At 73.4% G+C, this 56,200-nt stretch carries 54 protein-coding genes (2 of these 54 only partly in view); 24 read left to right on the plus strand and 30 right to left on the minus strand.

Annotated features, from left to right (window positions below; translation table 11 throughout):
- Positions 1-644: the 5' portion of a multiprotein-bridging factor 1 family protein gene (locus tag ACH495_RS08035; RefSeq protein ID WP_396856974.1), read on the minus strand. The gene continues 106 nt to the left of window position 1, outside the view; the window shows 644 of its 750 coding nt (coding positions 1-644); it begins with the start codon at positions 642-644; its stop codon lies beyond the left edge, outside the window.
- Between the two features lie 199 nt (positions 645-843).
- Between ACH495_RS08035 and ACH495_RS08040 the strand changes: the two genes are divergently transcribed.
- Both ACH495_RS08040 and ACH495_RS08045 read left to right on the plus strand, forming a co-directional pair.
- On the plus strand, positions 844-1,011 hold the full coding sequence (locus ACH495_RS08040) for a hypothetical protein (protein WP_396856975.1): 168 nt from the start codon (positions 844-846) through the stop codon (positions 1,009-1,011).
- Positions 1,001-2,194 (plus strand): helix-turn-helix domain-containing protein, encoded by a 1,194-nt coding sequence (locus ACH495_RS08045; RefSeq protein ID WP_396856976.1) that lies wholly within the window; start codon positions 1,001-1,003, stop codon positions 2,192-2,194. Before ACH495_RS08040 ends, ACH495_RS08045 begins: the two co-directional genes overlap by 11 nt.
- Positions 2,195-2,312: 118 nt before the next feature.
- Here ACH495_RS08045 and ACH495_RS08050 read toward each other — a convergent pair whose 3' ends face one another.
- From ACH495_RS08050 to ACH495_RS08060, 3 genes are all read right to left on the minus strand, one after another.
- Positions 2,313-2,567: a Smr/MutS family protein gene (locus tag ACH495_RS08050; RefSeq protein WP_013288724.1), complete on the minus strand. Its 255-nt coding sequence runs from the start codon at positions 2,565-2,567 to the stop codon at positions 2,313-2,315.
- 56 nt (positions 2,568-2,623) lie between these two features.
- On the minus strand, positions 2,624-2,986 hold the full coding sequence (locus ACH495_RS08055) for a M48 family metallopeptidase (protein WP_281938250.1): 363 nt from the start codon (positions 2,984-2,986) through the stop codon (positions 2,624-2,626).
- Between the two features lie 85 nt (positions 2,987-3,071).
- Positions 3,072-3,842, minus strand: a complete 771-nt coding sequence (locus tag ACH495_RS08060) for an ROK family protein (protein ID WP_396856977.1) — start codon at positions 3,840-3,842, stop codon at positions 3,072-3,074.
- A gap of 85 nt (positions 3,843-3,927) precedes the next feature.
- Here ACH495_RS08060 and ACH495_RS08065 point away from each other — a divergent pair, with 85 nt between their 5' ends.
- The 3 genes from ACH495_RS08065 to ACH495_RS08075 all read left to right on the plus strand — a co-directional run bounded on the left by ACH495_RS08065 (position 3,928) and on the right by ACH495_RS08075 (position 7,296).
- A complete protein-coding gene (locus ACH495_RS08065) occupies positions 3,928-5,565 on the plus strand; it encodes an ABC-F family ATP-binding cassette domain-containing protein (RefSeq protein ID WP_396856978.1) in 1,638 nt (545 codons plus the stop codon).
- 38 nt (positions 5,566-5,603) lie between these two features.
- Positions 5,604-5,921, plus strand: a complete 318-nt coding sequence (locus ACH495_RS08070; RefSeq protein WP_396856979.1) for a hypothetical protein — start codon at positions 5,604-5,606, stop codon at positions 5,919-5,921.
- A 649-nt stretch (positions 5,922-6,570) separates the two neighbouring features.
- Complete coding sequence (locus ACH495_RS08075) at positions 6,571-7,296, plus strand: methyltransferase domain-containing protein (RefSeq protein ID WP_396856980.1); 726 nt, start codon at positions 6,571-6,573, stop codon at positions 7,294-7,296.
- A 102-nt stretch (positions 7,297-7,398) separates the two neighbouring features.
- On the opposite strand, the gene ACH495_RS08080 is transcribed toward ACH495_RS08075, so the two are convergent.
- The gene (locus tag ACH495_RS08080; protein WP_396856981.1) at positions 7,399-8,406 is read right to left on the minus strand and encodes a LacI family DNA-binding transcriptional regulator; all 1,008 of its coding nucleotides are present in this window, start codon (positions 8,404-8,406) and stop codon (positions 7,399-7,401) included.
- A 152-nt stretch (positions 8,407-8,558) separates the two neighbouring features.
- Here ACH495_RS08080 and ACH495_RS08085 point away from each other — a divergent pair, with 152 nt between their 5' ends.
- The 5 genes from ACH495_RS08085 to ACH495_RS08105 are packed head-to-tail and all read left to right on the plus strand — an operon-like array spanning position 8,559 to position 14,251.
- The gene (locus ACH495_RS08085) at positions 8,559-10,070 is read left to right on the plus strand and encodes an alpha-N-arabinofuranosidase (RefSeq protein WP_396856982.1); all 1,512 of its coding nucleotides are present in this window, start codon (positions 8,559-8,561) and stop codon (positions 10,068-10,070) included.
- Between the two features lie 38 nt (positions 10,071-10,108).
- Positions 10,109-11,443, plus strand: coding sequence for an ABC transporter substrate-binding protein (locus ACH495_RS08090; RefSeq protein ID WP_396856983.1), 1,335 nt, complete (start codon positions 10,109-10,111; stop codon positions 11,441-11,443).
- A 6-nt stretch (positions 11,444-11,449) separates the two neighbouring features.
- Entirely contained in the window at positions 11,450-12,412 is a 963-nt protein-coding gene (locus ACH495_RS08095; RefSeq protein ID WP_396856984.1) for a carbohydrate ABC transporter permease, read from the plus strand.
- Positions 12,413-12,422: 10 nt separating this feature from the next.
- On the plus strand, positions 12,423-13,247 hold the full coding sequence (locus ACH495_RS08100; RefSeq protein ID WP_396856985.1) for a carbohydrate ABC transporter permease: 825 nt from the start codon (positions 12,423-12,425) through the stop codon (positions 13,245-13,247).
- Positions 13,244-14,251: a glycoside hydrolase family 43 protein gene (locus ACH495_RS08105; protein WP_396856986.1), complete on the plus strand. Its 1,008-nt coding sequence runs from the start codon at positions 13,244-13,246 to the stop codon at positions 14,249-14,251. Before ACH495_RS08100 ends, ACH495_RS08105 begins: the two co-directional genes overlap by 4 nt.
- 91 nt (positions 14,252-14,342) lie before the next feature.
- Here the strand turns inward: ACH495_RS08105 and ACH495_RS08110 are convergent, their stop codons facing one another.
- On the minus strand, positions 14,343-15,839 hold the full coding sequence (locus tag ACH495_RS08110; protein WP_396856987.1) for an APC family permease: 1,497 nt from the start codon (positions 15,837-15,839) through the stop codon (positions 14,343-14,345).
- 245 nt (positions 15,840-16,084) lie between these two features.
- Between ACH495_RS08110 and ACH495_RS08115 the strand changes: the two genes are divergently transcribed.
- Positions 16,085-17,743 carry a glycoside hydrolase family 10 protein gene (locus ACH495_RS08115; protein ID WP_396856988.1) on the plus strand — a complete coding sequence of 553 codons (1,659 nt, stop codon included), beginning with the start codon at positions 16,085-16,087 and terminating at the stop codon, positions 17,741-17,743.
- 175 nt (positions 17,744-17,918) lie between these two features.
- Positions 17,919-18,461, plus strand: coding sequence for a phospholipase (locus ACH495_RS08120; RefSeq protein ID WP_396856989.1), 543 nt, complete (start codon positions 17,919-17,921; stop codon positions 18,459-18,461).
- Between the two features lie 69 nt (positions 18,462-18,530).
- Here ACH495_RS08120 and ACH495_RS08125 read toward each other — a convergent pair whose 3' ends face one another.
- Together ACH495_RS08125 and ACH495_RS08130 are read right to left on the minus strand one after the other, a co-directional pair.
- Positions 18,531-21,332, minus strand: a complete 2,802-nt coding sequence (locus ACH495_RS08125) for an ATP-binding protein (protein ID WP_396856990.1) — start codon at positions 21,330-21,332, stop codon at positions 18,531-18,533.
- A 118-nt stretch (positions 21,333-21,450) separates the two neighbouring features.
- On the minus strand, positions 21,451-21,672 hold the full coding sequence (locus ACH495_RS08130; RefSeq protein WP_396856991.1) for a zinc ribbon domain-containing protein: 222 nt from the start codon (positions 21,670-21,672) through the stop codon (positions 21,451-21,453).
- A gap of 56 nt (positions 21,673-21,728) precedes the next feature.
- On the opposite strand from ACH495_RS08130, the gene ACH495_RS08135 reads away from it, so the two are divergent.
- From ACH495_RS08135 to ACH495_RS08145, 3 genes are all read left to right on the plus strand, one after another.
- On the plus strand, positions 21,729-22,904 hold the full coding sequence (locus ACH495_RS08135; protein ID WP_396857334.1) for a lytic murein transglycosylase: 1,176 nt from the start codon (positions 21,729-21,731) through the stop codon (positions 22,902-22,904).
- Between the two features lie 72 nt (positions 22,905-22,976).
- Positions 22,977-23,993, plus strand: a complete 1,017-nt coding sequence (locus ACH495_RS08140) for a GNAT family N-acetyltransferase (RefSeq protein ID WP_396857335.1) — start codon at positions 22,977-22,979, stop codon at positions 23,991-23,993.
- Between the two features lie 94 nt (positions 23,994-24,087).
- The gene (locus ACH495_RS08145) at positions 24,088-27,360 is read left to right on the plus strand and encodes a lamin tail domain-containing protein (RefSeq protein WP_396856992.1); all 3,273 of its coding nucleotides are present in this window, start codon (positions 24,088-24,090) and stop codon (positions 27,358-27,360) included.
- Positions 27,361-27,383: 23 nt separating this feature from the next.
- Here ACH495_RS08145 and ACH495_RS08150 read toward each other — a convergent pair whose 3' ends face one another.
- A complete protein-coding gene (locus ACH495_RS08150; RefSeq protein ID WP_396856993.1) occupies positions 27,384-28,079 on the minus strand; it encodes a helix-turn-helix transcriptional regulator in 696 nt (231 codons plus the stop codon).
- Positions 28,080-28,589: 510 nt separating this feature from the next.
- Positions 28,590-28,931, minus strand: coding sequence for a MerR family transcriptional regulator (locus ACH495_RS08155; RefSeq protein WP_396857336.1), 342 nt, complete (start codon positions 28,929-28,931; stop codon positions 28,590-28,592).
- Positions 28,932-28,994: 63 nt separating this feature from the next.
- Between ACH495_RS08155 and ACH495_RS08160 the strand changes: the two genes are divergently transcribed.
- Positions 28,995-29,573 (plus strand): NADPH-dependent FMN reductase, encoded by a 579-nt coding sequence (locus ACH495_RS08160; protein WP_396856994.1) that lies wholly within the window; start codon positions 28,995-28,997, stop codon positions 29,571-29,573.
- Here the strand turns inward: ACH495_RS08160 and hemB are convergent.
- Genes hemB through ACH495_RS08185 form a run of 5 tightly spaced genes read right to left on the minus strand, consistent with a single transcriptional unit; the run spans position 29,567 to position 35,246 of the window.
- Positions 29,567-30,550, minus strand: a complete 984-nt coding sequence (hemB, locus tag ACH495_RS08165; protein ID WP_396856995.1) for a porphobilinogen synthase — start codon at positions 30,548-30,550, stop codon at positions 29,567-29,569. The two genes, ACH495_RS08160 and hemB, sit on opposite strands and share 7 nt — an antisense overlap.
- Positions 30,551-30,563: 13 nt before the next feature.
- Complete coding sequence (locus tag ACH495_RS08170) at positions 30,564-32,144, minus strand: uroporphyrinogen-III synthase (RefSeq protein WP_396856996.1); 1,581 nt, start codon at positions 32,142-32,144, stop codon at positions 30,564-30,566.
- On the minus strand, positions 32,141-33,109 hold the full coding sequence (hemC, locus tag ACH495_RS08175; protein WP_396856997.1) for a hydroxymethylbilane synthase: 969 nt from the start codon (positions 33,107-33,109) through the stop codon (positions 32,141-32,143). The genes ACH495_RS08170 and hemC overlap by 4 nt, the downstream gene beginning before the upstream one ends.
- Positions 33,106-34,479: a glutamyl-tRNA reductase gene (locus tag ACH495_RS08180; RefSeq protein ID WP_396856998.1), complete on the minus strand. Its 1,374-nt coding sequence runs from the start codon at positions 34,477-34,479 to the stop codon at positions 33,106-33,108. Before ACH495_RS08180 ends, hemC begins: the two co-directional genes overlap by 4 nt.
- Complete coding sequence (locus ACH495_RS08185) at positions 34,476-35,246, minus strand: redox-sensing transcriptional repressor Rex (protein ID WP_396856999.1); 771 nt, start codon at positions 35,244-35,246, stop codon at positions 34,476-34,478. The genes ACH495_RS08180 and ACH495_RS08185 overlap by 4 nt, the downstream gene beginning before the upstream one ends.
- A 390-nt stretch (positions 35,247-35,636) precedes the next feature.
- Here ACH495_RS08185 and ACH495_RS08190 point away from each other — a divergent pair, with 390 nt between their 5' ends.
- Positions 35,637-36,941, plus strand: coding sequence for a sensor histidine kinase (locus ACH495_RS08190; protein ID WP_396857000.1), 1,305 nt, complete (start codon positions 35,637-35,639; stop codon positions 36,939-36,941).
- Positions 36,942-37,012: 71 nt separating this feature from the next.
- A complete protein-coding gene (locus tag ACH495_RS08195; protein ID WP_396857001.1) occupies positions 37,013-37,663 on the plus strand; it encodes a response regulator in 651 nt (216 codons plus the stop codon).
- Positions 37,664-37,673: 10 nt separating this feature from the next.
- Here the strand turns inward: ACH495_RS08195 and ACH495_RS08200 are convergent, their stop codons facing one another.
- The 3 genes from ACH495_RS08200 to ACH495_RS08210 are packed head-to-tail and all read right to left on the minus strand — an operon-like array spanning position 37,674 to position 40,312.
- Positions 37,674-38,324: an HAD family hydrolase gene (locus ACH495_RS08200; protein ID WP_396857002.1), complete on the minus strand. Its 651-nt coding sequence runs from the start codon at positions 38,322-38,324 to the stop codon at positions 37,674-37,676.
- A 13-nt stretch (positions 38,325-38,337) separates the two neighbouring features.
- A complete protein-coding gene (locus tag ACH495_RS08205; RefSeq protein WP_343444904.1) occupies positions 38,338-38,592 on the minus strand; it encodes a glutaredoxin family protein in 255 nt (84 codons plus the stop codon).
- Positions 38,582-40,312, minus strand: a complete 1,731-nt coding sequence (locus tag ACH495_RS08210) for an AMP-binding protein (protein WP_396857003.1) — start codon at positions 40,310-40,312, stop codon at positions 38,582-38,584. The genes ACH495_RS08205 and ACH495_RS08210 overlap by 11 nt, the downstream gene beginning before the upstream one ends.
- Before the next feature lie 460 nt (positions 40,313-40,772).
- Between ACH495_RS08210 and ACH495_RS08215 the strand changes: the two genes are divergently transcribed.
- The 3 genes from ACH495_RS08215 to ACH495_RS08225 all read left to right on the plus strand — a co-directional run bounded on the left by ACH495_RS08215 (position 40,773) and on the right by ACH495_RS08225 (position 43,878).
- The gene (locus ACH495_RS08215; RefSeq protein WP_396857004.1) at positions 40,773-41,744 is read left to right on the plus strand and encodes an ECF subfamily RNA polymerase sigma factor, BldN family; all 972 of its coding nucleotides are present in this window, start codon (positions 40,773-40,775) and stop codon (positions 41,742-41,744) included.
- 296 nt (positions 41,745-42,040) lie between these two features.
- Positions 42,041-42,901: a DUF5667 domain-containing protein gene (locus ACH495_RS08220; RefSeq protein WP_396857005.1), complete on the plus strand. Its 861-nt coding sequence runs from the start codon at positions 42,041-42,043 to the stop codon at positions 42,899-42,901.
- Between the two features lie 101 nt (positions 42,902-43,002).
- Positions 43,003-43,878 (plus strand): HAD family hydrolase, encoded by an 876-nt coding sequence (locus ACH495_RS08225; protein WP_396857006.1) that lies wholly within the window; start codon positions 43,003-43,005, stop codon positions 43,876-43,878.
- A gap of 8 nt (positions 43,879-43,886) precedes the next feature.
- On the opposite strand, the gene ACH495_RS08230 is transcribed toward ACH495_RS08225, so the two are convergent.
- The 8 genes from ACH495_RS08230 to ACH495_RS08265 all read right to left on the minus strand — a co-directional run bounded on the left by ACH495_RS08230 (position 43,887) and on the right by ACH495_RS08265 (position 51,768).
- Positions 43,887-44,789, minus strand: a complete 903-nt coding sequence (locus ACH495_RS08230) for a lysophospholipid acyltransferase family protein (protein WP_396857337.1) — start codon at positions 44,787-44,789, stop codon at positions 43,887-43,889.
- 251 nt (positions 44,790-45,040) lie between these two features.
- On the minus strand, positions 45,041-46,114 hold the full coding sequence (locus ACH495_RS08235) for an NAD-dependent epimerase/dehydratase family protein (protein ID WP_396857007.1): 1,074 nt from the start codon (positions 46,112-46,114) through the stop codon (positions 45,041-45,043).
- Positions 46,115-46,233: 119 nt separating this feature from the next.
- Entirely contained in the window at positions 46,234-46,335 is a 102-nt protein-coding gene (locus tag ACH495_RS08240) for a 30S ribosomal protein bS22 (RefSeq protein WP_007465623.1), read from the minus strand.
- A 216-nt stretch (positions 46,336-46,551) separates the two neighbouring features.
- Positions 46,552-46,761, minus strand: coding sequence for a helix-turn-helix domain-containing protein (locus ACH495_RS08245; RefSeq protein ID WP_013288759.1), 210 nt, complete (start codon positions 46,759-46,761; stop codon positions 46,552-46,554).
- A gap of 192 nt (positions 46,762-46,953) precedes the next feature.
- Entirely contained in the window at positions 46,954-48,138 is a 1,185-nt protein-coding gene (locus tag ACH495_RS08250; RefSeq protein WP_396857008.1) for an ABC transporter permease, read from the minus strand.
- Positions 48,135-48,989: an ABC transporter ATP-binding protein gene (locus ACH495_RS08255; protein ID WP_396857009.1), complete on the minus strand. Its 855-nt coding sequence runs from the start codon at positions 48,987-48,989 to the stop codon at positions 48,135-48,137. Before ACH495_RS08255 ends, ACH495_RS08250 begins: the two co-directional genes overlap by 4 nt.
- Complete coding sequence (locus tag ACH495_RS08260; protein ID WP_396857010.1) at positions 48,986-50,386, minus strand: efflux RND transporter periplasmic adaptor subunit; 1,401 nt, start codon at positions 50,384-50,386, stop codon at positions 48,986-48,988. The genes ACH495_RS08255 and ACH495_RS08260 overlap by 4 nt, the downstream gene beginning before the upstream one ends.
- Before the next feature lie 50 nt (positions 50,387-50,436).
- Positions 50,437-51,768, minus strand: coding sequence for a hypothetical protein (locus tag ACH495_RS08265; protein WP_396857011.1), 1,332 nt, complete (start codon positions 51,766-51,768; stop codon positions 50,437-50,439).
- A 34-nt stretch (positions 51,769-51,802) separates the two neighbouring features.
- Between ACH495_RS08265 and ACH495_RS08270 the strand changes: the two genes are divergently transcribed.
- Entirely contained in the window at positions 51,803-52,915 is a 1,113-nt protein-coding gene (locus tag ACH495_RS08270; RefSeq protein WP_396857012.1) for a hypothetical protein, read from the plus strand.
- On the opposite strand, the gene ACH495_RS08275 is transcribed toward ACH495_RS08270, so the two are convergent.
- From ACH495_RS08275 to ACH495_RS08285, 3 genes are read right to left on the minus strand one after another with little or no spacing between them, the layout of a single operon-like run.
- Positions 52,875-53,324 carry a YrdB family protein gene (locus ACH495_RS08275; protein ID WP_396857013.1) on the minus strand — a complete coding sequence of 150 codons (450 nt, stop codon included), beginning with the start codon at positions 53,322-53,324 and terminating at the stop codon, positions 52,875-52,877. The two genes, ACH495_RS08270 and ACH495_RS08275, sit on opposite strands and share 41 nt — an antisense overlap.
- Positions 53,321-53,890 (minus strand): TetR/AcrR family transcriptional regulator, encoded by a 570-nt coding sequence (locus ACH495_RS08280; RefSeq protein ID WP_396857014.1) that lies wholly within the window; start codon positions 53,888-53,890, stop codon positions 53,321-53,323. Before ACH495_RS08280 ends, ACH495_RS08275 begins: the two co-directional genes overlap by 4 nt.
- Positions 53,883-54,677, minus strand: coding sequence for an alpha/beta fold hydrolase (locus tag ACH495_RS08285; RefSeq protein ID WP_396857015.1), 795 nt, complete (start codon positions 54,675-54,677; stop codon positions 53,883-53,885). Before ACH495_RS08285 ends, ACH495_RS08280 begins: the two co-directional genes overlap by 8 nt.
- A 77-nt stretch (positions 54,678-54,754) precedes the next feature.
- On the opposite strand from ACH495_RS08285, the gene ACH495_RS08290 reads away from it, so the two are divergent.
- Complete coding sequence (locus ACH495_RS08290; RefSeq protein WP_396857016.1) at positions 54,755-55,159, plus strand: VOC family protein; 405 nt, start codon at positions 54,755-54,757, stop codon at positions 55,157-55,159.
- A gap of 1 nt (position 55,160) precedes the next feature.
- Here ACH495_RS08290 and ACH495_RS08295 read toward each other — a convergent pair whose 3' ends face one another.
- Complete coding sequence (locus tag ACH495_RS08295) at positions 55,161-56,081, minus strand: proline dehydrogenase family protein (protein WP_396857017.1); 921 nt, start codon at positions 56,079-56,081, stop codon at positions 55,161-55,163.
- A 73-nt stretch (positions 56,082-56,154) separates the two neighbouring features.
- Here ACH495_RS08295 and ACH495_RS08300 point away from each other — a divergent pair, with 73 nt between their 5' ends.
- Positions 56,155-56,200 carry the 5' portion of a hypothetical protein gene (locus ACH495_RS08300; RefSeq protein ID WP_396857018.1) on the plus strand. Its footprint extends 227 nt past the window's final position, so 46 of the gene's 273 nt are visible here — the first part of the coding sequence; its start codon is at positions 56,155-56,157; the stop codon falls past the right edge of the window.

Below are 56,200 nucleotides of genomic sequence, written 5' to 3' on the forward strand. Positions count from 1 at the left end.
GGGGCGTAGGCGGCCGGCGTGCCGTAGAGGTGGGTGTTGACCAGCATCTCGTCATCGAAGCGGTAGATGGAGTTGTAGAGGATCGTGTCGTGGTAGTAGATCCCGACGTTGTCGAGGTCTCGCAGGTCCTTGTAGAAGGCCAGCGCGTTCAGGATCTTGCTCGACATGGCAGCTCCGATGCCCTCGTCGTCTCCCCGTTCGGCGATGTGCTTACCCTCGGGATCACCGAATAGCAATTCCACCTGGGCGCCCGCGAGCGCCTTCTCCCGCAGGGTCGGCACCCATCGGTGGTTGAACTCGGGCAGGAACAGACCGCCGTAGACCAGGACGCCGACCTGTCGGGTGGCCTTGTCCAGGAGCTGCTGCCACAAGTCGGTCGGAACGGCTCCGCGGCGCGGGTAGATGTGGATGATCTCGGACTGACTGATCTGCACCGCTCGCTGCGTCGGCAGCGCGTTTGGCCAGAGGTACGTCTCGCTCTCGTCCAACAACGAGGCGATGGCGTGTCGATGGCGCGGGTACGGATTCCGATTTTGCGTGATCCATCGCTCCACAGTCTTCGGGTCGACGCCGAGTTGCCCGGCGAGCAGTGCCGGCGTCAACCCCTTCTTCAGAAGCCCACTACGAAGACGGTCGTTCGGCATCAGAATCCCTGGTCAGAGCGCTGCGGACGACTTGCGGGACGACACAACCTAACAAGGACGTCCCCTCTCGTCCATCACCAGCGGTGAAGTCGTCGTTACCTCAAGCTGCATTCTGCTCCCGATCCGCTAACGGGCCATATCGCTCACCGCTGAGGAGCAGTCATGGAAGGTCCACTGGGAAGCAGCCTCGGAGATGCCGATGCCTCGGCGTAAGGACCGACTGGAGGCGAGTCGTGGCGAACAGATCCAGGCGGCCGAGCGGGAGGCGGCCAAGCAACGCCTGCTCGCGCAGGCCGAGGAGGATCGGGTACCGACAGAGGAAACGACCCGCGCGGTGCCGGACCGGCGGTGGCGCCGTGACGACTGAGATGCTGCCGATCGGCAGGCGGGTGGCGCATTGGCGCAGCCGGCGGAAGATGTCCCAGCAGGTGTTCGCCGATCGGTTGGGCAAGTCGAAGAGTTGGGTGGACAAGGTCGAACGCGGCGTCCGGTCCCTCGATCGGGTGTCCACTCTTCACGACATCGCCACCGTGCTCCGCATCGATACGGCCGTGTTGCTCGGCCGCGATGCCGCGCCCGTCGACCCGACCGAGCGAGCCGAAGGCGTGAACCGGATCGCGGCGGCGCTGTCGACCTACCACGTCGCCAACGGACGGACCGCTGGCCGACCGCTGGTACCCGCGGACCGGATGGCCCGCACTGTCGAGCACGCCTGGACGACGTTTCAGCACGCTCGCTATTCGCAGGTCACCGCGCTCGCCCCGCTCTTGCTGGTCGACGCACAGCGCACCTACGCGGATGATCCCGTCGCTGGCCACCTGCCGCTCGTGCAAGCGTATCGGGTGACGGCGTCGCTGCTGACGAAGCTGGGGGCGAGTGACCTTGCGTGGCTCGCCGCCGACCGGGCCATGCATGTCGCCAATGACTCAGGGTCGACGGCGATGGCAGCGATACAGGTCAGTCAGGCACTGCGGGCCTGCGGTCGGAGCCGGGCGGCCATGTCCACGGCGCTGCACACCGCGTACCGGATCGCAACACCGGGCCGTGACGACTGCACTGCGGAGGAACTGTCGTTGTGCGGGGCGTTGCTGACTCAGAGTGCGCTCGCAGCGGCGCGGCACGGCGGTGACCGGGACACCGCCAGGCTGCTCGACGAGGCCGAGGCTCTGGCCACCCGGGTGGGCGACGGACATGACCACCACCGGACTGAGTTCGGGCCGACCACCGTGATGCTGGTACGGGCTCGCGCGGCTCTCGATCTCGATGACAGTCGTAACGCGGTCGAATGGCACGAGGAGGCAATGCTCCGTGACGGCTGGCGATGGTTGGCCGCCGAGCATCGCGCCGGCCATCTCGTGCACGTCGCGCGTGCGTACCTTCGGGCCGACCGACCAGTTCAGGGGGCCCGCGCCCTGGCCGACGCGTTCCGGATCGCGCCGGAGGAGTTACGTCACCGTCCATCCGCCCGCGCGACGCTCGCCCAGGTTGTCCGGGATCCCTGTGCCCCCGCCACGATCATCCAGCTCGCCGCGACGCTCGGGGTGGCTTGATCGACACCAGCTCGGGGAAGTGGCTGGGTCCGGGTGACCGGGATACCGCCACCTCGGCGAAGTGGAGTGGATCAAGCGCGAGCGGGCCGAGCGCGAGTGGATCAAGCGCCGGGAGCGGTTACTTCCAGCGGAAGTGCACGAACAGCCGGCCGAAGTTCTTCGAGTCCTTCTCGACCCGGTGGTAGAGCTGCTTCACGTCCTTCTGGTCGAGGAAGCGCAGCACCTTCTTCTTCAGCGCCCCGGAGCCCTTGCCCGGGATGATCTCCACGAGCGTGGCCTTCTTCGCCACCGCCTCGTCCATGATCCCGCGCAGCGCGCGGTCGATGTCGTGGCCCTTGTTGTAGATGTCGTGGAGATCGAGCTTCAGCTTCACGGGTCCATCCTAGGTACGCCGAAGGGCAGCCCACCCGGGCTGCCCTTCGGCGGAACTCAGCGACCGACCCGGCCCTCGACCCGGCGAAGAGCCGTGGTGTAGTCGGTGTTCGTCGAGTACATCGCCGCCGCGATGCGCAGGTGCCGCAGCGCGTCGGCCGGCCGGTTCATCCGCTCCAGCGTCCGACCGAGCACGTGGTGCGCGTAGTGGTCGCTCGGGTCCCGGTCGACCAGCTCGCGCAGGTGCTCCTCGGCGCGGTTGAGCTGCGCCGACTGGAAGTACGCCCGGGCCAGCAACTGCCGCACCGAGGAGTTGTCGGGCTCCGCCTCGATGATCGGCTCGAGCAGCCGGGCCGCTCCGGTCGGGTCTCCCGAGTCGAAGAACATGGTCGCCCGCCGGTACTCCGCCAGAAGGTCCACTCGACCCACCTCCTCGTGTCGCGTCAGCCCTTTGTCCGACGCTGGCACAACACCGGCGGAAGCGCGAGTGTTCCACGGGTAAGGATCAGGGCGTCGGGTCGTACCTGTCGCCCACCAGCTCCCAGGCCCGGACACCCCCCACGATTCCGGCCGTGTTCGGGACGACCACGACGTCGTCCCCCATCCGGGCCACCTGCTCCGGCCGGATCAGCCGCGCGTTGCCGCCGCCCAGATAGAGCCGGTCCCAGTGGAACACCGGCCGCAGGCCGTCCACCACCTGCCGGATCCGCCGGGACCAGAACGCGTCGCCGAGGCGCCGCCGTTCCGGCTCCCCGACGTACGTGTCGTAGGTGGTGTTCCACCGCACCGGCGCGTGCGACAGCTCCAGGTGCGGCGCGATCGTCCCGCCGTCGAAGAGCGCGCTGCCCAGCCCGGTGCCGAGCGTCAGCACCAGCTCGCAGCCGGTCCCGGCGACCACGCCGGCGCCGTGCACCTCGGCGTCGTTGAGCACCAGCGCGGGCACCCCGAACGCCTCGGCCAGCGCGCCGCGCGCGTCGTACCCGGACCACTCGGCGACCAGGTCCGGGTCCACGCGGCTGCGCGGCCCGGCGCGGGTCACGTAGTGCGGGGTGGCCACCACGACGCCGTGCCGGATCATGCCGGGCATGCCGACGGTGAGCCGGTCCGCCGCGGGCAGCCGGGCGCCGAGATCCAGCAGCGTCTTGACGAACAAGGACGGCGGCAGGGGGTACGGCGTGGGCACGCGCAGCGGCCGGGCGCGCATGGTGCCGGCGGCGTCCAGCACGGACGCCTTGATCCCGCCGCCCCCGCAGTCGATCGCCAGTGTGGTCGCCACGGCTGTGAGTCTCCCTCAGCGGTGTACCTGCCCGAGCGCGGGTCACGGTAATCCCGATGCGCGCGCCGGTAGGCTCGGTGACCTGATGAGCGCCACGTTGATCGCCAAGGACCTCACCGCCGGCCACGGTGACCGCCTCCTCTTCGAAGACCTCTGCCTGGTCGTCGCGCCCGGCGACGTGGTCGGCCTGGTCGGGGTGAACGGCGCCGGCAAGTCCACGCTGCTGCGCACGCTCGCCGGGCTCCAGCCCTGTGAGCAGGGATCGGTGGCGTTGAACCCGCCCGGCGCCACGGTCGGCTACCTGCCGCAGGAGCCGGAACGTCGGCCGGGCGAGACGGTCCGCGACTTCCTGGCCCGGCGTACCGGCGTGACCGCCGCGCAGGCCGCGCTGGACACCGCCACCGAGGCGCTGACCGCCGGCGCGGCCGGCGCCGACGACGCGTACGCGAATGCCCTGGAACGCTGGCTCGACCTCGGCGGCGCGGATCTGGACGAACGGGCCGAGCAGGTCGCGGCCGAGCTGGGCCTGGACGTCGGCCTGGACCACCCGACGACCGGGCTCTCCGGCGGGCAGGCGGCCCGCGCCGGGCTGGCGTCGCTGCTGCTCAGCCGCTACGACATCTTCCTGCTCGACGAGCCCACGAACGACCTCGACCTGGCCGGGCTGGACCGCCTGGAACGCTTCGTCACCGGGCTGCGCGCCGGCACGGTGCTGGTCAGCCACGACCGCGAGTTCCTCACCCGCACGGTCAACCGGATCGTCGAGCTGGACCTGCACCAGCGGCAGGTCAACCACTACGGCGGCGGCTACGCGGCGTTCCTGGAGGAGCGCGCCGTGGCGCGTCGGCACGCCCGCGAGGAGTTCGAGGAGTACGCCGACACGAAGGCCGACCTGGAGGCGCGCGCCCGCACGCAGCGCGCCTGGATGGAGAAGGGCGTGAAGAACGCCCGCCGCAAGGCCACCGACAACGACAAGATCGGCCGCAAGTTCCGGACCGAGTCGACCGAGAAGCAGGCCGCGAAGGCCAAGCAGACCGCGCGGCTGATCGAGCGGCTGGAGGTGGTCGAGGAGCCGCGCAAGGAGTGGGAGCTGCGGATGGAGATCGCCGCCGCGCCCCGCGCCGGCGCCGTCGTGGCCTCGCTCCGAGGAGCAGTGGTACGCCGTGGCGGCTTCACGCTCGGCCCGGTGGACCTCCAGGTCGACTGGGCCGACCGGGTGGCGATCACCGGGGCGAACGGCTCCGGCAAGAGCACCCTGCTGGCCGCGCTGCTGGGCCGGCTGCCGCTGGACGAGGGGCACGCCGCGCTCGGGCCGGGCGTGGTGGTGGGCGAGGTGGACCAGGCCCGTGGGCTGTTCCTCGGCGACCAGCCGCTGCTCGACGCGTTCGCCGCCGCCGTACCGGAGCTGAACCCGGCGGACGTCCGCACGCTGCTGGCCAAGTTCGGTCTGCGCGCCGACCACGTGCTGCGCCCGGCGGCGACGCTCTCCCCCGGCGAGCGGACCCGGGCCGCGCTGGCGCTGCTCCAGGGCCGCGGCGTCAACCTGCTGGTGCTCGACGAGCCGACCAACCACCTCGACCTGGCCGCGATCGAGCAGCTCGAATCGGCGCTGGCGACCTACCCCGGCACGCTGCTGCTGGTGACCCACGACCGGCGGATGCTCGACGCGGTGAGCGTGAACCGGCGGCTGCGCGTCACCGACGGACGGATCGCCGAGGACTGATCCGTGCCGACCGGCTCACCCGGGGCCACAATGACCTCATGCTCAAGTGGGAGTACGCGCTGCTGGTCCGCCGCCGCCAGCCGGTCACCAACGACGTCGGGTGGGAGGTCGTCTTCATCTGGTACGGCCCGGACGGCTCCATGATCGACGTCACGCCGTACGGCGACACCGCGCTGGCCCACCTGAACCGGGCCGGCGACCAGGGCTGGGAGTTGGTCGCGATGAGCGAGGACCCGTCCCTGGCCGGCAACAACGAGCTGCACCGCTACCACCTCAAACGCCCGAAGCCGGCCGCCCCCCAGCCCCGCCAGCGGATGCGCCCGTCCCGCCCCACCCGCCGAACCCTCCCCACCTGACCCACCCACCCTCCCCGCCCGCTCCCTCCTGCGTTGATCATGAAGTTGACGGCAGCCCTTGCCCGTTTTGTCGCCGCCAACCTCATGGTCAACACACAAGGCGGGGCGATCCCGCCAGCGTGGCCAGCCCACCGGAGTTGACCAAGGAGTTCAGGTCACCGACGGGAGCCTCTGGCGACGCGAACTCCTTGATCACCGTCTGGACGCACTCCGCCTGAGGCGTGTCGCCGTCCGGTAGGGGTTACCGGGGAGCGGTATGACATGGAGGCATAAATATGTCTGGGAGGCATATTCGGTTCGAGTGGCCATTGGCTGGCGGCTCGATCGGAGGAGGCCGAACCCCGTTCGGTCTCACCCCGCCCGCCCACCGGCGTCCGGCTGCCGTCCACCTCACACCGGGCGCTCCGGCGTGCGGCTTGCCTGCGCCGCCCGCACCGGGCCCAGGCCGGCGGGATCCGGGGAGCCGGATTGGCCGGGTCGGCACGACGAGCCGGGTCGGCGGGCGAGCCGGATCGGCGGGCGAGCCGGGCTGGCCGGGCGAGCCGGGTTGGCCGGAGGCGGTGACCGGCGGGGGTGGCGAGGTGGGCTTGAGCAGGAGGTCAGCGTGTATTCGGGTGGAATGGGGGTAACGCGCGGCCGGAGGTGGCGCATGGTGGCGATGGGGCAGGCCGCGCTCTCGGGTGAGCGGCTCCGGCAGGCCGACGGCTTCCTCGCCGAGGCGTGGGCTGACCTGGCCCGGCACGACGAGCGGCTGCGCGGCACGACCGTCGAGGTGCGCTTCGACCGGGGCGTGGCCCACCTGACCGGCGAGGTTGCCCACCCGACTGAGCTGCGGCTGGTGCGGGAACTGATCGGCCGGCTGTCCGGGGTGCTCGGGGTCTGGTGCCGGGTCGGGGTGGCCGGCCGGCCGCCGGTCGTGGTCGACCTGGGCTGCGGTGCCACCAAGCAGTGGCCGGGCAATCTGGGGTTGGACATCTATCCGGCGCCGGGGGTGGACGCGGTCGCGAACCTGTCCGGCTCGCTGCCGCTACGGGACGACTCGGTGGACGTGTTCTTCGCGGTGCACATCGTCGAGCACCTGATCGATTTCCTGCCGCTGTTCGACGAGTGCCACCGGGTGCTCCGCCCCGGCGGCGTGCTGCACGTGATGAGTCCGTGGTGGCGGCACGTCAACGCGGTGGCCGACCCGACCCACGTCCGCCTGCTCGACGTGCAGACGTTCAAGGGCATCTGCGGTCAGCGCCCACCCGGCACCCCGCGTTGGTACCCCCTGCACGTCGGCTGCGACGGCGCCTCCGTCTTCGCCGACCTCACCCCGCTCCCCCCCGACGCTCCCCCACCGCCCCCGTCCCACCTGGCCCGTTTCTTCGACTGACCCCGCCGCCCACCTCGCTGATCTTGCGCTTTGTGCCCCACAGACGAGGCATTCGCCCCGAATGCCGGGGCACCAACTGCAAGATCGCCGAGGAGAAGGAGGTCAGGGTCGGGGGGCGGATTCTCGGAGGGCCAGGCGGTGGGGGGCGACCAGTTCGCGCGGAGGGGCGTCGCGGTCGGCGGTGAGGCGGCCGGCCAGCAACTCGACCGCCAGGCGGGCGATGCGCTCCTTGTCGGGGGCGACGGTGCTCAGGGTGGGGATCGAGAAGCGGCCGTCCTCGATGTCGTCGAAACCGGCGACCGCGACGTCCTCCGGCACGCGCAGGCCGGCCTCGTGCAGGGCGCGCAGCGCGCCGAGGGCGAGGGTGTCGTTGAAGCAGAAGACGGCGTCGGGGCGTACCCCGGAGGTGAGCAGGTGCCGCATGGCGGCGGCGCCGTCCGCGCGGTGCCAGGCCGGCGCGGGCGCCACCAGGCTGTCGTCGTACTCGATGCCGGCCTCGGCCAGCGCGGTGGCGTAGCCGGCCAGGCGCAGCCGGGCGCTGGCACCCTCGGGGGTGCGCTGCGAGCCGATGGCGGCGATCCGGCGGCGGCCGAGCCCGACCAGGTGGGCGGTGACCTCCCGGGCGGCGGCCACGTTGTCGATCATGACGTGGTCGGCGGGGCCGTGGTCGACGCGCTCGCCGAGCAGCACCATGGGCAGGCCGTCGAGGCCGGCGAGGTCGTCGGCGGTGAGCGCGAGCGGGCTGAGGATCAGGCCGTCGATCATGTGGTCGCCGATCCCGCTGGCGGCCTTGCGTTCCTGCTCCGGGCCACCGCCGGTCTGGTCGATCAGCACCGTCCAGCCGTGCTCGGCGGCGGCGGCGACCACGTGCCGGGCCAGCTCGGCGAAGTAGGGGATGTCGAGCTCGGGCACGGCCAGGGCGATCACACCGGTGCGCCCCTTGCGCAGGTTGCGGGCCGACAGGTTGGGGCGGTAGTGGAGCTCGGCGATGGCCTCCTCGACCCGGGCCCGGGTGTCGGCGCGCACGTGCTGGTAGCCGTTGACGACGTTCGAGACGGTCTTCACCGACACGCCGGCCCGCTCCGCCACGTCCTTGAGCCTGTGCCGCACTGAATTCGCCTCCCCACTGAGCACTCCGGCCGCACTCTACCGCGTCACGACGACGTAACGACCTCTTTACATTGCGGGTTACAACGTTGTAGAAACCAGGGACACGGTGACCACGGTCACCGGGGAACAGCTCCGACGGAAAGGTGGCATCCGTGCCGAACGCGCAGCTCACGGTCGACCCGGCGTTCCGGGTCGGTCCGGCCGACCGCCGGATCTTCGGCTCCTTCGTCGAGCACATGGGGCGGTGCGTCTACGGCGGGGTCTACGAACCGGGGCACCCGGACGCCGACCCGCGCGGCTTCCGTCGCGACGTGCTGGACCTCACCCGCGAGATGGGCGTCTCGGTGGTCCGCTACCCCGGCGGCAACTTCGTCTCCGGCTACCGCTGGGAGGACGGCGTCGGCCCGGCCGGCGACCGGCCGCGCCGGCTCGACCTGGCCTGGAAGACGATCGAGACCAACGCGTTCGGGCTGAACGAGTTCATGACCTGGGCCGCCGAGGCCGACGTCGAGCCGATGATGGCGGTCAACCTCGGCACGCGGGGCGTCGCCGAGGCCTGCGACCTGCTGGAGTACGCCAACCACCCGGGCGGCACCCAGCTCTCCGACCTGCGCCGCAAGCACGGCGCCGAGCAGCCGTACGGGGTGCGGCTGTGGTGCCTCGGCAACGAGATGGACGGCCCGTGGCAGGTCGGGCACAAGACCGCCGACGAGTACGGCCGGCTGGCCGCCGAGACCGCCCGCGCGATGAAGATGATCGACCCGTCGATCAGCCTGGTCGCCTGCGGCAGCTCCAACCGGGGCATGCAGACGTTCGCCGGGTGGGAGGCGACCGTGCTGGAGCACACCTACGAGCACGTCGACTACATCTCCGCCCACACCTACTACGACCCCTCCGACGGCGACCGGGCCAGCATCCTCGCCTCCGCCGTCGACATGGACGCGTTCATCACCGAGGTGGCCGCCACCGCCGACTACGTCGGCGCCAAGCTGCGGCAGAAGCGCAAGCTGAAGATCTCCTTCGACGAGTGGAACGTCTGGTACCAGTCGCGCCTCCAGGCCGACCTGGACCGGCGCGGCTGGGTGGAGGCGCCGGCGCTGATCGAGGACGACTACACCGCTGACGACGCGGTGGTGGTCGGCGACCTGCTGATCACGCTGCTCCGGCACGCCGACCGGGTCGGGGTGGCCTGCCAGGCGCAGCTCGCCAACGTGATCGCCCCGATCCGTACCCGCACCGGCGGCCCCGCCTGGCGGCAGAGCATCTTCCACCCGTTCGCGCTCACCGCCCGGTACGCGCGGGGCACCGTGCTGCGCACCGAGCCGGTCGGCCCGACGTACGCCACGAAGCGGTACGGCGACGTGCCGGTGCTGGACACCGTGGCCGTGCACGACGAGGAGACCGGCGACCTGGCCGTCTTCGCGGTCAACCGGGGCCCGGACGACCTCCCGCTCGACCTGGACCTGCGCGGCCTGCCCGGGCTGCGCGGGGCGGCGCACACCACGCTCGCGGCCGGGGCCGACCCGGCCGCCACGAACACCGAGGCGGACCCCGAGCGGATCGCGCCCCGGCAGCTCACCACCCCCACCCTCGACGGCGGCCGCTGCTCCGTGGCGCTACCCGCCACCTCCTGGAACCTGCTGCGCTTCACGCCTCAGCAGTGACCGGACCATACTCCAGATCCGTCCCCCAAGGAGTTCGCATGATCCAGAACGAGTTGAGCCGGCGGCGCCTGCTCGGCCTCGGCGTCGGCCTCGGCGCGGCGGCCTCGCTGACACTGGCCGGATGCGGTGGCGGCAGCAGCAGTCCCGACCGGGCCGGCTCGGCCGGCAACGGCGGCAAGGACTACACCGGCCCCAAGGTCGACCTGAAGCTGTGGAACGGCTTCACCGGCGGTGACGGCGAGATCTTCAAGACACTGGTCCAGCAGTTCAACACCGAGCACCAGAACATCGCGGTCAGCGTGGTCACCTACGAGTGGGCGGACTACTACAGCAAGCTGCCCGGCGCGGTCTCCAGCGGCAGCGGGCCGGACATCGCGGTCATGCACATGGACCAGCTCGCCACGTTCGCCGCCCGCGGCACGATCAGCGAGCTGGACGACGTGGCCAAGACGCTGGAGCTGAGCGAGGGCGACTTCGCCCCCACGGTGTGGAAGGGCGGCCTCTACAACTCCAAGCGGTACGGCATCCCGCTGGACATGCACCCGCTGGGCTTCTACTACAACAAGGCGGTCATGCAGAAGGCCGGCCTGGACCCGGAGAAGCCGCCGACCACCCGGGACGAGTACACCGCCGCGCTGACCGAGCTGAAGAAGTCCGGCGTGCAGGGCTTCTGGGTCAGCCCGTTCCAGTTCACCGGCGGCATGACGTTCTACAGCCTGCTGCACCAGTGGGGCGGGACGCTCTTCGACGCCGAGGTGGCGAAGGCGACGTTCAACTCCGACCCGGCGGTCGAGGCGTGCACCTGGCTGGTCGACATGATCAAGCAGGGCTTCTCGCCGGCGAACGTCGGCCAGGACGCCGACTACCTGGCGTTCAAGAGCGGCAAGAACGCGTTCAACTGGAACGGCATCTGGCAGATCAACGATCTGAAGAAGAGCCCGAACGTGCAGTGGGGCGTGGCGCCGCTGCCCCAGATCGGCAGCCAGCAGGCCGCCTGGGCGAACTCGCACAACTTCACCATCGTCAAGCAGCGTTCGGCGAACGAGAACAAGGTCTCCGGCGCCAAGGTGTTCATCAACTGGCTGAGCCAGCACTCGCTGGACTGGGCCAAGGGCGGCCAGGTGCCGGCCCGCAAGGCGGTCCGGGAGAGCGCCGAGTTCACGGCGCTCACCGAGGTCAACGCGCTCGCCCCGGAGCTGGAGTACGCGGCGTTCCCGCCGGCCGCGCCGGGCCTCGGCGAGGTCATCCTGACGTTCTACAACGCCTTCAACGAGGCCGCGCTGAACAAGAAGTCGCCGAAGCAGGCGCTGGACGACGGCGTGGCCAAGGCCAACAAGCAGCTCGAGGACAACCGCAAGAAGTACGGGAACTGATCCGTCGTGGCGGACGTGATCGAGGTCGGGGCGGCGCGTGACAGCGCGCCGCCCCCGACGGGGCGTACCCGTCGCCGGCGCGCGACGGAACGCGGCAACCGGACGACGCCGTACCTCTTCCTCGCGCCGTACCTGATCCTGTTCGGCGTCTTCGGTCTGGCGCCGATCCTGTTCGGGGTCTGGATCAGCCTGCACCAGTGGGACCTCCAGTTGCCCAACCGGCCGTTCATCGGGCTGGACAACTACCAGGACCTCTTCTCCAGCGAGTCGGCGATCTACGGGGACTGGTGGTCCAGCGTCCGGGCGACCGGCATCTTCACGCTGTTCTCGGTGCCGCTGCTGGTGGTCATCCCGCTGGGGCTGGCGCTGCTGCTCAACCGCTCGTTCCCCGGCCGTACGTTCTTCCGGGCCGCCTTCTTCGCCCCGTACGTGCTGGGCGTGGCGGTGATCGGCCTGCTCTGGCGGTTCCTGCTGGACGCCAACCTGGGCCTGGTCAACCTGCTGCTCGGCGCCGTCGGGCTCCCGTCGGACACGCCGTGGGTCACCGACGTGCCGTGGGCCTGGGTCTCCCTGGTCGGCGTGACGGTGTGGTGGACCTGCGGCTTCAACGCGGTGATCTACCTGGCCGGCCTCCAGGACATCGCGCCGGAGCTGTACGAGGCGGCGAAGGTCGACGGCGCCGGCGGGTGGGACCGGTTCCGCCACGTGACGATCCCCGGCCTGCGCCCGGTCATGCTCTTCGTCTTCACCACCACGATCCTCGCCTCGGCGAACGTCTTCGGGCAGGCGCTCCTGATCACCCAGGGCGCGCCGGGCGAGCAGACCCGGACGGTGGTCTGGCGGATCGTGGACGAGGGCCTACGTGACTACGACGCCGGTCGGGCCGCCGCGATGAGCGTGTTCTTCGCGCTGATGCTGGCGGTGGTGAGCGTCGTCAACTTCCGGCTGTTCCGCTACCGGGAAGACTGAGGGGCCGACCATGTCGAAACTGCGCCCGGTGGCGCGCTACGCCGTCCTGCTCCTGATCACCCTGATCTTCGTGACGCCCCTGGTGTGGATGCTGTTGACGTCGGTGAAGACGTACGACGCCGCCCAGCAGGTCCCGCCGAGCTGGCTGCCGAACCCGTTCTCCACCTACGGCTACGACCGGATCCTGAACGACACCGCCAACCCGGTGCTGCGCTGGTTCCTCAACAGCATGCTGGCGGCCACCCTGCACACGCTGCTGGTGCTGGCGACCGCGTCGACGGCCGCGTACGCGCTGGCCCGGATGCGGTTCCGCGGTCGCGGCCTGCTGTTCGCGCTGATCGTCGGCACGCTCTTCGTGCCGCCCACCTCGCTGATCATCCCGAACTTCATCATCGCCGAGAGGATCAACTGGATCGACACCCTGACCGTGGTGGTCGTGCCCGGCGCGGCCAGCGCGTTCGGGGTGTTCTTCCTGCGTCAGTTCTTCCTCTCCATCCCGGCCGAGCTGGAGGAGGCGGCGGTGCTGGACGGGGCGAACCAGTGGCAGATCTTCCGCCAGGTGCTGCTGCCGCTGTCGAAGCCCGCCCTGGCCACGCTGGCGGTGCTGTCGTTCCTGACCAACTGGAACGACTTCCTCTGGCCGGTGTACGTCCTGTTCAGCCCCGAGCGGCTGACCCTGCCGGCGGGCCTGGGCCTGCTCCAGGGCGCGTACGTGACCGACTATCCGGTGATCATGGCGGGCGCGATGCTGGCCAGCGTGCCGGTGCTGATCCTGTTCGTGTTCGCCCAGCGTCACGTCATCCAGGGCGTCTCTCGCAGCGGCCTGAAGGGATGACCGACCGACGGTTCCGGCGCGGCGCGGCGGCCCTGGCCGCAGCGCTGCTCGTCGCCGGCTGCGGCACCGGGTCCACCACCGAATCGAGTACACCGAAGGACGCGAACGTGTTCACCAACCCGGTCGTCCGGACCGACGCCCCCGACCCGCAGGCGATCCGGGTCGGCGAGACGTGGTACCTGTTCCACACCAACGCCGGCGGCCAGAACGTCCCGGTGCTCACCTCGCCCGACCTGGTCGAGTGGACCCCGGCCGGCGACGCGCTGCCGGAGCTGCCGGACTGGGCGGACGCGGGGAAGACGTGGGCGCCGGAGGCGATCCAGCTCGCCCCGGACCGGTTCGTCCTCTACTACACGGTGGCCGACCGCGCCTCCGGCCGGCAGTGCCTGGGTCGGGCGGTGGCCGACACGCCGCTCGGGCCGTACGCGGACGACTCCGACAAGCCGCTGGTCTGCCAGCCGGACCTGGGCGGCTCGATCGACGCCAGCCCGTTCCGGGACACCGACGGCAGCCTCTGGCTGCTGTGGAAGAACGACGGCAACGCGATCGGTGTGGACACCTGGCTCTGGTCGCAGCGCTTGACGCCGGACGGGCTACGGCTGACCGGCCCGGCGACGAAGCTGCTGAAGCAGACCGAGCCGTGGGAGGGCACCCTGATCGAGGGGCCGTTCTTCCACCGGCACGACGGGAAGCTGTTCCTGTTCTTCGCCGCCAACGCCTACGACAGGGACGTCTACGCCGAGGGGTACGCGGTCTGCGAGAGCCCGACCGGGCCGTGCGTGAAGGCGCCGGAGAACCCGATCCTGAAGAGCAACGAGGTGGCCACCGGGCCGGGGCACGCCTCGATCGTGGAGCAGGACGGCCGCACCTGGCTGCTCTACCACGCCTGGCCGCCGGGCCAGGAGGGCACCACCGACCCGGGCCGGCAGATCTGGCTGAACGAGCTGCTATGGACCGACGGCAGGCCCTCGGTCCGCGGCCCCCTCCGCGAGGTGCAGCGGTAAGGCGGGGGCCCCGCTTAACGTTTTCGGTAGAGGCGGGGGCCCCGCTTAACACTCAGGTGTTAAGCGGGGCCCCCGCCTTACAACTCCGGAGTCAGGGGGTGGGGGCGGGTTCGGGGGTGTCCTCCGCGTGCTCGCGGCGGGCCAGCCGGTTCTTGCGGTGCCCGTAGCCGAAGTAGATGATCGCGCCCAGCGCCATCCAGATCAGGAACCGCACCCAGGTCTCCACCGACAGGTTGAGGCTGAGGTAGAGGCAGGCCACCGCCGTGACGATCGGCAGCACCGGCGAGAACGGCACCTTGAACGGCCGCTCCAGGTCGGGGCGCCGCTTGCGCAGGATCGGCACCGCGAGCGCGACCAGCATGAACGCGCAGAGCGCGCCGATGCTGACCAGGTCGGCCAGCGCGGAGAGCGGCAGGAAGCCGGCGAGCAGCGCCACCACCACCGTCATGATCGCGGCGATCCGGTACGGCGTGCCCCAACGCGGGTGCACCTTGGCGATCGAGGGCGGGATGAGCCCGTCCCGGGCGATGGCGAAGCCGATCCGGCCCATGGCCACCAGGTCGACCAGGATGACGCTGGTCAGACCGGCGACGGCGGCGATGGAGACGAGCACCGCGGCCCAGCCGGCGCCGACCGCCCGGAACGCGGACGCGATCGGCGCGCCCTCGTCGATCTCGGTGTACTTGACCATGCCGACCACGACCAGCGAGACGCCGATGTAGAGCGCGGTGGAGATGACCAGCGTGCCGAGCAGGCCGAGCGGCAGGTCCCGCTTGGGCTTGCGGGTCTCCTCGCCCAGGTTCGCCACGGCCTCGAACCCGGTGTACGCGAAGAAGACCACCGCGGCGGCGGTGAGCACGCCGACGAAGCCGAAGATGGACGGCTCCAACCCGAAGAGGAGCTGCGTCACCGGCTGCTTGATGCCGTCGTCGCCGGCGCCGGCCGGCTCGGCGGACGGGATGAACGGGCTGAGGTTGGCCGCCTTCACGAAGAACAGGCCGGCGATGATGACGAAGGCACAGATCGCCACCTTCACCAGCACCAGCACGTTGGTGACCCGGGCGGACTCGCGGATGCCGACGATGGCCACCACGCCGAGCACCAGCACGATGCCGATCGCGCCGAGGTTGACGATGCTGCCTTCCTCCGCGAACCAGGCGCTGGGCAGTCCGAACAGGTCGGTGAGATAGCCGGACCAGCCGCGGGCCACCACCGCCGCGCCGAGCGAGAACTCCAGCAGCAGGTCCCAACCGATGATCCAGGCGACGATCTCGCCCATGGTGGCGTACGCGTAGGTGTAGGCGCTGCCGGCGGTCGGCACGCTGGAGGCCAGCTCGGCGTAGCAGAGCGCGGCGAGCAGCGCGACCACGCCGGCGATGCCGAAGGAGATCACCACGCCGGGACCGGCGCTGTTCTTCGCCTCCACGCCGGTCAGCGTGAAGATCCCGGTGCCGATCACGATCCCGATGCCGAAGCCCATCAGGTCGACCGGCCCGAGCCGGCGGCGAAGCCCTGGCTTGCCGTCTTCGCCGTCGGCGTCGCCCTGGGCGATCACGTCCTGGATCGGCTTGGTCCGTAGGACTGACATGGATCACCTCCCCAACGGTGCGACCACCGCGGTCGGCGGTCCGTGACCGGCCAAGCTACCCAGCCGTCTCCGCCCCCAATCCCGTACGGCGGGTGTCGGAATGGTCACGATGCGGGGTGTGGTCCGGGGTCTTGCGCCGGATCGGGATTGATGAAAGTTTCCTACCGGTGGCCTAATCATTGCGGCGAATCTTGCCGCACCTGCCACCGCCCGTCCCCCCGGACCCGACGAAGGGACCGCACCGCATGAAGGCAACTCCGCTCAGAGCCGCCGCGCTGGCCGTGGCGCTGCTCGGCGCGCTGGTCGCCGGCACCCCGGCGCAGGCCGCGCCGAACGAGACGACCACTGACTCCACCACCGACTGCGTCACCAACCCGGCCACCCCCAAGCGGCAGTTCCGGGCCATGTGGATCGCCTCGGTGACGAACATCGACTGGCCCAGCAAGGACTCCTGGACCGCGCCGGACCAGGTCGCCAAGCAGAAGGCCGAATACCTGGGCTGGCTCGACCTGGCCCAGAAGCTCAACCACAACGCCGTCGTGGTCCAGGTCCGCCCGACCGCTGACGCGTTCTGGCCCTCGCCGTACGAGCCGTGGTCGGAGTACCTGACCGGGGTACGCGGCAAGGACCCGGGCTGGGACCCGCTGGCCTTCCTGGTCGCCGAGTCGCACAAGCGGAACCTGGAGTTCCACGCCTGGTTCAACCCGTACCGGGTCTCCATGCCGGCCCCCGGTGGCGCCGGCGCCGACCTGTCGCAGCTCGCGCCGGACAGCCCGGCCCGGGCGCACCCGGACTGGGTGTTCGCCTACCCGCCGGCCGGCGTCGCCGGCAGCCGGCTCTACTACAACCCCGGCGTCCCGGCGGTCCGCGAGTTCGTCCAGACCGCGATGATGGACGCGGTCAACCGGTACGACGTCGACGGCGTGCACTTCGACGACTACTTCTACCCGTACCCGAGCGGCACCTGGCAGGTGCCGGACGATGCCACGTTCGCGCAGTACAACCGGGGCTTCACGGACAAGGCCGACTGGCGGCGGGACAACATCAACCTGCTGATGCAGGAGATGAACGCCAAGATCAAGGCGGCCAAGCCGTGGGTGAAGTTCGGCGCCAGCCCGTTCGGGATCTGGCGCAACGCCTCGGCCGACCCGAACGGCTCGGACACCACCGGCTCGCAGTCGTACGACATCATCTCCGCCGACACCCGTAAGTGGATCAAGGAGGAGTGGATCGACTACGTCGTGCCGCAGCTCTACTGGTACATCGGCCAGTACCCGGCCGCCGACTACGCCCGGCTGGTGCCGTGGTGGGCCGAGCAGGTGCGCGGCACCAAGGTCCAGCTCTACATCGGCCAGGCCGACTACAAGAGCGGCGAGCCGGCGTACGGGTCGTTCTGGATGAACCCGCGGGAGCTGTCCGACCACCTCACGCTCAACCGGTCGTACCCGGAGGTGCTCGGCAACGTGCACTTCTCCGCCGTGCAGGTCCGGGCCAACCGGCTCGGCGCCACCGACATCTACGCCGCCGAGTACTACTCGCGTCCCGCACTGGTGCCCACCATGACGCACCTGCCGCACAAGCCGCTGCTCTTCCCGGTGGTCACCAAGGCCCAGCGGGAGGCGGACGGGGTGCGGCTGAGCTGGCGGCAGCCCGCCGACGGCAAGGGGCCGCTCGGCACCGCCACCTCGTACGCGATCTACCGGTTCGACGGCACCGGCCTGGCCGGGCGCTGCGACTTCGCCGACGCGTCCCACCTGGTCGGCACCGTCCGGGCCACCGATGGCGCCACCCAGTCCTGGGTGGACACCACGGCGGTGGCCGGCACCCGCTACACCTACCACGTGACCGCGCTGGACCGCCTGGCCAACGAGAGCCCGGCGAGCCCGCCGCGCTTCGTCCGCTGACCCGCCGCGAATGCCCCCGGACCGCCACCGCGACCCGGGGGCATTCGTCTGTTTGCGCGGATGTCAGCAAGCGGCCCACCGGGCCATCCCCCGACGTCATCCCATTGATCGACACTTCTCGAACTCCGGTGATCCCGGACCGCCCGTCCCGACGCTCACCCCGCGGAGGTCCCCCGTGTCCCGTCGCCTCGCCACCACGCTCGCCACCGGCGTGATCGCCCTGCTCACCACGCTCGGCCTGGCCGCACCGGCCGCCGCCGCGGTGAGCACCCAACAGAAGCTCTCGGTGCTGTCCACCTGGACCCAGACCAGCGCCAGCAGCTACAACGCCTGGAACAGCGCCCGGCTGAACAAGACGCCCTGGGCCGGGTACGGCTTCGACTGGTCCACCGACTACTGCTCGTCCAGCCCGGACAACCCGCTCGGCTTCTCCTTCAACCTCTCCTGCTACCGGCACGACTTCGGCTACCGCAACCACAAGGCCATGGGCATCTTCGCGGCCAACAAGTCCCGCCTGGACAGCGCGTTCTACGAGGACCTGAAGCGGGTCTGCGCCACCTACAACTCGGTGGTCCGGCCGGCCTGCTACAGCCTCGCCTGGACCTACTACCAGGCGGTCAGCGTCTTCGGCTCGGTCGCCGCCGTGCAGCAGGCCGACCTCGACCGCGCCGCGAAGATGAAGGCCGACGCCGAGCGTCGCGCCGCCGCCCGAAGCTAACCCCGCCCCGGGCGCCGCTTTCCCGGAAAGAGTGGCTATTCGGGCCCGGATAGCCACTCTTTCCGTGAATCAGCGCGCAGGAGGGGGCGAGGGGGTGGGGGTGGGGGGGCCGAACCAGAGCGAGTCGGACGACAGGTCCGGATGCTCGACGTGCAGCGCCAACGCGGCCGCCTCGTCCAACCGCAGGCCCGCCCCCGCGCCGTACGCCGCGTCGAACGCCTCGTCGCCCAGACTCCGGCGCAGCTCCGCCTGCCGGGCCAGCCAGTACGGCTCGTAGATGCCCGGGGTGGCACGCAGGCTCGCCCGGGTGGCCTGCGCCGCGCCGAACAGCCGGGCCGCGGCCACCGCGTCCCCGGCCAACGCGCAGCGCACCGCGATCGCGTTGATCGTGTCGCAGGCCCGGCCCAGGTAACCGTGGCTCATCCGGGACCGCAACGCCACCAGCAGGTGCTCGTGCGCGGCGACGAGATCACCCCGGGTCAGCGCCACCATGCCGAGCAGCATGTCCACCGAGCGGCGACCCCGCTCCACCGGGCGGGCCGCCTCCACCGGACGGGCCGCGCCGAGCACCTCGGCCGCCTCGTCCAACGCGCCCCGCCGCCAGAGCAGCTCGGCGAGGTTGTAGACGGCGAGCAGCGCGTCGCCGACCACGTCCTGCGCGTACGCCCAGTCGATCACCTCGCGGCAGACCCGTTCCGCCTCGGCGAACTGGCCCATGTCCACCAGCGGCGCGGCGCGCCCGGCCAGCACCCGGGCCAGCAACCCCAGGTCACCGGCCTGCCGGGCGGCCGCCTCGGCGCGCTGCGAGTAGCGCAGCTCCTCGGCGAACTCCCCGTCCGCGCCGGCGTGCAACGAGTGCATGTGGTAGGCGGCGGCCAGCTCGGCCTCCGGGATCTCCTCGCCGGTCTCGGCGATCCGCCCGTAGAGCCGGAACAGCCAGAGCCGCCCCTCCCGGGCCAGCCCACGCTCCCGCCACCACTGGTCCAGCCCGCCGGCCAGGTGCAGCCCCGACCGGGCGCTGCCGCCGGTGGCGCACCAGCGCAACGCGGCCCGCACCTCACCGGCCAGTGGGTCCAGCGCGAACAGCGACAGCGTCACCGGCCGGCCGTCCGGGCCCAGGTGCGCCCGGTCCAGCGCGTGCCGGGACCAGGCGACGTGCCGGTCCCGGGCGCTCTGCTCCTCGCCGGCGGAGATCAGCCGGCGGGCAGCGTACGCCCGGATCGGGTCCAGCATCCGGTAGGTGCTGCCCGAGGCGTGCGGCTCGGCCAGCACCATCGACTTGTCCACCAGCACCGACAGCGGGTCCAGCGGATCCTCGTCCAGCAGCCACTGCACGGTCGGCAGGTCCACCGGGCCGGCGAAGACCGCCATCCAGCGCAGCAGCCGGGACGAGCGCGCCCCGAGCGTCCGGTACGACCAGGTCACCGTGGCCTGGATGGTCAGGTGTCGCTCGCTGGCCGACCGCTGCACCGCCCGGGTCGCCGGCGTCGGCGGCGCGGACCCGGTCGCGGCGGCCACCAGGTCGACCGTGTCCTGCTGGTTGCCGCTCCAGCCGGCCTCGACCGGTGGCGGCTCCGCCGACTCCCGCCCGGCGTCCAGCGTGCCGAGCATGTCGTCGAGCCGCTCGGCCAACTGCCCGGCCGAGAGCACCCGCAGCCGCGCCGCGGCCAGCTCGATGGCGAGCGGCAACCCGTCCAGCCGGCGCACCACCCGGCGCAGGTCGTCCTGCTCGGTCGGGTCCGGCGGGCGGCCACCCCGGGCCGCCGCGGTGCGGTCCAGCAGCAGGGCCACCGCGTCGCTCGCGCCGCCGTCGGGCACCTCGTCGACCGACAGCGGCGGAATCCGCCACACCACCTCGCCGGGTACGCCGAACGACTCCCGGCTGGTCGCCAGCACCCGCACCCCCCGGCCGCCGGCCAGCAGCCGGGAGATCACCTCGGCCGACGCGGCCGGCTGGGCGTCGCAGGTGTCCAGCACCACCAGCATCCGGCGCGGCGCCGCGTACTCGACCAGGGTGTCGACCATCGGCCGGCCCGGCTCCGGACGGAGGCCGAGCACGGCGGCGATCTCGAACGCGACCAGCCCGGGGTCGGTCACCGCGGCGATGTCGACGAACCACACGCCGTCCGGGTAGTCCTCGACGATCCCGGAGGCCAGCTCCACGGCCAGCCGGGTCTTGCCCGCGCCGCCCGCGCCCAGCACGGTCACCAGCCGGTACGCCTCGACCAGCCGCCCCAGCTCGGCCCGCTCGAAGTGCCGGCCGACGAACGAGGTGACCTGGGTGGGCAGGTTGTGCGCCGCCGCGTCGGCCGTACGCGGACGCGGGAACCGCCGCTCCAGACCGGGCGCGACGAGCTGGAACAGTCGTTCCCGGTCGTCGAACCCGCGCAGCCGGTGCAGGCCGAGGTCCAACAGCGACGCGCCGTCCGGCAGCGGATCCGCGTGTCGGGCGGTGGCCGCCGAGCAGAGCACCTGACCGCCGTGCGCGGCGGCGGCCACCCGGGCCGCCCGGTGCACCTCCGGGCTGGCGTACTCACCGTCGCGGGGCTCGGCGTAGCCGGTGTGCAGGCCCATCCGGACCCGGGGGACGGCGTCGGCGTTGGGCCACTCGTGGCCGGCGAGCGCGCGTTGCGCGGTCAGGCAGGCGCGTACGGCGGCGGCCGCGTCCGGGAAGGCGAGGAAGAACGAGTCGCCCTCGGTCAGCAGCTCCGACCCGTCCGTGCCGGCGAGCGTGTCGCGCAGCAGCCGGCGGTGCTCCCGCAACACCGGACGGTAGACCGGGCCGAGCATCCGGGCCATCCGGGTCGAGCCCTCGATGTCGGTGAACACGAAGGTCACCCACCCGCTGGGGAGGTGGATCCGTGGCGACATGCGTCGAACCTCCCCCCGCTGACGTCGGGTCCATGCTGCCCTATGACCGCGCCGTCACGCATCGTGAGAACGGGTAGGCGGATTCCGACCAAAAGTTCTCACCGGCGCCGGCCGAGGATCAGCAGCCGCAGGACCCGCCGCAGCAGCCCCCGCCGGTCGGCGCGGGCGCTCCACCGGCCGAACCGGCACCACCCCGGCCGGTGACCGCCACGGTGGAGAGCAGCTTCACCGTGTCGGCGTGGCCCTGCGGGCAGGTGGCGGGCCGGGCGGCCTCGGCCATCGGGCGGTTGACCTCGAAAGTGTCGCCGCAGGCGCGGCAACGGAACTCGTACCGGGGCATGCGCACAGCGTACGGTCGGGCCTGACGCCGTCGCACGGATGGGTGATACTCGACGGGTGGTGGACGGCGAACGGCGAGCGACGGTCCGGCCCCTGCGACCCGCCGTGCCGCCCGACGGCGGCGCCGCGCAGGTCCCCGGCCCTCGGCGCGGCGAGCCCGCTTCGCCCACGAAGTCCACCGAGGAGTCCGTGCGGTCGCCCGCCTCCACACCGGAGGCCGGGGCACCGGAGTCCGTAACCGCCGCCACGCCGGAGGCCGCAGCACCGGCGACCGGCGGCCGGCGTCGGCGGATACCGTTCGCGCACGCCGGCCGCGTCCGGCCCCGGCAGCTCGCCACGGGCGTGGCCCGGGCCACCCGCGACTGGTCGCGCCGGCCCGGCGGGCGCACCACGCTGCCCGCGCTGTTCCTGCTCGCCCTGGTCGGGGCCGCCGTCGCGGCCGGCGCGGTGCTCGTGCCGGCGGCCGTCCGTAAGCCGGAGCCGGTCGCTGTCGAAGCCACCAGCGCCGCCCCGGTCCAGGGCGTGCCGCAGACCGGCGCCGTGCCGGGGCTGACCGGAGCGCCCGCGCTCCCCGGCCCGACCGGCCCGCCGGGCACCGTCGGGCCGACCGGCACGCCGCTGCCGGGCGGGCCGACCGCCAACCCCGTCCTGCCCGGCGGCCGTCCGGCCGACGCGCTGGCCGGCTGGGCGGAACGGGTCGGCCGCGCCACCGACATCCCGACGGTGGCGCTCCAGGCCTACGGCTACGCCGAGCTGGTGCTCGCGCAGACCCACCGCAGTTGCCAACTGAGCTGGACCACGCTCGCCGCGATCGGCTTCGTGGAGTCCGGGCACGGGTCGGCCAACAAGGCCAAGCTGGGCGCCAACGGGGTGGCCGCGCCGCAGATCCTCGGCGCGCGGCTCGACGGGCAGGGCGGCCGCTCCCGGATCCTCGACACCGACCAGGGCCGGCTCGACGGCGACAAGGAGTTCGACCGGGCGCTCGGCCCGATGCAGTTCATCCCCAGCACCTGGCAGGAGATCGGCGCGGACGCCGACAACGACGGCGTGAAGAACCCGCACGACATCGACGACGCGGCGCTGGCCGCGGGCGAATACCTGTGCAAGGGCGGCCGGAACATGACCATTCCGGGCGACTGGTGGGGCGCCATCCTCTCCTACAACGACGTCCGCCGGTACGCCCAGGACGTGTTCACCAAGGCCGACGAGTACGGCCGCCGGAGCGGTACGTGACGTGACGACGCGCGTACATTCGCGGACTCAACCCTTCCGTCGAGCTGCGGTTGACGGCAAGCTGTACGGGTGATGGTGCGCGAGTGGGACCCTCGGACCGCGTCGTCCGCCGAGATCGCGTCGCTGCTGGACACGCTGAACGCGGTCCTGGCGGCGGATCTGCCCCAGGATCCTCCCTGGCAGGCGAACTCCCTGCGGGAATACCTGTCCGAGGTGATGCCCGGCGAGCGGCGGATCTCCTGGATCGCCCAGGACGAGCCGGCGCCGGACGGCACGCCCGGCGCGATCGTCGGGCACGTGCACGTGCTGCTGCTCGGCGGCATCGGCGTGCTCGAGGTGATGGTGCACCCGACGCTGCGCCGCACCGGGATCGGCCGCGAGCTGGTGCGGGTGGCCGCCCGCCGGGTCTGGGACGAGGGCTTCCAGTCGATCGGCGTGGAGGTGGTCGGCGACACCCCGGCCGTGGCCTTCTACGAGGCGCTGGGCTTCACCCGGGAGTACGTGGAGACCCGCAGCGTGCTCGACCTGGGCGCGGTGGACTGGCCGGCGCTGACCGAGATGGCCGCCGAGGTGGGCGCGGGCTACCACGTCGAGTTCTGCCCCGGCGGGCCGCCGGACGAGCTGATCGAGGCGTACGCGCGGGCCAAGGCCGAGGTGCGCGACGCCGACGACGGCGAACTGCGCCCCAGCTCCTACGATCCGGAGCGGCTCCGCGACAGCCTCGCCACACTGCACCGGCGGGGCATGAAGCCGTACATCGTGCTGGCGCTGCACGAACAGACCGGCGAGGTGGCCGGGCTCACCGAGGTGGTGGTGCCGGCCCAGCACCCCACCCGGGCCGACCAGTACGACACGATCGTGGTCCGCGACCACCGCGGCTACGGCATCGACCGGGCCATCAAGGCGCGGATGCTGCTGGAGCTGCGTTCGGCCGAGCCCGAGCTGACCGAGGTGCAGACCTGGAACGCGCAGGCCAACGAGGCGATGCTGAAGGTCAACGCGGAGCTGGGCTACCAACCCGACCGCGACTGGTGCGAGTACGGCGTGGACGTCGCCGAGCTGGTGCACCGGCTGGACACCCACCGCTGACGCCTGTTCACCAAACGGCTGCCCGGGGGATGGACGCCGGCCCGCCGCGACCCTTAACGTGCGTTAGTTCCCGCCCACCCATCGTGGAGGCTCCATGCGCCCGCGCCGCACCTTAGCCGCGCTCGCGACCACCGCCGCCGTCTCCGTCACGGCGATCGGGATCGCACCCCCCGCGGCCAGCGCCGCGCCCAGCGACCTGTTCATCTCCGAATACGTCGAGGGGTCGTCCAACAACAAGGCCGTCGAGCTGTTCAACGGCACCGGCGCCCCGGTCGACCTGGCCGCCGGCGGCTACCAGCTCCAGCTCTTCTTCAACGGCGCCACCACCGCCACCACCGTGGCGCTGACCGGCACCGTGGCCGCCGGTGACGTGTTCGTCTTCGCCGCCGCGTCGGCCGCGCCGGCGATCCTCGCCCAGGCCGACCAGACGTACGGCGGGGCGCTGTTCAACGGCGACGACGCGATCGTGCTGCGCAAGGGTGAGTCGGTGGTCGACTCCATCGGCCAGGTGGGCGTGGACCCGGGCACCGAGTGGGGCAGCGGGCTCACCAGCACCGCCGACAACACGCTGCGCCGGCTGCCGTCGGTGAGCGCCGGCGACACCGACCCGGCCGACCCGTTCGACCCGGCCGCCCAGTGGGCCGGCTTCGCCACCGACACGTTCGACGGGCTGGGCAGCCACACCGTCGACGGCGGCGGGCCGGTCGACCGGCCGGCGACGCTGACCTGCGGCGGCGCGCTGACCCTGGAGGCCGGTGCCACCGCCACCCGCGAGGTGACCGCAACCGACGCCGACGACACGGTCACCGACCTGGCCGTCACCTCGGTCGTCCCGACGCCGGCGAGCGGCTCGATCAGCCGTACCGCGTTCACGCCGGCGACCGCGGCCGGTGGCACCGCCACCGCGACGCTGACCGCGACCGGCCTGCCGGCCGGCGCCTACACGGTCACCGTGACCTCGACGGACGCCGAAGGCGGCACCGCCACCTGCACGCTCGCCGTGCAGGCGACAAGCGTGCTGTCGGTGGGCGAGGTGCAGGGCCGCACCGCCGACGACGAGAGCGGCCGCACCGACCGGTCGCCGTTCGCGCCGGCCAGCGGCAACGGCACCAGCACGACGCTGTACGACGTACGCGGCGTGATCACCGGCAAGTCGCTGACCCGCACCTCGGCCGGGGCCGACCAGTGGGGCTTCTACCTGCAGAGCCGGCTCGGCAGCGAGGACGGCGACGCGCTCACCTCGGACGGCATCTTCGTCTTCATGGGCTCGTTCACCACCCTGATCGGCGGCTACGCCCCGACGGTCGGTGACGAGGTGGTGCTGCGCGGCCGGGTCTCGGAGTATTTCAACCAGACCCAGCTCTCCGGCGCCTCGCTGGTCCGCAAGCTCGACTCCGGGCTCGACGTGGACACCGCGGTCCGGGTGGTCGACGCGGTCCCGCCGGCCGAGGCGGACGCCGCCGACAGGTTCTGGGAGCGGCACGAGGGCGAGCGGGTGCGGGTCCGCGCCGGCAGCGGCGTCTCCGCGCCCCGGCACATCTACGCCTCCACCGCGGACTCCGAGATCTACGTGCTGGACCGCGAGGACCCGATCATGAAGCGGTCCGACCCGTACGCCCGCCGGGTGTTCCGGGACGCGCACCCGCTGGACGACATCCCGGGCACGCTCTTCGACAACGGCAACAACCAGCGCATCCTGCTGGGCGCGGGCGGCGTGAAGGCGACCGCCGGTGACTCCGGCGCGCTGCTGCCCGAGGCGCGCACGTTCGACACGCTGACCGAGGACGCCTACGGCTCCGTCTCGTACGCGTTCAGCAAGTACAGCGTGCAGCCGGAGCAGCTCACCCTGACCGGTGGCGCGGACCCGGCGGAGAACAACCCGCCGCGCCCGGCGGACCGCACCAGCGAGGTCGCGGTCGCCACCTACAACGTGGAGAACCTGTACGACTACCGGGACGACCCGTTCGACGGCTGCGACTTCGCCGGCAACAGCGGATGCCCCGGGGTCAACCCGCCGTTCGACTACGTGCCGGCCAGCCCCGAGGCGTACGCCGCCAAGCTGGCCACGCAGGCCCGGCAGATCGTCGACTCGCTGCACAGCCCGGACCTGATCCTGGTGCAGGAGGCCGAGGACCAGGACATCTGCTCGGTGGTCGACGGCAGCCTGGCCTGCGGTGACGTCAACAACGCCGACGGCGCGCCGGACACGGTGCAGGAGTTGGCGCTGGCGGTCGCCGCGAACGGCGGCCCGGCCTACGCCGCCGCGTACGACCGGACCGGCGCGGACGCCCGCGGCATCGCCTCGGCGTTCCTCTACCGCACGGACCGACTGACGCTGGCCCAGGCGACCGCCACCGACCCGCTGCTGGGTTCCGCGCCGACCGTCGAATACCGCTCGACGGCGCTGCCGTCCAACGCGGACGTGCAGAACCCGAAGGCGTTCAACGCGGTGCTGCCGGACGACGTGGACCGGTCGACCGGTGTGGACGGCGGCAACGTCTACACCCGGGCGGCGCAGCTGGCCCGGTTCTCGGTCAAGGCCGCGCCCGGCTCGGGCGAGCAGTTCACGCTCTGGGCGGTGGCCAACCACTTCTCGTCCGGACCGGACAGCCGGGTCGGGCAGCGGCGCGAGCAGGCCGCGTACGGTGCCGCGATCGTGCGGGCCGTCGAGGCGACCGACCCGAACGCCCGGGTGGTCTACGGCGGCGACCTGAACGTCTTCCCGCGCCCCGACGACCCGATCGCGACCGGAGCGAACCCGACCCCGTCGGACCAGCTCGCCCCGCTCTACCAGGCCGGCCTGCACAACCTGTGGGACGACCTGGTCGCGGACGCCCCGGCGGCGGCCTACTCGTACACGTTCAGCGGGCAGGCGCAGACGCTCGACAACATGTTCGTGAACGACCCGATGCACGACGACCTGGTGCAGGTGCGGACGGCGCACATCAACGCCGACTACCCGACCGACGCCGCGGAGCTGGGCGACCGGGGCGCCAGCGACCACGACCCGACGGTGGCCCGGTTCCGGTCGCGCGCCGCGCTGCGGGTGGCGGACACCTCGGTGACCGAGGGCGACAAGGGCACCACCACGATGACGTTCACCGTCACCGTGTCCCGTCCGCTCTCCGAGCCGGCCCTGCTCTGTGCGGCCACCTACGGCACCACGGCCCAGGCCGGCGCGGACTACGACCCGTACGTCGGTTGCCGGGTGCTGGCCGCCGGCCGCACCTCGCTGGCCTTCCCGGTCACCGTGCGCGGCGACCGCAAGCGCGAGGCGAACGAGCAGCTCACGCTGTATGTGGCGGGTGTACCGGGGCTCCGGCTCGCCGACCCGTCCGGCGTCGGGACGATCCTGAACGACGACTGAGCGGTGTTCCGCGCGGCGGCCCGTCATCCGGCTCTCCAGCCGGGCGGCGGGCCGCTGCGGTGTCCGCGCCGCTGCGGGTCGGGTGGGGGCGGCACGTTCCGGTACTTGGCCACCCGTACCTCCCACTGGCTGCGCCGCCGCAGCGCGTCGCGGACGGCACGGTCCCGGTAGAACGTCTCCGGCGGCCGGGCCAGCCCGTACCGGTCGGCCCACCACTCCCCCGGCTGCGGATCGGTGACGACGTCCAGATGCGACGGGTAGCGCCGCTCGGCGCCGTCGCGCAGGTCGGCCCGGTCCCGCATCGGCTTGAGCACCGTGCCGGCCTCGTCGACGACGACCAGCCGGAAGCCGGCGGTGCCGAGAATGCGCGACAGCATGGCGAGGCTGGGCGCGAGCGTGCCGGCCTCGATCCGCCCGACGGTGGTCGGGTGCACCCGGGCGAACCGGGCCAGCTCACGTTGGCTGGCGTCGGCACGACGGCGGACCGCGCGAACGATCCCGGCCGCCGGGAAGGGGATGTCGAACGGCTCGGTGAGCAGCGCCGCCGAGCCGCCCTCGGGTGCGTGGTCGTCCTTCCGCGCGTGGTCGTCCTTCCGCGCGTGGTCTTCCTCCCGCGCGTGGTCTTCCTCCCGCGCGTGGTCTTCGGCGGGCACCGTGGCTGCTTCCTCCGCGCCGGGCGTGGTGGCCACCTCGGGTGGGCCGTCGCCGGTTTCTGTCACCCCGCCACGTTCGCGCCTCCTCGGGATCCCGGCAACCCCCGCCCTTCCCACTGTGGAAAACCCGCCAGCCGGTGTTGACAACCGCTCCGCAGCCTCGATGAGTTGCGCACCTGGCGAACACAGAGGGTGAGAATAACGGTCAGTTAGGGCACATGCTTGAGCCATCAAGCTCCCGGAGCAGTTAAGCCCTCAAAGCAGACAAAAGTCCACCGCGGCCGCCAGTCGGGGGTATGGCTGTCATCGCCTTTGCGCTGCAGCCACCGAGTCAGCAGTAACCGAAAGTGTCCGATGCGTCTTTGGCTGCAGAGCAAAGGCGACGCGAGGGAACGGCACAGGGCGGCGAGAAATCTACGCTGCGTAATCAAGGGGGTTCATGAACATCCCTGGGAACAGCGAGCGGATTGGACGCCAAATCCGGCATGGGCCGGCATGCAGGCGGCCGGGCACCAGAGCCGGGTCAGGCGTGAGGCGCGGGGGCACGGGGGCGTAGGGGCAGGGGGATGCACCAGCTCACAGGTCGCAGAGCCGGCGGCCGGAGCGGATGCCGTCGAGCGCGGTGTGCAGCTCGGCGATGCGCCGCTCGGCCTCGGCGGTGAGCCCGTCGTGCAGTCGCTGCCAGTCGGCGAGGTCCGGCTCGGGCGGCAGCGCCGCGAGCAGGTCCCGGATCTCACCGACGCTGAGGCCGATCCGCTGCGCCACCCGGGCCACCCGCACCCGGCACGCCGCATCGGGACCGAACCGGCGCTGGTTGCCGCTGGTCCGGCTGGCCGTGATCAGGCCCTGCCGTTCGTAGAAACGGATCGCGGAGCCGCTCGCCCCGGACTCCCGCGCCACCTCGCCCACCGTCAGCATGCCCACGGCACTCCCCCGGAACGGCTTGACTTCAATATTTGTTCAAGTCTTAGCGTCACTCGCATGATGACGCAAGAACCGCCGCTCACCCTCGCCGTGCTCGTCGCCAGCGTTCGCCGGCCCCGGATGGGTCGGTTGATCGCCGACTGGTTCGTCGACCACACCGACCGTCGCGGCGGTTTCCGGACCGACCTGATCGATCTCGCCGAGGTGCCGCTCCCGCTCGCCGACACGCCTCCCGGCGGCAACCCGGCCAGTCCCATCGCCGGCCGCCTCGACGCCGCCGACGCCTTCGTCGTGGTCACGCCGGAATACAACCACAGCTTCCCGGCGGCCCTGAAGAACGCCATCGACTGGCACCAGCGGGAGTGGAGGGCCAAGCCGGTCGGGTTCGTCTCGTACGGCGCCGGCTCGGGCGGGATCCGTGCGGTCGAGCAGCTCCGGCTGGTCTTCGCCGAACTGCACGCCACCACCACCCGCACCGGCGTGGTGCTCATCGCACCGTGGGACCGCCTCGACCAGCAGGGCCGGCTGGTCGACGACGGCCCGCTTGGGCGGGCCGTCGACGCGACGCTCGACGAGGTGGGCTGGTGGGGCGAGGCGCTGCGGACCGCCCGCCGGCGACGGCCGTACGGTCAGTAACGCTCGCGGAGGAGCTGGGCCGCCTCGACCGCCCAGTAGGTCAGGATGATCTGGGCACCCGCCCGGCGGATCGAGGTGAGCGTCTCCAGCATCACCCGCTCCCGGTCGACCCAGCCGTTCGCAGCGGCGGCCTCGACCATGGCGTACTCCCCGGAGACCTGGTAGGCGGCGACCGGGACGTCCACCGCGGCGCGCACCGCCGCGACCACGTCGAGATAGGGCAGCGCCGGCTTGACCATCACCATGTCGGCGCCCTCGGCGACGTCCAGCTCGACCTCGCGCAGCGACTCCCGCAGGTTCGCCGGGTCCTGCTGGTAGGTGCACCGGTCGCCCTCCAGCGCCGACTCCACCGCGTCCCGGAACGGGCCGAAGAAGGCGGAGGCGTACTTCGCGGCGTACGCGAGCACCGAGACGTCCTGGTGCCCGGCGGCGTCCAGGGCCCGGCGGACGGCGCCGACCTGGCCGTCCATCATCCCGGACGGCCCGACCACGTGGACCCCGGCGTCCGCCTGGGCGACCGCCATCTCGGCGTACGCGGCCAGCGTGGCGTCGTTGTCCACGCCGCCGTCCGGGGTGAGCAGGCCGCAGTGCCCGTGCGAGGTGAACTCGTCCAGGCAGAGGTCGCCCATCACCACCGTCGAGTCACCGACCTCGGCGATCACGTCCCGGATGGCCACGTTGAGGATGCCGTCCGGGTCGAGGCCGCCGGAACCGGTCTCGTCCCGCGTCGTCGGCACCCCGAACAGCATGATGCCGCCGACCCCGGCCTGGACCGCCTCGACCGCCGCCTTGCGCAGCGAGTCCCGGGAGTGCTGGAGCACCCCCGGGAGCGACGCGACGGCCCGCGGCTCGGTCAGCCCCTCCTTGACGAACATCGGCACGACCAGCTCGGCCGGGGCGATGCGGGTCTCGGCGACCAGCCGCCGCACGGCCGCGTTGCGGCGCAGCCGGCGGGGCCGGATCTCGGGGTACGGCATGAGGGGCCTCCTGTCAGCGGAACCTCAGGGCGGTCGGGCCCTGCACCTTCGAGCCGCGGCGCTGCTTCGCCGGCATGGCGGCGAGCTTCTCGCGCAGCTCGACGGCGTAGGCGGCGAGCGCCTCCACCAGGTCGGGCACCGAGGCGTGCGGCGGCTGCACGTCGACCCGCAGGCCGAACTCCGTCGCGGTCTCCGCCGTCTTGGGCCCGATGACGGCAACAACGGTACGCGCATGCGGCTTCCCGGCGATGCCGACCAGGTTCCGGACGGTCGAGGACGAGGTGAAGAGCACCGCGTCGAACCCGCCCGACTTGATCGCGTCGCGGATCTCGGCCGGCGGCGGCGCGGCGCGCACGGTCCGGTACGCGGTCACGTCGTCGACCTCCCAGCCGCGCTCGGTGAGCCCGGCGGCAAGCGTCTCGGTGGCGATGTCGGCGCGCGGCAGCAGCACCCGGCCGACCGGGTCGAGGATCTCGTCGTGCGGCGAGAACTCGGCCAGCAGGCCCTCGGAGGACTGCTCCCCGGCGGGGACCAGCTCCGGCTGGATGCCGAACGCGCGCACCGCGTCGGCGGTCGCCTCGCCGATGCAGGCGATCTTGACGCCGCCGAAGTGCCGGGCGTCCAGCCCGTGCTCGCCGAACTTCTCCCAGACCGCCCGGACCGCGTTCACCGAGGTGAAGATCACCCAGGCGTACCGGCCGTCGACCAGGCCCTTGACCGCCCGCTCCATCTGGGCCGGGGTGCGCGGCGGCTCGACCGCGATGGTCGGCACCTCGCACGGGATCGCCCCGTACGCGCGCAGCCGCGCGCTCATCGCGCCGGCCTGCTCCTTGGTGCGGGGCACCAGCACCTTCCAGCCGTACAGCGGGCGGTTCTCCCACCAGCTCAGCTTGTCGCGGTCGCCGACGCCCGCGCCGACGGTGAGCACGACGCGGCCGGTGAAGCCGAGCGCCGCCGCGACGAAGGAGTCCACGGTCGACGTGGTGGTGTACTGCGTCTCGCCGGTGCCGTCGCCGGTCACCCCGACCCCGGTGCCGCCGTCGACGCCGGCGGCCAGCAGCCCGTCCCGGACGGCGGCCAGGTCACCGGCGTCCACGGCCAGCGCCAGCGAGCCCCGGCCGACCGCGGTGGCGAGCGCGTCGAAGTCCAGCGCGTTGACGTCCTCGACGTCGGCGGCGGTGCGGACGCCCGGCAGCGGCACACCCGCGTAGGTGGCGACGCCCTCGGCCTGGCCGACGCCCGGCACCACCTCGAAGTGCGCGGCGGTACGTGCCACCGCCTGCACCTCCTTGACCACCGAGTCGTGGCCGAACGGGTCACCGGCGACCAGGTGCACGGCGTTCTGCCCGGAGCGGGCCGCGGAGATCAGCACCTTCGCCACGTCACCGGGCACGCCCTCGGCGGGGCTGAACTCGGCGTCGGGCCGGGCCTGGGCGCGGACGTGGGTCAGCAGCGACTCGGGGACTCCCCGGTCGTACACCACGTGGTCGGCCTCGACCAGGGCGTCGAGCGCCCGGCGGGTCAGCAGGCCCGGGTCTCCGGGGCCGGCCCCGACGAAAGCGATCCGGCCTACGGGCTTACGGGTGCGGGTCATTCTGTGCTCCCAAGTTGCTGGGTCCCCGGACCGGCATGTCCGTCCTGGCCGAGGATCGAGTCGGCGCCGAGTTCGAGGAGTTCGGCGGCGAGTGCCTTGCCGATCTCCGCCGCGTCGGCGGGCGTTCCGGTGCGGGACAGTCGGAGGTCACGGGAACCGTCCGGACTGATCACCGCACCGCGCAGGTAGATCTCCTCACCGGTCTCACCCTCGGCGAGTTCGCCGTAGGCGGCCACCGGTGCGCTGCACCCGGCCTCCAGGGTGGCCAGCAGCGCCCGTTCCGCGGTGACCGCGGCCCGGGACGGCGCGTGATCGAGCCGCGCGAGCAGCTCGACCAGGTCGTGGTCGTCGGCCCGGCACTCGACGGCCAGCGCGCCCTGGGCGGGCGCGGGCAGCATGAGCATCGGGTCGAGCGTCTCGGTGATGACGTCGGCGCGACCGATCCGGGTGAGCCCGGCCCGGGCCAGCACGACGGCGTCGAGGTCGGCGTCCGGGCCGAGCACCCGGCCGAGCCGGGTGTCGATGTTGCCCCGGATCGGGGTGACCTCGAACTGCATGCCCAGCGCGTGCAACTGGGCGATCCGGCGCAGCGCGCCGGTGCCGATCACCGCGCCGGGCGGCAGCTCGGCGAGCGTCCGGCCGCCGGTGGCGACCAGCGCGTCCCGCGGGTCCTGCCGGGGTGGCACGGCCGCGATGTGCAGGCCGGGCGCCGCCGCGGTGGGCAGGTCCTTGTACGAGTGGACGGCGAAGTCGATCTCGCCGGCGGTCAGCGCGTCCCGCAGCGCGGAGACGAACACGCCGACGCCGAGCCGCTGCACCGGGGCGGTGGAGCGGTCCCCGGCGGTCACCACCTCGACCAGCTCGACCGGGCGGCCGGTGGCTGCGGTGAGGGCCTCGGCGACCTGGCCGGACTGGGCCAGCGCCAGGACGCTGCCCCGGGTGCCGAGGCGCAGGGGGGCGGTCATCGCGCACCTCCGGTGGGCGGGACGTCGGCCGCGTCGAACGACGAGCGGCCGTCGGTGTCGGTGTCGACCACGTCGGGGACGGTGTCGACCGGGGACGTCTGCGGCACTTCCAGGTCGAACAGCTCGCGCAGCAGGGCCGCGTACTGGTCGCCGCCGGGTTCGGCGGCGAGCTGGCGGACCCGTACGGTCGGTTGGTGCAGCAGCCGCTGCACGACCCGGTGCACGGTGCGGGCCACCTCGGCGCGCTGGTCGTCGCTGAGGTCGGGGCGGCGCTGGCCGAGCCGGCGCAGCTCGGCGGTGACCACGTCGTCGGCCCGGCCGCGCAGCGCGGCCACGGTGGGCGCCACGTCGGCGCCCCGCAGCCAGCTCAGGAACGCCTCGACCTCGCCGGCGACGATGCGGCCCACCTCGGCGGCGTCGGCGGCGGCCGGCCCGTCGGCGAGGACGGCGGCCATCCGGTCGATGTCGATCACCTCGACGCCCGGCAGCTCGGCGACGCCGGCCTCGACGTCGCGCGGGACGGCCAGGTCGAGCAGGACCAGCGGGCCCCGGTCGGCGTCGCGGCGGGCCCGCGCCCGGGTCACCACGTCGCGGGTGAGCACCGGCTCGGCGGCGGCGGTGGCGGCGACCACGATGTCCACCGTGGAGAGCGCGTCGACCAGCTCGGCCATCGGCACGGCGGTCGCGCCGTACGACTCGGCGAGCCGGACCGCGCGGGCGGCGCCCCGGTTGGTGACGGTGAGCGGGCCGGAGCCCAGCCGGGACAGGGTGGCCACGCTCAGCGAGCCCATCGCCCCGGCGCCGACCACCATGGCGGGTCGGCCGGTCAGGTCGCCGCCGAGCAGGCCGGCGGCGAGGTCGAGGGCGGCGGTGACCACGCTCTGCCCGGCCCGGTCGATGTTGGTCTCGGCGTGGGCGCGCTTGCCGACCCGTAGCGCCTGCTGCATCAGCTCGTGCAGCAGCCGGCCGGCCGAGTCGGCGCCGCCGGCCGAGTGGTAGGCGTCGCGGAGCTGGCCGAGGATCTGCGCCTCGCCGACCACCATGGAGTCCAGCCCGGCGGCGACCCGGAAGACGTGGTCCACGGCGGCGGCGTCGTAGTGCACGTAGAGGTGCGGGGCGAGCGCCGCCGGCGGGCAGTCGGCCTGCTCGGCCAGGACCGCGCAGATGTCGCCGAGGCCACCGTGGAAGCCGGAGACGGCGGCGTAGACCTCCACCCGGTTGCAGGTGGAGACCAGCACGGCCTCGGCGACGTAGGGCTGGGCGACGAGCCGGTCCAGCGTGCGGGTGAGATCCGCGGGCGGGACGGCCAGTTGCTCCAGGGTGGCGACCGGGGCGGTGCGGTAGGACGCGCCGACGACGAGCAGTTTCACGTGCCGATCGCCTCCTGGGTGTCGGTGGCCGCGAGCCCGCCGGGCAGGGCGGTGAGGGCGGACCCGCCGGTGGCGGGCAGCGCGGTCAGCGACGCCTTGCGGTGCTCGTGGAAGGACAGGATCTGCAGCTCGATCGCGAGGTCGACCTTGCGCACGTCGACCCCTTCCGGGACCGAGAGTACGCACGGCGCGAAGTTGAGGATGCTCGTCACGCCGACGGCGACCAGCCCGTCGGCGACCGCCTGGGCGGCCGGGGCCGGGGTGGCGATCACGCCGATCGAGATCGACTCCTCGGCGACCACCCGGGGCAGTTCGTCGACGTGCCGGACGACCAGCCCGTTTATCCGCTCGCCGACGCGGGACGGGTCGGCGTCGAGGAGCGCGGCGATCCGGAAGCCGCGGCTGGCGAAGCCGTCGTAGCCGGCCAGGGCGTGACCGAGATTACCCACGCCGACCAGCGCGACGGCGCGGCACTGTGTGAGCCCGAGCACCGACTCGATCTGGTCGATCAGCAGCGCGACGTCGTAGCCGACGCCCCGGGTGCCGTACGAGCCGAGGTGCGACAGGTCCTTGCGGAGCTTCGCGGAGTTGACGCCGACGGCGCTGGCCAGGCCCTCGCTGGACACGGTCTCGTGCCCGGCGTCGGCGAGCGCGTGCAGCGCGCGCAGGTATTCCGGGAGCCGGGACACGGTCGCCTCGGGCAGGTCCGGAAGCGCCGGTACGGCACCGGTGCGGCCGGGCGCGCCAGAAGGACGGTGCTGACTCATGAGACTCCGTGCGGTGCGATCCTCGACCGACGACGGGGGCCGGCCGTTTCGGGACTCCCGCTGGCGACCGATGTTGCCGGCTGTGCTAGCAGGGCGCGTCGGAACTACAGAGTAGGCGCTTGTGAAGAGGTGCACAAATCGCGATCTTGATGACTCGCGACGCGGCTCCACCTGCCCCTCCATTCCTACAAGATCGATCAACCGCGCTTTGTCGGCGGCGCGAGGCGATTATTGCTCAATCCCGACTTCTCTGACCAATCGCGCGCGGCCGGTAGCGCTCCGTGATCGGCGCGGCGAGGCGCTTCTCACGTGCCGGGTAGGGAGAACCCCACCCCGGACCGGCCGGCGTACGGGATGGGCCGGCCGGGGCAACGCCCATAGCCTCGAACCATGACCGCCGCGCCGTTGGCCACCGCACCCGTCCCCTCGTCGCCCGTCCGGAGCCTGCTCCGCCGACTGGCCCACGACACCGGCTACGTGCTCTTCAGCCTGCCGCTGGCGCTGGTCGGGTTCGTGCTCGCGGTGGCGGGGATCTCACTCACCGCCGGGCTGCTGGTCACCACGCTCGGCCTGCCGATCCTGGCCGGTGTGCTCTACGCCGCGCGCGGGCTGGCCGACCTGGAACGGCTCCGGCTCCCCGGCGTGCTCGGCCGGCCCCGGGTCCGCCCGGTCTACCTGACCCCGGTACGCGGCGCCCGGTTCTGGCGGCGGGTGTTCACCCCGATCCGCGACCCGCAGTCCTGGCTCGACCTGCTGCACGCGTTCCTCCGGCTCCTGGTGACCGTGCCCACGTTCGTGCTGATGCTGGTGTGGTGGGCGCTGGCGCTGACCGGCACGCTCTACGGCGCGTACGACGGCGCCATCCCGCGCGGGCCGGACGACCAGGACCTCAGCCAGCTCCTCGGCATGGGCGACGGCGCCCGCGAACGTATCGCGCTGAACACCGCGATCGGACTGTTCGCCCTGTTCACCCTCCCGCTGGTGGCCCGGGCCTGCGCCCGGGTCCAGGCCGCGCTGGCGTACTCGCTGCTCACCGGCGTGGCCGAGATGCGGCAGCGGATCATCACGCTGGAGGAGCAGAAGCGGGCCGCCGCCTCGGCCGAGGCGTCCGCGTTGCGCCGGTTGGAGCGGGACATCCACGACGGGCCGCAGCAACGCCTGGTCCGGCTCGCCATGGACCTGGGCCGGGCCCGCCACCAGCTCGCCGCCGACCCGGAGGCGGCCCGCCGCACGCTGGACGAGGCGGTCGCCCAGACCCGGGAGACGCTCGACGAGCTGCGCGCCCTCTCCCGGGGCATCGCGCCGCCGATCCTGGTCGACCGGGGGCTGCCCAGCGCGCTCGCCGCGCTCGCCGCCCGGGCGCTGGTGCCGACCGAGCTGCTCGTCGACGACGACCTGGGCACCGCGGGCGGCCGGCTCGACCCCGCCCTGGAGAGCACCGCGTACTTCGTGGTGGCCGAGGCGCTGACCAACGTCGCGAAGCACAGCCGGGCCACCGCCTGCCGGGTCGAGGTGAGCCGGAAGGTGGGCCGGCTGGAGATCACCGTCGGCGACGACGGGATCGGCGGCGCGCACCTGGCCAAGGGGCACGGGCTCAGCGGCATCGCCGACCGGGTCCGGGCGGCCGGCGGCACGCTGGAGGTGGACAGCCCGGCCGGCGGACCGACCCGGATCCACGCCGAGCTGCCCCGGTGACGACGGCCGGCGGCGGTCCGGGCCCGACGGCGGCCTCGCGGTGGGACCCGGACGTGGTAGACACCGGACCCATGCGGGTGGTGATCGCGGACGACGCCGTACTGCTCCGGGAGGGGCTGAGCCGGCTGCTGACCGACTTCGGGCACCAGGTGGTGGCCGCCGTCGGCGACGGGGACGCGCTGGTCGAGGCCGTGGTGGCGCACCGGCCGGACGTCTCGGTGGTGGACGTGCGGATGCCGCCGTCGCACACCGACGAGGGGCTGCGCGCGGCGGTGGAGGCCCGCCGCCGGGTGCCGGGCACGCCGATCCTGGTGCTGTCCCAGTACGTCGAGGTGTCGTACGCCGACGACCTGCTGGACACCGCGGGCGGCGCCGGCATCGGCTACCTGCTCAAGGACCGGGTGGCCGCGATCGACGAGTTCCTGGACGGGCTGTCCCGGGTGGCCGCCGGCGGCACGGTGCTCGACCCGGAGGTGATCAGCCAACTGCTGGTGCGGCGGCGGCGCGACGACCCGCTGGCCGCGCTGACCCCGCGTGAGCGCGAGGTGCTGGCGTTGATGGCCGAGGGCCGCTCCAACACCGCCATCGCCCGGGTGCTGGTGGTGAGCGACGGCGCGGTGGAGAAGCACGTCCGCAACATCTTCACCAAGCTCGGCCTGCCGCCGGACGCCACCACCCACCACCGCCGGGTGCTGGCCGTCCTGGCCCACCTGCGCGCCTGACCGGCCCGACTCAGGGCAGCGCGCGGGCCAGGGTGACCGCCTCGGTGAGCGTGTCGGCCACCGGGTGCCCGCTGGCGCGCAGCGTGCCCGGGTCGGAGAGGCCACCGGTGTAGAGGACTGCCGCGCCACCGACCGAGGTGGCCGCGTCGGCGTCGTCCAGCGAGTCGCCGATCAGCACCACGTCGGGGCCGGCCAGCCCCAGCTCGGCCAGGTGCTTCTCCAGCCACTCGGCCTTGTGCCCGCCGCCGACCGTGGCGCGCAGCCCGTCCACGCGGCGGAAGTGCGGGGTCAGCCCGTACGTCTGCACGGTGGGCACCAGCTCGTCGTGGAACCACATGGACAGCAGCGACTGGCTGCCCGGCCAGGCGGCGATCGCGGCGGTGGCGTCGGCGGCCAGCGCGCAACTGGTCAGCCCGGCCCGGTACGCGTCGTGGAAGATCCGGTCGAGCGCGCCGAACGCCTCGGCGTCGACCGCCCGGCCGAGCATCTCGGCGTAGTAGTCGGCGATCGGCCGGCGGAACCGCACCCGGTGCTCGTCGGCGCTGACCGCCGGGCCACCGGCGCTGGCGAACGCCACGTTGGTGGCCCGGACAACCAGGTCGAGGTCGTCGAGCAGGGTGCCGTTCCAGTCCCACACCAGGTGGCGCCGCGTCTCCGTCACCCGGACACGATAGCTAGAGCTGAGGGGTGGTCAGGTCGCGCAGCAGCCGGTCCTCCTCGACCCGCCAGTAGCCGTGCTCCTTGCCGTCGAGCAGCACCACCGGCAGCCGGTCGCCGTAGTCGCGTTCCAGCTCCACGTCGCCGGTCACGTCCTTCTCCACCCAGCGGTCGCCGGTGACCGCCACCACCCGGTCGAGCGCCGCCTTGGCGTCCTCGCAGAGGTGGCAGCCGGGCCGGGTGATCAGGATGAGCCTCGCGTCACTGGACATCGGGTACCTCCGGGCGGGTCTCGGTCGGCGGTGCCGGCGACGGCACCAGGGGCGCCGGGCGCAGCTCGGTCTTGCGGACCTTACCGATCGCCGAGTACGGCAGGGCGTCGACGAACTCGACGGCGGTCGGGCACTTGAACCGGGCCAGGTTAGGCGCGCAGTGGGCGAGCAGCTCCGCCGTCGTCACCGACGAGCCGGCCGCGCGCACCACGTACGCCCGCACAGTCTCGCCGGTCCGCGGGTGCGGCACGCCGAGGACGGCCGACTCGGCCACCCCGGGGTGCGCCTGGAGCACCAGCTCGACCTCGTGCGGATAGACGTTGAAGCCGTTCACCAGGATCAGCTCGCCGAGCCGGTCGACCAGGAAGAGGTCACCGTCGCCGTCGGCGTACGCCACGTCGCCGGTGGCCCACCAGCCGTCCGGGTCGGGGCCGCCCCGCCCGTCCGGCCAGTAGCCGGCGAACAGGTTCGCGCCGCGTACCACGATCTGCCCGGGGTCGGTGCCGGTCGGGTCGTCGGTGAGGTCCATCCCGTCGTCGTCGGTCTCGGCGGCGGGCACCCCGTCGCGCCACAGCTCGTCGCCGTCGACCCCGACCAAGCGCAGCTCGACGCCGGGCAGTGGGCGGCCGATCGAGCCGGGTTTCGGCTCGCCGCCGACCAGCGTGGAGGTGAGCACCGGCGCGGTCTCGGTGAGCCCGTAGCCGACGTGCACCGGGTGCCCGGTCAGCTCGGTGAAGCGCGCGCCGACGGACGGCGGCAGCGGTGCCGCGCCGCACACCGCGACCCGCACGCCGGCCATCGCCGTCGCCCGGTCCCCCGCCGCGTCGGCCCAGCTCAGGAACATCGACGGTACGCCGAGCAGCACGCTGACCCGGTGCCGGGCGATCTCGTCCAGCGCCCCGGCCGGACCGGGCTCGTCGACCAGCACGCCGGTGGCGCCGTGGTGCAGCACCGCCCCGAGCCCGGAGTTCAGCCCGTACGCGTGGAACAGCGGCAGCGCCAGCAGCACGATGTCGTCGGGGCCGACCACCGGGGGTTCGATCCGGTCGACCTGGGCGTGGTTGGCGGCCAGCGCCCGGTGCGACAGCATCGCGCCCTTGGGCCGGCCCTCGGTGCCCGAGGTGTAGAGCAGTACGGCCAGGTCGTCCCCGCCGCGGATCGGGAAGCCGGCCGGGGCGTCGTCGCCGGCGACCGGCGGGGCGGTGTGCACCGCGCGCAGCGCGGGCAGCGCGGCGGTGTCCACCCGGGCGGTCACCTCGGCGGCGCCGACCAGGGTCGCGGCGCCGGAGTCGACGAGCACGTGCCGCAGCTCCCGGGCGGTCAGCGCGGGGTTGACCGGCACGGCGACCAGGCCGGCGCGGAGCACGGCCAGGTAGGTGACCACGAAGTCGGGGGTGTTGCCGAACGCGATCGCCACCCGGGGCGGGTGCGGCGTCCGGACCGGCGGCGGCGCGGCGGCGTGCAACGCGCGGGCGGTGGCGGTGACCGCCGCGTCCAACGCGGACCAGGTGAGGGTGGCGTCGCGCCAGTGGAGTGCGGCCCGGTCGCCGTGGTCGGCGGCGGCCCGGCGGAGGCGGTCGGCGAGGTTCGGCGCGGGGCTGTCGGCGGCGTCCTGCACGGTGGCCGAGTCTGGCACAGCCGGGTCCGCCGGGCCATGCCCCGAGCGCCCGTCCCGGGTCCGCCGGACCGGACCGCAATTGACAGTGGACAATATTCCCATGCGTGGGATCGGGATCTTCACCGCCGCCGGCAGCCATTGGCGGAAACGGCCTCACGAATCGTCCTCACGACACGCCGGGCGGATGAAAAATCGGCCCCGACCTGGACTTTCCACTCGGGACCAGGTTCCCGCGCGAAAGTCAACCACAGGCGACGGACAACCGGTCCGGCAGGAGTGCGACCACGCGGGAAATACTTCCGCTCTGTGTAACGGACTTGCCACGCGCGGGTGACGTTGGGCCTATCATCACTCGGGTCGGCTCACCCGATTTGCCGTGAGTCGACACCCCTCAGCCCGAGGAGGCCCCCGTGCCCGTGAGCGCATTGGACCAGCACCTCAACGGGACATGCCGCCCGCCGGCACGTCCCGGACCGGCCGCGCCCCACCGGGTCGTACCCGGTCCCGCGGCACCGCCACGGCGCCCGGCGAGGCCGCTGCCCACCTGGACCGGGGAGGCACGGTGACCACGTTCGGTCACGCGGAACGGCCGGCCGGGATGACCGGCCCGACCCAGCGGAACCCGCTCAACGAGCGCGCCGATCCCGCGCCACGCGCGGACGGGCTGCTCGCGGTGCGCGGTGAGGGGCTACGGACCCGCAGCCGTGCGCACCACGGCAACGAGGCGCCGCTGCGCCCGGCATTACCCGGCGGCAACGCCAAACCCGCCGCCGGCCGGGTCGGCGCCGCGCCCCGCCCGGCCGTCCCACCGGCCCAGGCCCGACGTGGTGACGCGGCGACCAGCACCGAGCCCTCCGCCGCCGAGACCGCCGTACTGCCGGCGGTGACCGCCGGCGACACCGCGGTGCTGCCGGCCGTCCCGGCCGCCACGCCCGCCACCGGCTTCCCGAGCCGCCCCGACCCGTCCGACCCGGCCACCGAGGTCTGGACGCTGGTCGAGCGGGCGCAGGCCGGCGAGTCCGAGGCGTTCGGCCTGATCTACGACCGGTACGTCGACACCGTCTTCCGGTTCGTCTACTTCCGGGTCGGCAACCGCCAGCTCGCCGAGGACCTCACCTCCGACACGTTCCTGCGGGCGCTCAAGCGGATCGGTAGCTTCACCTGGCAGGGGCGTGACCTGGGCGCCTGGCTCGTCACCATCGCCCGCAACCTGGTCGCCGACCACTTCAAGTCCGGGCGCTACCGGCTGGAGGTGACCACCGGCGACGTCCTCGACGCCGACCGGGAGGACCGCGGGCCGGAGGGCAGCCCGGAGGCGGCGGTGGTCGAGCACATCACCAACGTCGCCCTGCTCACCGCCGTGAAGCAGCTCAACCCGGAGCAGCAGGAGTGCATCGTGCTCCGGTTCCTCCAGGGCTTCTCGGTCGCCGAGACGGCCCGTGCCATGGAGAAGAACGAGGGCGCCATCAAGGCCCTGCAATACCGGGCGGTGCGGGCGCTGGCCCGGCTGCTGCCCGACGGCTTCCACGGCTGAACGACCCCGCCGCATCCCCCGCCCCGCCCACCGGCCCGGCGCCGGTGGCTGCCGCGTGCCCGGCTCGCTCGCGACCGCCGTCACACCCGGTTATTTCGCCGACGAACGGGCCGTAACCGGCGACCGGCGCGAACCGTTTCTCCGGGTGCGACCAGTGGTTGTCCCGGCGTCCCCCGGGCCCACCCGGTCCGGCGGGTCAGGTCGGCCGTTCCGGTCGGCCTCGGCCACACGCTGCCACGGGTCGCTGGTGACGACGACGGCCGCCCGGCCGTGACCAGCGAGAGGGGGTGCCCGCGGTGGACAGCGACCTCTTCTCCGGTCGGCGAGCCGAGCGCTTCGCGCAACTCCTCGACGAGGCCAACGGCGGACGCCGACACCACGTCCGGTCCCGGGCCGACGGTGAACTCACCGCGCTCGTGGAGGTGGGCCGCCGGCTCACCGTCGAGCGGCCCACCGTCGAGGTCGACGCCGAGTTCCGCACCGGCCTGCGGGCGATGCTCGTGGCCACCGCCGAACGTGAGGGCGTCACCGCCACGACCGGCGCCGGCGCCGCCACCGGTGGGCTCGGCGCGTTGCTGCCCGCCATCACCGGCCGCCGGGCGCGGGCCCGGGGCGCGATCCTGGTCGGCGTGGCCGCCGGCGCGATCGCCCTCTCCGGCATCTCCGCCGCCAGCGAGAACGCGCTGCCCGGCGACGCGCTGTACGGCATGAAGCGCTCCACCGAACGCGCCCAGCTCGCACTGGCCAGCTCGGACATCAGCCGTGGGCAGCTCTTCCTCGACTTCGCCCGGACCCGGCTCGACGAGGCCGCCACGGTCCGCGACGACCGGCTCGGCTTCAGCGCCGTCCTGGACGACATGGACGCGGACACCCGCCAGGGCGTACGCCTACTGACCACGGTGGCCGCGCAGCGCTCCGACCCGACCGCGCTGGACGCCGTGGACACGTTCCTCGCCGGCCAACGCCGGGTGGTCAGCGGCCTGCTGGCCCGACCCGACCACGCCGACCGGGACCGCACCCACCGCTCGCTGGCTCTGCTCGACGCCGCCCGCCGGCGCACCGACGCGCTGCGCGAGACGATCGCCTGCGGGCTGCCGGCGCCGACGGCCAGCGACACGCTCGGGCCGGCGCCGACCACCTGCCCCGGCGACCGCTGAGCGCACGGCCACACTTCCCCCGACGGACACCTGACCGTCACGAGACGCCGGATACGCTCGACCCGGACCGCGTAGGCGGTCGTCGAGGGAGGGAGGTCGCCGTGACCGGGTCCCGCAAGGTGACGGTCAGCACCGACGTCCACGGGCACACCGCCGGTTGGGCGGAGACCCCGGCGGCTCCCGCGACCACTGTCGCGCCGGACCCGACGGCCGCCGCGTTCTTCGACGTGGACAACACGATGATGCAGGGCGCGTCGATCTACTGGTTCGCCCGCGGGCTGGCCGCCCGGAACTACTTCACCGCCGGTGACCTGACCCGGTTCGCCTGGCAGCAGGCCCGGTTCCGGCTGCTCGCCACCGAGCACGCCGGCACCATGACCCAGGCCAAGGAGGCCGCGCTCGCCTTCGTGCAGGGCTGGCGGGTCGACGATGTGGAACGGCTCACCGAGGAGATCTTCGACGAGCTGATGGCGCCGCGCATCTGGACCGGCACCCGCCGGCTGGCCCAGCGTCACCTCGACGCCGGCGAGCGGGTCTGGCTGGTCAGCGCCGCCCCGGTGGAGATCGGCCGGGTGATCGCGGCGCGGCTCGGCCTGACCGGCGCGATCGGCACGGTGGCCGAGGTGGTCGACGGGGCATACACCGGCCGGCTGGTCGGCGACCTGATGCACGGGCCGGCGAAGGCCGAGGCGGTCACCCAGCTCGCCGCCGTGGAAGGGCTGGAGCTGGCCCGCTGCGCGGCCTACAGCGACTCCGCCAACGACCTGCCGATGCTCTCCGCGGTGGGCCGCGCGGTCGCGGTCAACCCCGATCCGGCGCTGCTGCGGCGGGCCCGGGAGCGGGGCTGGGAGGTCCGCGACTTCCGCACCGGCCGTCGGGCCGTCCGCATCGCCGTGCCCTCGACCGCCGCCGCCGGGCTGCTCGCCGGCGCGGTGACCGCCGGGCTGGCCCTGCACCGCCGCCGCCAGCGCGGCTGACCCGGCGCTCAGGGGCCGAACGGGTCCGGACGCCGTTCGAGCAGCTTGTGCAGCGTGTGCTGGATGGTCTCCCGCACCTGGTCGGCGAGGTTGAACACGACCAGCGGGTCGTCCGCGGAGTCCCGCAGGTGCGCGGTCGGGATCGGCGGGCAGAACTCGATCAGCCACTTGCTCGGCAGCGGCACCATGCCCAGCGGCCCCAGCCAGGGGAACGTCGGCGTCACCGGGAAATAGGGCAGCTTGAGCAGCCGGGCGAGCGGCTTGATGTCGGCGAGCATCGGATAGATCTCCTCGCCGCCGACGATGGCCACCGGCACGATCGGCGTGCCGGTACGCAGCGCGGCGGAGACGAAGCCGCCGCGGCCGAACCGCTGGAGTTTGTAGCGGTCGGAGTAGAGCTTGCCGACGCCCTTGAAGCCCTCCGGGAACACGCCGACCAGCTCGCCGTTGCCGAGCAGCCGTTCGGCGTCCGGGTTGCAGGCGACCGTGCCGCCGGTCTTGCGGGCCAACTCGGACACCACCGGCATCCGGAAGACCAGGTCGGCGCCGAGCAGGCGCAGGTAGCGCTGGCTCGGATGGCGGTCGTGCAGCGCCGCGGAGAGGATCAGCGCGTCCAGCGCCACGGTGCCGGAGTGGTTGCCCACCACCAGGCCGGCACCCTCGGTCGGCACGTGCTCCAGGCCGCCGACCTCGGTGCGGAACCAGTCCCGGTAGAGCAGCCGGACCAGCGGATGGAACACCGCGTCGGTGAGGTCCGGGTCGAAGCCGAACTCGTCCACCTCGTAGTCACCGGCGAGCCGGCGTCGCAGGAACGCCAGCCCCTGCGCGACCCGGCGGTCCCACTGGTCCCCCGGCCGGTCGCCCACGGCCGGCCCGGACGGGGCGTCCCCGGGGGCGGCGTTCTCCGCCACCGGCTTCTTCACCACGGCCTTCTTCGCGACCGCCTTCTTCGCCACGGTCTTCTTCGCGACCGGGCGCGTGGCCGGCTCGTCGGTGGAGGTGTCCGGCTCGTCCGCCGCCGCCGCCGGCTCCGCGGGCGCGGGCGGCCGGGCGGCCGGCGCGGTGACCGGCCGGTGCCCGTTGCGCCGCGCCGGCTCCGCGTCCGGTCCGGGCCCGGCCGGGGGTACGTCGAAGGGGGCGTCCCACCGCTCCCGTGGGCTGCTCATGAGCGCTCCCGGACGGTCGAGCGGACCTGACGGATGCTCTCCAGCACCAGGTGCTCGGCCGCGGCGAGCTGGTCGCGGGTCACCACCACACCGCCGTGGTGGGCGCGGACGAAGTCGTCGAAGGCGGCGGCGGTCGAGCGGGGCGTGAAGCCGAACTCGCGCTCCAGCCGGGTGGTGTCCACCACCCGACCGTGCACGAAGAGGTCGACCTGGTCCAGGCCGTACCCGCCGAAGCCCAGCGTGCGGGCGACCGCGGCCACCCCGGCCAGGCCGGGTTCCAGCACCGGCACGGCCACCCGGCCGGCCCGGCGGATCGCCTGCGACAGCGACAGCACGCCCGGCCCGGCCACGTTGAACGTCCCCGGGTGCTCCTCGGCGACCGACCGGTGCAGCACGGTCAGCGCGTCGTCGATGTGCAGGAACTGGAGGCGCGGGTCGCGGCCGAAGATGGTGGGCACCACCGGCTGCGCGAAGTAGCGGGTGAGCGTGGTGTCGGCCGTGTAGCCGATGAACGGCGCGAAGCGCAGCACGGTCGCGGTGACGTCGGGCCGGCGGCGGCGGAAGCCGCGAACGTACCCCTCGATGTCGAGGATGTCGCGGCCGAAACCGCCGCGCGGCACCTCGCGCGGCTCGGTCTCCTCGGTGAAGACGGCCGGGTCACGGAACGAGACCCCGTACGCGGCGGTCGACGACCGGACCACCAGCCGGCGCAGGCGCGGCGCGCGCTGGGCGGCGGCGAGCAGCTGCATGGTGCCGATGACGTTCTGTTCCTTCATCGCCGCCCGGCCGCCCTGCTGCGCGTCGGGTGCGGTGACCAGCGCCAGGTGCGCCACGGCGTCGACGTCGAGGTCGATCAGGAGGCCGCCGAGCGAGTCGAGGTCGAGGCGGACCAGCTCGACGTCGGAGAGCAGGTCGGCCAGCTCGGGGTTGGGTGGAGCCGGGTCGACGCCGATGACGCGCTCGATGCGCGGGTCGGCGGCGAGCCGGGCGGCGACGTTGGCGCCGAGGAAACGACCGACCCCGGTGACGACGACGACCCCCGGGGCACCGGAGGTGCCACCGAGGGTCATGTCGTGCGCCTTGCGCGGCAGACAGGATCGAGCCGGGACGTCCGCGGCCTGATCACCTGAGCCTCCGAGGGTCGACAGTTGGCAAGTGGTGCCGGTGCCGGGTCAGCGCCCGGCCCCGGTCACTTGCCGAGACGGCGACGCTGGACGCGGGTCTTGCGCAGCAGCTTGCGGTGCTTCTTCTTAGCCATGCGCTTGCGGCGCTTCTTGACCACCGAGCCCATACGACAGCCTTTCGATGCAACGTGCGGGGCGGACCGGGAGGCACCACCACCGGTGGCGCCGTGCCCGCTTGCGGACAACGGACCGGACCAGCGTGGTGGGCCGGGCACACCAGGAGCGATCACGGTCGGGCTCCAGGGTAGCCGGAGTGCGTCAGCAGGACCAACGCGCCCCCGTCGATGCCCCTTTTCGTCGCACTCGGCGGCGCCGCCGAGGGGTCAGGCGGACTCCTGGAACGCGCCCCGGAGGTATTCGTGCACGGCGTGCTCGGGCACCCGGAACGAGCGACCGACCCGCACCGCGGTCAGCTCACCGCTGTGCACGAGACGGTAGACCGTCATCTTGGAGACCCGCATGACCGTTGCCACCTCGGCGACGGTCAGGAACCTGACATCCGACAGCCGTGCGTCGGACTGCGACCCGGCCATGGCTCACCGACCCATTCCCGTGCCCGGCGCGTGCCACCGGGCAGGTGCTCCCGCCTCGACGAGCGACGCGCGTGTAATGAGTACGGTAGCGGGACGGCTGTGACCTGCGCGATCCCTTCCGTCTTTTGATCATGGCGGGACGGGCGTCCGCCAGGGCTTTTTCGCCCGGACGGGTGGCTCGTCCGGATCCGCCTACTCGGCGCGCAACGCCACCACCGGATCGAGCCGGCCGGCCCGCTGCGCCGGCACCACGCCGAACACGATGCCCACCGCCGCCGAGACACCGAACGCCAACGCCAGCGACCACCAGGTGATCGCGGCCGGGATCGGGGAGAACGCGTCGACCAGCAGCGCGGTGCCCACCCCGAGCGCCATCCCGGTCAGGCCGCCGATCGAGGTGAGCAGCACCGCCTCCAGCAGGAACTGCACGCCGATGTCCCGGGGCCGGGCGCCGACCGCCTTGCGCAGGCCGATCTCGCGGGTCCGTTCCCGCACCGAGACCAGCATGATGTTGGAGACGCCGACGCCGCCGACCAGCAGCGAGATGCCGGCGATGGCGGCCAGCACGCCGGTGAGCACGCCCAGGATGTCGCCGAGCACGCCGAGGATCTGCTGCTGGGTGACGGCGCTGAACTCGGTGTCCGGGTGCCGGCGGGACAGCTCCGCGACGATCCGCTCGCCGAGCTGGTCGATCCGCTCCCGGTCCGGCGCCTTGACCGCGATGCCGTCGATGCGCCGGGTGCCCCAGAGCCGCTGCGCGGCGGTCACCGGGACGTGCACCTCGTCGTCCCGGTCCACGCCGAGGCTCTGCCCGAGCGGGGCGAAGACGCCGATCACCCGGAACCGCACACCGGCCAGCGTGACCTGCTGGCCGAGCGGGTCCCGGTCGGGGAAGAGCGTCCGGGCCACCGAGGCGCCGAGCACCGCCACCCGGCGGCTGGTGTCCACGTCGGCCCCGGTCAGGTAGCGGCCCCGGGCCAGCGACCGGGTGAACACCGACGGGGTGGTCTCCAGCACGCCCTGCACGGTGGTGAAGTCGGACCGGTTGCCGGCCCGCGCGGTCGCGCCCGAGGCCACCGTCACGGCCACCCGGCCGGGATCGCCGACCACCCGGGAGACGGCGTCGACGTCCTTGAGGTCCAGCGGCGAGACCACCGGCGCGGTGCCCACCTCGATCTTCCCCGGCACCACCAGGAGCAGGTTCGAGCCGAGCCCCTCGACCTGCTGCTCGACCTGCCGTTTCGTGCCGGTGCCGATGGCCACCAGGATCACCACCGAGGCGACCCCGATGATCACGCCGAGCATGGTCAGCAGGCTGCGCATCCGGTTGGCGCGCAGCGCGTCCAGCGCCACCCGCCACGCCTCGGCCACCCTCACCCGACACCCCCGGCGTCGCGCGGAAGGCGTCCGGTGGCTCCGGTGGCGCCACCGGAGCCACCGGACGGGTGCCCCGGGCCGCTTCCGGACGCGGACCGGGGCTCCGCGCTGGGAGCGGGATCCAGTGTGGCAGGTCCGCCCGCAGCGTCCGACCCCGGTCGATCATGAACGGTGTCGGACCGGATCAGCCCGTCCCGGACCGCGATCCGCCGGCGCGCGCGGGCCGCCACCTCCTGGTCGTGCGTCACCATCACCAGCGCCACCCCGGACTCGGCGTTCAACCGCTCCAGCAGCTCCAGCACCGCCTCGCCGGTGACGCTGTCCAGGTTGCCGGTGGGCTCGTCGGCGAGCAGCACCGCCGGCTCGGTGACCAGCGCGCGGGCGATCGCCACCCGCTGCTGCTCGCCACCGGAGAGCTGGTTCGGCCGGTGGTGCAGGCGATGCCCCAGCCCGACCCGGCCCAGCATCGCCGCCGCCCGCTCCCGCCGCTGCCGCGCCCCGACGCCCCGGTAGACCAGCGGCAGCGCCACGTTGTCCACCGCGGACGTGCGGGCCAGCAGGTGGAACGCCTGGAAGACGAAGCCGATCGTCTCGTTGCGCAGCGTCGCCAGCTCGGGCGCGGTCAGCGTGGCCACGTCCCGGCCGCCGATCACCAACCGGCCGCCGCTGGGCCGGTCCAGCCCGCCGAGCAGGTGCATCAGCGTGGACTTGCCGGAACCGGAGGGCCCGATCACCGCCACGTACTCGCCCTGCTCGATGGTGAGCGACACGCCGCGCAGCGCGGACACCGACACCCCGTCCAGCTCGTACGAGCGGGAGACGTCGACCGCCTCGATCGCGGCGACGGTCACGGAAGTTCCTGGCCGTCGCGCACCTGGTCGGCGCCGCGCACCACGACCCGGTCGCCGGCGGTCACCCCGTCGACGATCTGCACCAGATCCTGCCCCTGCACGCCGACGGTCACCGGCACCCGGTCCGCCCGGCCGTCCCGCAGCACCCAGACCGCGTCCCGCCCGTCGGCCGAGAAGACCGCCGAGGCCGGCACCGCCACCGCGTCCGCAGCCTCCCGGACCCGGAGCCGGACCACCGCGTTCATGCCCGGGCGGGGCGCCGGGGCGGCCGCCGACTCGCCGAGCCGGCCGGCGCCCAGGTCGAGCCGGACCCGGTAGGTGACGCCGCCCCGGGCCGAACTGGTCGGCAGCACGTCCACCGAGCGGACGGTCGCCTCGTACGTCGCGCCGGTCACCGCATCCAACTCGACCGAGGCGGGCACCCCGGCGCGGACCAGCAGCACGTCCGTCTCGTCCACCTCGGCGAGCAGGCCCAACCGGCCGATGTCCACCACGGTGAGCACCGGCGTGCCGGCGGTGACCCGGCCCCCGGCCGGCACCGCGTCGTCGACCCCGGCCGGCGGGCCACCACCCGACCCGGCCGCGCCCAACGCCGACGGGTCGAGACCGGGCACCCCCGCGGCGCCGGCCGCGCCGAGCAGCCCGGACAGGTCGGTCGGCGCCGCCGCCCGGGTGCCACCCGGCTGCACCACGCCGGCGATCGGGGCGCGCAGCGTCAACGCGTCGACTGTCGCCTTCGCCAGGTCGTACGCCTGCTGGGCCTGGAGGCGCTGCGCGGCCGACAACGCGCCGACGGCGCTGTTCAGGCCCGCCACGCCGCGCTGCACGGCGGTCACCGCGCGGTCCGCGGCGCGGGCGGCCGAGGCGTACTGCCGCTGCGCGGACTCGACCTGGAGCAGCAGCGCGGCGCGCGCCGTCGGGTCGCCGACCTTGCCGGCGGCGGCGCGGGCGGCGGCGAACGCCTCGTCGGCGGCCCGGTCGGTGCCGCGCCGGTTGCCGCCCAGGTCGCCGACGCCGACGCCCCGGCCGGCCCGCTTCGCGGCGCGCAGCGCGTCCCGCGCCCGGGCGAGGCGCTCCCGCGCGGACGGCGAGTCGATCACGGCGAGCACCTGGCCCCGGGTGACCCGCTGTCCGGGTTGGACCTTCAGGCTGGCCACCGTGCCGTCGGCGGGGGCGGTGAGCGTCGCCGCGGCCCGGGCCGTCACGGTGGCCGGCGCGTCGATCACCTCGGTGACCGGCGCGCGCCCCACCGCGGCGACGCTGACCGCCGGGGTGTCGTCACCGCACCTGGCGGCGGTGGTGCCGGTCAGCGCGACGGCGGCGAGGAGGGCGGTGACGAGACGGGGGCGGCGGGCCGCGGGCAGCCGCGGCGAGGGGGTGCGGGCCACCCGGCCCATGCTACGACCCGTCGACCGGTGTCGACGCCTGGGCGCAGCGGGTCGCCGTCTCAGCCGGCGGCCGCCCGGACGTAGGCGACGCAGTCGTCGTGCAGCGCCGGCCACGGGTCGCCGAACACCTCGTCGGCGGCCTCGTCCGGGGAGCGGCGCTGGTGCACCACGGCCCGGAAGAAGTCCAGCACCCGCCGCTCGCCGTACCTGTCGACCAGGTGGCGCACCGCCAGGTACCCGACGCCGTAAGCGCCGCCGACCCGGTCGTCGGTCGCGTCGTCGGCCGGCGCCACCGCGTCCAGCCGGCCGGACCACCTGCCGCGAACCAGCCTGCGCACCTCGGCCAGCCCCTCGTAGCGGTCCACCGGCTGGCCGTCCGCGCCGGCGTACTCGGCCAGCCCCTCCACCAGCCACCAGTCCGCGTGGTCCGCGTAGCCCTGGTCGGGCAGCGAGGCGGCGTGCGTCAACTCGTGCCGGAGCAGGTCGTCGACGCCGGCCGGGGCGAGGCTTTGCGCGTTGAGCACGACGTCGTGGCGGCCACCCCCGACGCCCACCGCGTAGCCGGCGGTCCACTTCGGCCGGCCACCGCCGTACCAGCGCTGCCACTCGGCCCGACCGGCGTAGTAGACCAGGTACCGGTCCGGCGGCGGGCCGACCGCGTACCGGTCGGCGGCCCGGGCGGCGGCCTCGGCCTGGGCGAGCAGGCCGGGCAGCTTGGCCCGCTGGGCCGGGGTGGTGGCCACCAGCGCGCGTTTCCCGACCGCCACGGCCAGGTCGTCCACCTCCCACGGGCGTACGCCGGTCGGGTCCGTCCGGGACGGTTCCACCGCCATCAGCCGTGGCTCCTCCCCCACCAGCCGCCACCGGGTGCCCAGCTCCGCCGTGCTCGGCGCGCAGCCCGGCACCACGAAGCAGTAACCCACAGTCACGGTCAGCCGCCACTGACCGGGCAGCCCGTCCACCGCCACCGGCACCCGCTCGGTGGTGGGCCGCCACGCGGTGACCCGGAGCGCCCGCAGCGCCGCGTACCGCCGGGTGAGCGCCGGCCGCGCGCTCGACTCCGCCACGGCGAGGAAACCGGCCCGGTCGCCGCGCAGCAGCGCACCGCCCTGCCGGTCGAGCTGCGCGACCATCCGCGCGGCGAGCTGCCGCTCGGCCGCCGTACCGGGCAACTCCCGGCCCGCCGCCGGCCGCCCGGCCGCGTCCGGCGCCAACTGCCGCAGGAGTACGCCCGGCACCGCGCCCGCGACCAGCCCCAGCGCCAGCCCGAGCACGGTCCAGAGCGGCCACCGCCGCCGCTTCACCGCCGTCCCGGTCGGTGCGGGTGCGGCGGGTACGGACACCTGCGCCGCCGCCCGGGTGAGCGGTGCGGGCAGGGCCACATCCGGCACGGCCCCGCCCGACGCCGATGCGGTCGGTGCCGGCGTGCTCGGTGCCGGCGTGCTCGGTGCCGGCGCGCTCGGTGCTGATGCGGTCGGTGCCGGCGCGCTCGGTGCTGATGCGGTCGGTGCTGATGCGGTCGGTGCCGGCGTGCTTGATGTCGGCGCGCTCGGTGCCGGCGCGCTCGGTGCTGATGCGGTCGATGCCGGCGCGCTCGGTGCTGATGCGGTCGGTGCCGGCGCGCTCGGTGCCGGCGCGCTCGGTGCCGGCGCGGTCGGTGCCGGCGCGCTCGGTGCCGGCGCGGTCGATGCCGGCGCGCTCGGTGCCGGCGCGGTCGATGCCGGCGCGCTCGGTGCCGGCGCGCTCGGTGCTGATGCGGTCGATGCCGGCGCGCTCGGTGCTGATGCGGCCAGAGTCGGCGCAGGCGGTGCCGGGGCAGGCAGTGCCGGGGCAGGCGGTGCCGGGGCAGGCAGTGCCGGGGCAGGCAGTGCCGGGGCAGGCGGTGCTGGGGCAGGCGGTGTCGGGGCTGGGATCGGGCTCGGCTCCGGGGCGTCCGGCTTCTCGGCCGGCTCGGCCGCGCCGGGCACGGGCAGGGCCGCCGTCACGGCGTTGCCGGATGCACCCGCCCCGGAGGCCACGACCGGGCTCGTGCCGGGGCCGCCGGCCTCACTCGGCTCGGACGCGGTCGGGCTCGGGCCTACGGCCACCGACGGCGGGCCGGACACGGTCGGGCTCGGGCCTGCGGCCACCGCCGGCGGGCTGGACGCGGTCGGTCGAGGGGTGACCGGGTCCGGCGGCGACGGGGACGGGCCGTCCGTCGGAGTCTCGGCTGCCGGCGCCGGAGGCGGCGACACCTCGTCGACATCGACGTGTGGGCGCTGCCCCGCACCGTCGTTCCCGGCGCGTGGCTCGTCGCCGTCGGCTGCCCGGCCGGAGGGCTTCTCGTCGCCGTCGGTCACCGGCGAAGGGTACGACCAATCGGGCGTTCCGGGAAAGAGTCCTGCGAGTAATCCCTTCGCTCGCGTCGCGTACCAGATCTTGGAAGGAAATGGCCCTCATCGGGGCCCTCCGCTTCCAAGATCCGTGGGAACCCACCGAGATCCGCGGTGGACGGCGGTCAGATGGGGGTTTTGGCGCTGGTCAGGAGCGTCTGGGTGAGGGACCAGAGGAGCACGAGCGCCGCGCCCGCAAGGAGGTGGCCCGTCAGGGTCAGCAGCACTCCGCCGGTGAGGAAGCAGGCGGCCTGGACACCCAGCTTGACCGGGGCGGGCAGCGGCACGGTGGCGCGGGGCGAGCAGAACAGCCCCCAGACCACGGCCAGGATCAGCGGGGCGCCCAGGCCGGCGAGCAGCCGTACCGGCCAACCCGCATCGAGGGTGAAGCCCCAGAAGCCGGCCGCGGCCAGCAGCGCCAACTCCAGCAGGAAGATGACAACCAGCAGCGCCGCCCGCCCAGGCCCGCCCGACCCGGACCACCCCTCACCGGACCGCCCGCCCGCACCGACGAACCCGGCCCGCTCCTCACCGGACCGCCCGCGGGGAGGGACGGGACCCGACCCGGCCGTCATCGGGGCCGCCAGCCGCGGTACGCGAGGTCGAGCCCGTCGATCATCCGGTCGAACGAGCGGTCGACGTCGCGGGGCAGCCCGAATCCACCCGCCGCCTCCAGCGTGACGAAGCCGTGCACGGTGGCCCGGAACATCCGGGTGGCGTCGACGGCCGCGTCCCCGGCGACGCCGTACCCGCGCAGGATCGCGAAGATCGCGCTGACCGCGCGTTCGGCGGCGGCCAGGTGCTCCGGGTCGGTCGGGTCGGGCGCCCGCTGGGTGGCCGGGTAGCGGCCGGGGTGGCGGTGGGCGTACGCCCGGTAGGCGGTGGCGACGGCGCGCAACGCGTCGTCGCCGGCCCGGCCCGCGGCGGCGCTGGTCAGCACGTCGGCGAGCTCGGTGGTGGCGAGCACGGCGAGCTTCTGGTGCAGCGCGTCCACGCCCCGCACGTGCTTGTAGAGGCTGGGCAGCGCGACGCCGAGGCGGCCGGCGAGCGCGGCCAGGGTGAGCCGGTCGTGGCCCACCTCGTCGGCCAGCACGGCGGCCTCCCGGACCACCGTCGCCGGGGTCAGGCCGGCCCTAGGCACGCGCGGTCACCGCCAGGAACTCGACCAGGTCGGCGGCGGTGGCGTCGGGCCGGTCGGCGTGCGGGTAGTGGCCGGAGTCGGCGATCATGCGTGCTTCGGCGACGGCGAACTGCCGGCGGGCGGCGCGCGCCTCGGCGCCGGGGTCGGGGAAGTCGGGGTCCTTCGTGCCCATCAGCACCAGCACCGGCTGCCGCACCTCGCGGGCCCGCGCGGTCCAGTGCGGGTCGACCGGCGCGACCACGCCGCGCACCGCGTCCATCCGGCCGCGCAGCTTGGCGACCAGTTCCTTCCGGTACGCGGCGTCGTCGGCCGGCCGCCCGCAGGGGAAGAGCGTGCGGTGGAACATCCCGAACAGCCGTGGGCTGCGCAGCACGGCGGCCTGGAGGGCCCGCATCACCGGGTTCGGCTTCGGCTGGCCGACGAACGGGCCGATCTGCACGATGCCGCTGACCAGTTCGGGCGCGTCGGCGGCGGCGAAGACCACGCCCGCCCCGCTGGACGAGCTGCCGACCAGCGTGGCGGGCCCGCCGTCCAGCTCCCGCACCACGGCGAGCAGGTCGCCGCCGACCTCGGCCGGGGCGTACGTGGGCCAGTGCGGGCTGGAATCGCCGTGCCCGCGTACGTCGATCGAGGCGACCCGGTAGCCGGCCGCCACCAGGAGCGGCGTCAGGTGTCGGAAGGCCGCCCGGTTCTCCCCCATGCCGTGCGCGAGCACCACGAGGGGGCCGGAGCCGTGCACCTCGTACGCGATGGTCCCGCCGTCCCGCACCACCTGGCTAACTGTCATAGCCGTAAAGCTAATGCTGTTAGCTTGTCGCGTCAAGGCTTGACCTCAAGCCGACGTGAGGTCGCACCATCGCCGGTATGCCGATCTCCGCCGACACCCACGTACGCCTGGCGCGGCCCAGCCGCGACCTGGCCGCCGCCGTCCGGTTCTGGGCCGACGGCCTGGGCTTGGACGTGCTCTACCGGGGCGCGCCCGAGCGCCCGGGCGAATACGACCTGGTCATGCTCGGTCTCCCCGGCGCCGGCTGGCACCTGGAGCTGTTCGGCGGTGCGGCGCTGACCGTCGACCCGCGGCCCGACGCGGCGGACCTGTTCGTGCTCTACCTGGACGGGCCGGTCGAGGAGGCGCTGGTGACCAGACTGGAACGGGCCGGCGGGACCAGGGTCTCCGCCGGCCCGTACTGGGACAGGTGGGGGGTCGCGTTCGCCGACCCGGACGGCTACCGCCTCGTGCTCGCCACCCGGGTCTGGTCGAACGACTGACTCACTTCTTCGACATCACCGCGCGGCCGAAGAACGCCAGGTTGGCCGGGCGCTCGGCCAGCCGGCGCATCAGGTAGCCGTACCACTGGTCGCCGTAGGGGACGTAGGTGCGCACCGTGTAGCCCTCGCCGACCAGGCGCTGCTGCTCCTCCGGCCGGATGCCGTAGAGCATCTGGAACTCGAACCGGCCCGGGTCGCGGTCGAACCAGCGCGCCCGGTCCTCGCCGATGGCGATCAGGCGCGGGTCGTGGGTGGCGAGCATCGGGTAGCCGTCGCCGGCCATCAGCACGTTCATGCAGCGCACGTACGACTTGTCCACCTCGCGGGCGGACTGGTAGGCCACCGACTCCGGCTCCTTGTACGCGCCCTTGCACAGCCGTACCCGGGACCCGGCGGCGGCCAGCTCGCGGCAGTCCGACTCGGTCCGTCGCAGGTACGCCTGGAGCACCGCGCCGGTCGACGGGTGGTCCTTGCGCAGCTTGGCCAGCACGTCCAGGGTCGAGTCGGTGGTGGTGTGGTCCTCCATGTCCAGCGTGACAGTGGTGCCGGCCGCGTCGGCCGCCACGCAGATCTGCCGCGCGTTGTCGTACGCGAACTGCTCGTCGAACGCCTGGCCGAGCGCGGAGAGCTTCACGCTGACCTCGGCGGCCGGGGTGAGGCCGGCGGCGCCGAGCAGGCGCAGCAGGGTGAGGTATTCGTCCCGGGTGGCGGTTGCCTGCTCCGGGGTGGTGGTGTCCTCGCCCAGGTAGTCGAGGGTGACCGTTTGGCCGTCGGCGACGAGTGCGCGGGTCGCGCGCAGCGCGTCGTCGGTGCCGGCGCCGGCGACGAACCGGCGGACGACGTCCCGGGTGAACGGGGCCGTCGCGACGAGCCGCTCCACCTGGGATGACCGGGAGGCGGCGAGGATGACGGAACGGAGCATGAGCCGAGCGTAACCCCCGCCCCCGACCCTCCGCCGGGTACCCGAAGTGGCGGCGATCGGCTACAACGTTCACGTGGAACGACACCCCCGCCGCCGGCTCCGCTCCGCCACCGTGCAGC

The sequence above is a fragment of the Micromonospora sp. NPDC018662 genome (assembly GCF_044391475.1).
In the GTDB taxonomy this organism is placed as follows: Bacteria; Actinomycetota; Actinomycetes; order Mycobacteriales; family Micromonosporaceae; genus Micromonospora.

Bases quoted from the DNA above. Each gene is read 5' to 3' on its own strand.
- ACH495_RS08040 (WP_396856975.1), top strand. From the start codon at position 844: ATGCCTCGGCGTAAGGACCGACTGGAGGCGAGTCGTGGCGAACAGATC.
- ACH495_RS08065 (WP_396856978.1), top strand. From the start codon at position 3,928: ATGAGCGCCACGTTGATCGCCAAGGACCTCACCGCCGGCCACGGTGAC.
- ACH495_RS08070 (WP_396856979.1), top strand. From the start codon at position 5,604: ATGCTCAAGTGGGAGTACGCGCTGCTGGTCCGCCGCCGCCAGCCGGTC.
- ACH495_RS08075 (WP_396856980.1), top strand. From the start codon at position 6,571: ATGGTGGCGATGGGGCAGGCCGCGCTCTCGGGTGAGCGGCTCCGGCAG.
- ACH495_RS08090 (WP_396856983.1), top strand. From the start codon at position 10,109: ATGATCCAGAACGAGTTGAGCCGGCGGCGCCTGCTCGGCCTCGGCGTC.
- ACH495_RS08100 (WP_396856985.1), top strand. From the start codon at position 12,423: ATGTCGAAACTGCGCCCGGTGGCGCGCTACGCCGTCCTGCTCCTGATC.
- ACH495_RS08105 (WP_396856986.1), top strand. From the start codon at position 13,244: ATGACCGACCGACGGTTCCGGCGCGGCGCGGCGGCCCTGGCCGCAGCG.
- ACH495_RS08110 (WP_396856987.1), bottom strand. From the start codon at position 15,839: ATGTCAGTCCTACGGACCAAGCCGATCCAGGACGTGATCGCCCAGGGC.
- ACH495_RS08115 (WP_396856988.1), top strand. From the start codon at position 16,085: ATGAAGGCAACTCCGCTCAGAGCCGCCGCGCTGGCCGTGGCGCTGCTC.
- ACH495_RS08125 (WP_396856990.1), bottom strand. From the start codon at position 21,332: ATGTCGCCACGGATCCACCTCCCCAGCGGGTGGGTGACCTTCGTGTTC.
- ACH495_RS08130 (WP_396856991.1), bottom strand. From the start codon at position 21,672: ATGCCCCGGTACGAGTTCCGTTGCCGCGCCTGCGGCGACACTTTCGAG.
- ACH495_RS08140 (WP_396857335.1), top strand. From the start codon at position 22,977: ATGGTGCGCGAGTGGGACCCTCGGACCGCGTCGTCCGCCGAGATCGCG.
- ACH495_RS08145 (WP_396856992.1), top strand. From the start codon at position 24,088: ATGCGCCCGCGCCGCACCTTAGCCGCGCTCGCGACCACCGCCGCCGTC.
- ACH495_RS08155 (WP_396857336.1), bottom strand. From the start codon at position 28,931: ATGCTGACGGTGGGCGAGGTGGCGCGGGAGTCCGGGGCGAGCGGCTCC.
- ACH495_RS08160 (WP_396856994.1), top strand. From the start codon at position 28,995: ATGATGACGCAAGAACCGCCGCTCACCCTCGCCGTGCTCGTCGCCAGC.
- hemB (WP_396856995.1), bottom strand. From the start codon at position 30,550: ATGCCGTACCCCGAGATCCGGCCCCGCCGGCTGCGCCGCAACGCGGCC.
- ACH495_RS08170 (WP_396856996.1), bottom strand. From the start codon at position 32,144: ATGACCCGCACCCGTAAGCCCGTAGGCCGGATCGCTTTCGTCGGGGCC.
- hemC (WP_396856997.1), bottom strand. From the start codon at position 33,109: ATGACCGCCCCCCTGCGCCTCGGCACCCGGGGCAGCGTCCTGGCGCTG.
- ACH495_RS08185 (WP_396856999.1), bottom strand. From the start codon at position 35,246: ATGAGTCAGCACCGTCCTTCTGGCGCGCCCGGCCGCACCGGTGCCGTA.
- ACH495_RS08190 (WP_396857000.1), top strand. From the start codon at position 35,637: ATGACCGCCGCGCCGTTGGCCACCGCACCCGTCCCCTCGTCGCCCGTC.
- ACH495_RS08195 (WP_396857001.1), top strand. From the start codon at position 37,013: ATGCGGGTGGTGATCGCGGACGACGCCGTACTGCTCCGGGAGGGGCTG.
- ACH495_RS08205 (WP_343444904.1), bottom strand. From the start codon at position 38,592: ATGTCCAGTGACGCGAGGCTCATCCTGATCACCCGGCCCGGCTGCCAC.
- ACH495_RS08210 (WP_396857003.1), bottom strand. From the start codon at position 40,312: ATGGGAATATTGTCCACTGTCAATTGCGGTCCGGTCCGGCGGACCCGG.
- ACH495_RS08235 (WP_396857007.1), bottom strand. From the start codon at position 46,114: ATGACCCTCGGTGGCACCTCCGGTGCCCCGGGGGTCGTCGTCGTCACC.
- ACH495_RS08240 (WP_007465623.1), bottom strand. From the start codon at position 46,335: ATGGGCTCGGTGGTCAAGAAGCGCCGCAAGCGCATGGCTAAGAAGAAG.
- ACH495_RS08245 (WP_013288759.1), bottom strand. From the start codon at position 46,761: ATGGCCGGGTCGCAGTCCGACGCACGGCTGTCGGATGTCAGGTTCCTG.
- ACH495_RS08260 (WP_396857010.1), bottom strand. From the start codon at position 50,386: ATGGGCCGGGTGGCCCGCACCCCCTCGCCGCGGCTGCCCGCGGCCCGC.
- ACH495_RS08275 (WP_396857013.1), bottom strand. From the start codon at position 53,324: ATGACGGCCGGGTCGGGTCCCGTCCCTCCCCGCGGGCGGTCCGGTGAG.
- ACH495_RS08285 (WP_396857015.1), bottom strand. From the start codon at position 54,677: ATGACAGTTAGCCAGGTGGTGCGGGACGGCGGGACCATCGCGTACGAG.
- ACH495_RS08290 (WP_396857016.1), top strand. From the start codon at position 54,755: ATGCCGATCTCCGCCGACACCCACGTACGCCTGGCGCGGCCCAGCCGC.
- ACH495_RS08295 (WP_396857017.1), bottom strand. From the start codon at position 56,081: ATGCTCCGTTCCGTCATCCTCGCCGCCTCCCGGTCATCCCAGGTGGAG.